The 50054-nt window shown below is 70.7% G+C and carries 46 protein-coding genes and 4 pseudogenes; 22 read left to right on the forward strand and 28 right to left on the reverse strand.

Annotated elements, in window-relative coordinates:
• Window positions 1–95: 95 nt before the first annotated feature.
• The 4 genes from LCH29_RS37525 to LCH29_RS37540 all read right to left on the reverse strand — a co-directional run bounded on the left by LCH29_RS37525 (window position 96) and on the right by LCH29_RS37540 (window position 4358).
• Entirely contained in the window at window positions 96–248 is a 153-nt protein-coding gene (locus tag LCH29_RS37525) for a TetR family transcriptional regulator (protein ID WP_446466157.1), read from the reverse strand.
• Window positions 249–288: 40 nt separating this feature from the next.
• Window positions 289–558 (reverse strand): hypothetical protein, encoded by a 270-nt coding sequence (locus LCH29_RS37530; protein WP_446466158.1) that lies wholly within the window; start codon window positions 556–558, stop codon window positions 289–291.
• Between the two features lie 229 nt (window positions 559–787).
• Window positions 788–2725: a primary-amine oxidase gene (locus tag LCH29_RS37535; RefSeq protein ID WP_446466159.1), complete on the reverse strand. Its 1938-nt coding sequence runs from the start codon at window positions 2723–2725 to the stop codon at window positions 788–790.
• Window positions 2726–2933: 208 nt separating this feature from the next.
• Entirely contained in the window at window positions 2934–4358 is a 1425-nt protein-coding gene (locus tag LCH29_RS37540) for an APC family permease (protein WP_446466160.1), read from the reverse strand.
• A 473-nt stretch (window positions 4359–4831) separates the two neighbouring features.
• Here LCH29_RS37540 and LCH29_RS37545 point away from each other — a divergent pair, with 473 nt between their 5' ends.
• Both LCH29_RS37545 and LCH29_RS37550 read left to right on the forward strand, forming a co-directional pair.
• Window positions 4832–5794, forward strand: a complete 963-nt coding sequence (locus LCH29_RS37545) for an AraC-like ligand-binding domain-containing protein (RefSeq protein WP_446466161.1) — start codon at window positions 4832–4834, stop codon at window positions 5792–5794.
• A 67-nt stretch (window positions 5795–5861) separates the two neighbouring features.
• Complete coding sequence (locus LCH29_RS37550; protein ID WP_446466162.1) at window positions 5862–6809, forward strand: hypothetical protein; 948 nt, start codon at window positions 5862–5864, stop codon at window positions 6807–6809.
• Between the two features lie 30 nt (window positions 6810–6839).
• Here LCH29_RS37550 and LCH29_RS37555 read toward each other — a convergent pair whose 3' ends face one another.
• On the reverse strand, window positions 6840–7583 hold the full coding sequence (locus LCH29_RS37555) for an IclR family transcriptional regulator (protein WP_446466163.1): 744 nt from the start codon (window positions 7581–7583) through the stop codon (window positions 6840–6842).
• 271 nt (window positions 7584–7854) lie between these two features.
• Between LCH29_RS37555 and LCH29_RS37560 the strand changes: the two genes are divergently transcribed.
• The 9 genes from LCH29_RS37560 to LCH29_RS37600 are packed head-to-tail and all read left to right on the forward strand — an operon-like array spanning window position 7855 to window position 16775.
• Complete coding sequence (locus LCH29_RS37560; protein ID WP_446466164.1) at window positions 7855–9450, forward strand: acetolactate synthase large subunit; 1596 nt, start codon at window positions 7855–7857, stop codon at window positions 9448–9450.
• 11 nt (window positions 9451–9461) lie between these two features.
• Entirely contained in the window at window positions 9462–11000 is a 1539-nt protein-coding gene (locus tag LCH29_RS37565) for an aldehyde dehydrogenase family protein (RefSeq protein WP_446466165.1), read from the forward strand.
• Window positions 11001–11022: 22 nt separating this feature from the next.
• The gene (locus LCH29_RS37570) at window positions 11023–11817 is read left to right on the forward strand and encodes an SDR family NAD(P)-dependent oxidoreductase (RefSeq protein WP_446466166.1); all 795 of its coding nucleotides are present in this window, start codon (window positions 11023–11025) and stop codon (window positions 11815–11817) included.
• Between the two features lie 44 nt (window positions 11818–11861).
• Entirely contained in the window at window positions 11862–12884 is a 1023-nt protein-coding gene (locus tag LCH29_RS37575; protein WP_446466167.1) for a WD40/YVTN/BNR-like repeat-containing protein, read from the forward strand.
• Window positions 12884–13447: a VOC family protein gene (locus LCH29_RS37580; RefSeq protein ID WP_446466168.1), complete on the forward strand. Its 564-nt coding sequence runs from the start codon at window positions 12884–12886 to the stop codon at window positions 13445–13447. The genes LCH29_RS37575 and LCH29_RS37580 overlap by 1 nt, the downstream gene beginning before the upstream one ends.
• A 41-nt stretch (window positions 13448–13488) precedes the next feature.
• The gene (locus LCH29_RS37585; protein ID WP_446466169.1) at window positions 13489–14091 is read left to right on the forward strand and encodes an amino acid synthesis family protein; all 603 of its coding nucleotides are present in this window, start codon (window positions 13489–13491) and stop codon (window positions 14089–14091) included.
• 1 nt (window position 14092) lies between these two features.
• Complete coding sequence (locus LCH29_RS37590) at window positions 14093–14959, forward strand: alpha/beta fold hydrolase (protein WP_446466170.1); 867 nt, start codon at window positions 14093–14095, stop codon at window positions 14957–14959.
• Window positions 14956–16650, forward strand: coding sequence for a bifunctional 3-(3-hydroxy-phenyl)propionate/3-hydroxycinnamic acid hydroxylase (locus LCH29_RS37595; RefSeq protein ID WP_446466171.1), 1695 nt, complete (start codon window positions 14956–14958; stop codon window positions 16648–16650). The genes LCH29_RS37590 and LCH29_RS37595 overlap by 4 nt, the downstream gene beginning before the upstream one ends.
• A complete protein-coding gene (locus tag LCH29_RS37600; RefSeq protein ID WP_446466172.1) occupies window positions 16647–16775 on the forward strand; it encodes a hypothetical protein in 129 nt (42 codons plus the stop codon). Before LCH29_RS37595 ends, LCH29_RS37600 begins: the two co-directional genes overlap by 4 nt.
• Window positions 16776–16880: 105 nt before the next feature.
• Here LCH29_RS37600 and leuA read toward each other — a convergent pair whose 3' ends face one another.
• Window positions 16881–18710, reverse strand: coding sequence for a 2-isopropylmalate synthase (gene leuA / locus LCH29_RS37605; protein ID WP_446466173.1), 1830 nt, complete (start codon window positions 18708–18710; stop codon window positions 16881–16883).
• Between the two features lie 193 nt (window positions 18711–18903).
• Here leuA and LCH29_RS37610 point away from each other — a divergent pair, with 193 nt between their 5' ends.
• From LCH29_RS37610 to LCH29_RS37620, 3 genes are all read left to right on the forward strand, one after another.
• Complete coding sequence (locus LCH29_RS37610; RefSeq protein WP_446466174.1) at window positions 18904–19593, forward strand: FadR/GntR family transcriptional regulator; 690 nt, start codon at window positions 18904–18906, stop codon at window positions 19591–19593.
• A 242-nt stretch (window positions 19594–19835) separates the two neighbouring features.
• Window positions 19836–21254, forward strand: a complete 1419-nt coding sequence (locus LCH29_RS37615) for a family 2B encapsulin nanocompartment shell protein (RefSeq protein ID WP_446466175.1) — start codon at window positions 19836–19838, stop codon at window positions 21252–21254.
• A 150-nt stretch (window positions 21255–21404) separates the two neighbouring features.
• The gene (locus tag LCH29_RS37620) at window positions 21405–23660 is read left to right on the forward strand and encodes a family 2 encapsulin nanocompartment cargo protein terpene cyclase (protein WP_446466176.1); all 2256 of its coding nucleotides are present in this window, start codon (window positions 21405–21407) and stop codon (window positions 23658–23660) included.
• A 114-nt stretch (window positions 23661–23774) separates the two neighbouring features.
• Here LCH29_RS37620 and LCH29_RS37625 read toward each other — a convergent pair.
• A pseudogene (locus tag LCH29_RS37625) lies at window positions 23775–24341 on the reverse strand (LysR family substrate-binding domain-containing protein); the annotation flags it as partial.
• A gap of 149 nt (window positions 24342–24490) precedes the next feature.
• On the opposite strand from LCH29_RS37625, the gene LCH29_RS37630 reads away from it, so the two are divergent.
• Window positions 24491–24889, forward strand: a complete 399-nt coding sequence (locus tag LCH29_RS37630; protein WP_446466177.1) for a DUF6223 family protein — start codon at window positions 24491–24493, stop codon at window positions 24887–24889.
• A 31-nt stretch (window positions 24890–24920) separates the two neighbouring features.
• Here LCH29_RS37630 and LCH29_RS37635 read toward each other — a convergent pair whose 3' ends face one another.
• Window positions 24921–25043, reverse strand: a complete 123-nt coding sequence (locus LCH29_RS37635) for a hypothetical protein (RefSeq protein ID WP_446466178.1) — start codon at window positions 25041–25043, stop codon at window positions 24921–24923.
• A gap of 98 nt (window positions 25044–25141) precedes the next feature.
• Window positions 25142–25612, reverse strand: a complete 471-nt coding sequence (locus LCH29_RS37640; protein WP_446466179.1) for a DUF6233 domain-containing protein — start codon at window positions 25610–25612, stop codon at window positions 25142–25144.
• 106 nt (window positions 25613–25718) lie between these two features.
• Here LCH29_RS37640 and ku point away from each other — a divergent pair, with 106 nt between their 5' ends.
• The 3 genes from ku (at window position 25719) to LCH29_RS37655 (ending at window position 27753) form a co-directional block, all read left to right on the forward strand.
• Window positions 25719–26645 (forward strand): non-homologous end joining protein Ku, encoded by a 927-nt coding sequence (gene ku, locus LCH29_RS37645; protein WP_446466180.1) that lies wholly within the window; start codon window positions 25719–25721, stop codon window positions 26643–26645.
• A gap of 64 nt (window positions 26646–26709) precedes the next feature.
• Window positions 26710–26994, forward strand: coding sequence for a hypothetical protein (locus LCH29_RS37650; RefSeq protein ID WP_446466181.1), 285 nt, complete (start codon window positions 26710–26712; stop codon window positions 26992–26994).
• Between the two features lie 339 nt (window positions 26995–27333).
• Window positions 27334–27753 (forward strand): substrate-binding domain-containing protein, encoded by a 420-nt coding sequence (locus LCH29_RS37655; RefSeq protein WP_446466182.1) that lies wholly within the window; start codon window positions 27334–27336, stop codon window positions 27751–27753.
• Between the two features lie 40 nt (window positions 27754–27793).
• Here the strand turns inward: LCH29_RS37655 and LCH29_RS37660 are convergent, their stop codons facing one another.
• From LCH29_RS37660 to LCH29_RS37685, 6 genes and pseudogenes are all read right to left on the reverse strand, one after another.
• On the reverse strand, window positions 27794–28288 hold the full coding sequence (locus tag LCH29_RS37660) for a DUF5709 domain-containing protein (RefSeq protein WP_446466183.1): 495 nt from the start codon (window positions 28286–28288) through the stop codon (window positions 27794–27796).
• A gap of 142 nt (window positions 28289–28430) precedes the next feature.
• Window positions 28431–28964: a hypothetical protein gene (locus LCH29_RS37665; RefSeq protein ID WP_446466184.1), complete on the reverse strand. Its 534-nt coding sequence runs from the start codon at window positions 28962–28964 to the stop codon at window positions 28431–28433.
• A gap of 707 nt (window positions 28965–29671) precedes the next feature.
• Window positions 29672–30778, reverse strand: a complete 1107-nt coding sequence (locus tag LCH29_RS37670; protein WP_446466185.1) for an NAD-dependent epimerase/dehydratase family protein — start codon at window positions 30776–30778, stop codon at window positions 29672–29674.
• Window positions 30779–31199: 421 nt separating this feature from the next.
• Window positions 31200–31400, reverse strand: coding sequence for an SCO3870 family protein (locus LCH29_RS37675; RefSeq protein ID WP_446466186.1), 201 nt, complete (start codon window positions 31398–31400; stop codon window positions 31200–31202).
• 355 nt (window positions 31401–31755) lie between these two features.
• A pseudogene (locus LCH29_RS37680) lies at window positions 31756–31985 on the reverse strand (DUF5133 domain-containing protein).
• A 132-nt stretch (window positions 31986–32117) separates the two neighbouring features.
• A pseudogene (locus tag LCH29_RS37685) lies at window positions 32118–32258 on the reverse strand (sigma factor-like helix-turn-helix DNA-binding protein); the annotation flags it as partial.
• Between the two features lie 72 nt (window positions 32259–32330).
• On the opposite strand from LCH29_RS37685, the gene LCH29_RS37690 reads away from it, so the two are divergent.
• The gene (locus tag LCH29_RS37690; protein ID WP_446466187.1) at window positions 32331–32489 is read left to right on the forward strand and encodes a hypothetical protein; all 159 of its coding nucleotides are present in this window, start codon (window positions 32331–32333) and stop codon (window positions 32487–32489) included.
• Window positions 32490–32688: 199 nt separating this feature from the next.
• Here the strand turns inward: LCH29_RS37690 and LCH29_RS37695 are convergent, their stop codons facing one another.
• The 5 genes from LCH29_RS37695 to LCH29_RS37715 all read right to left on the reverse strand — a co-directional run bounded on the left by LCH29_RS37695 (window position 32689) and on the right by LCH29_RS37715 (window position 39064).
• Window positions 32689–33456: an SDR family NAD(P)-dependent oxidoreductase gene (locus tag LCH29_RS37695; RefSeq protein WP_446466188.1), complete on the reverse strand. Its 768-nt coding sequence runs from the start codon at window positions 33454–33456 to the stop codon at window positions 32689–32691.
• Between the two features lie 20 nt (window positions 33457–33476).
• Window positions 33477–34502, reverse strand: a complete 1026-nt coding sequence (locus LCH29_RS37700) for an NADP-dependent oxidoreductase (protein ID WP_446466189.1) — start codon at window positions 34500–34502, stop codon at window positions 33477–33479.
• 45 nt (window positions 34503–34547) lie between these two features.
• Window positions 34548–36503, reverse strand: coding sequence for an oxidoreductase (locus LCH29_RS37705; protein WP_446466190.1), 1956 nt, complete (start codon window positions 36501–36503; stop codon window positions 34548–34550).
• A gap of 29 nt (window positions 36504–36532) precedes the next feature.
• Entirely contained in the window at window positions 36533–38179 is a 1647-nt protein-coding gene (locus LCH29_RS37710) for a GMC family oxidoreductase (RefSeq protein ID WP_446466191.1), read from the reverse strand.
• A gap of 402 nt (window positions 38180–38581) precedes the next feature.
• Window positions 38582–39064, reverse strand: coding sequence for a hypothetical protein (locus LCH29_RS37715; protein ID WP_446466192.1), 483 nt, complete (start codon window positions 39062–39064; stop codon window positions 38582–38584).
• Between the two features lie 339 nt (window positions 39065–39403).
• Between LCH29_RS37715 and LCH29_RS37720 the strand changes: the two genes are divergently transcribed.
• Window positions 39404–39958 carry a hypothetical protein gene (locus LCH29_RS37720; protein ID WP_446466193.1) on the forward strand — a complete coding sequence of 185 codons (555 nt, stop codon included), beginning with the start codon at window positions 39404–39406 and terminating at the stop codon, window positions 39956–39958.
• A 73-nt stretch (window positions 39959–40031) separates the two neighbouring features.
• Here the strand turns inward: LCH29_RS37720 and LCH29_RS37725 are convergent, their stop codons facing one another.
• Window positions 40032–41237, reverse strand: a complete 1206-nt coding sequence (locus LCH29_RS37725; protein ID WP_446466194.1) for a PucR family transcriptional regulator — start codon at window positions 41235–41237, stop codon at window positions 40032–40034.
• A gap of 891 nt (window positions 41238–42128) precedes the next feature.
• Here LCH29_RS37725 and LCH29_RS37730 point away from each other — a divergent pair.
• Window positions 42129–43028: a dioxygenase family protein gene (locus LCH29_RS37730; RefSeq protein WP_446466195.1), complete on the forward strand. Its 900-nt coding sequence runs from the start codon at window positions 42129–42131 to the stop codon at window positions 43026–43028.
• Window positions 43029–43228: 200 nt separating this feature from the next.
• On the opposite strand, the gene LCH29_RS37735 is transcribed toward LCH29_RS37730, so the two are convergent.
• From LCH29_RS37735 to LCH29_RS37760, 6 genes and pseudogenes are all read right to left on the reverse strand, one after another.
• Window positions 43229–43705: an IclR family transcriptional regulator domain-containing protein gene (locus LCH29_RS37735; protein WP_446466196.1), complete on the reverse strand. Its 477-nt coding sequence runs from the start codon at window positions 43703–43705 to the stop codon at window positions 43229–43231.
• Window positions 43706–44199: 494 nt separating this feature from the next.
• A pseudogene (locus LCH29_RS37740) lies at window positions 44200–44712 on the reverse strand (TetR/AcrR family transcriptional regulator); the annotation flags it as partial.
• Window positions 44713–44861: 149 nt separating this feature from the next.
• On the reverse strand, window positions 44862–45782 hold the full coding sequence (locus LCH29_RS37745) for a hypothetical protein (RefSeq protein ID WP_446466197.1): 921 nt from the start codon (window positions 45780–45782) through the stop codon (window positions 44862–44864).
• Window positions 45775–47133: a radical SAM protein gene (locus tag LCH29_RS37750; RefSeq protein WP_446466198.1), complete on the reverse strand. Its 1359-nt coding sequence runs from the start codon at window positions 47131–47133 to the stop codon at window positions 45775–45777. The genes LCH29_RS37745 and LCH29_RS37750 overlap by 8 nt, the downstream gene beginning before the upstream one ends.
• A gap of 243 nt (window positions 47134–47376) precedes the next feature.
• A complete protein-coding gene (locus tag LCH29_RS37755; RefSeq protein WP_184502935.1) occupies window positions 47377–47748 on the reverse strand; it encodes a hypothetical protein in 372 nt (123 codons plus the stop codon).
• A gap of 191 nt (window positions 47749–47939) precedes the next feature.
• Window positions 47940–48776, reverse strand: coding sequence for a hypothetical protein (locus LCH29_RS37760; protein ID WP_446466199.1), 837 nt, complete (start codon window positions 48774–48776; stop codon window positions 47940–47942).
• 136 nt (window positions 48777–48912) lie between these two features.
• Here LCH29_RS37760 and LCH29_RS37765 point away from each other — a divergent pair, with 136 nt between their 5' ends.
• Window positions 48913–49416, forward strand: coding sequence for a hypothetical protein (locus LCH29_RS37765; protein ID WP_446466200.1), 504 nt, complete (start codon window positions 48913–48915; stop codon window positions 49414–49416).
• Between the two features lie 370 nt (window positions 49417–49786).
• Here the strand turns inward: LCH29_RS37765 and LCH29_RS37770 are convergent.
• Window positions 49787–50054 (reverse strand): malic enzyme-like NAD(P)-binding protein (locus LCH29_RS37770; protein WP_446466201.1); only part of this gene is annotated, 268 nt, incomplete at its 5' end.

Below are 50054 nucleotides of genomic sequence, written 5' to 3' on the forward strand. Positions count from 1 at the left end.
TCCAGCGGGTACTTCCTCGGGGCAGGCATCGTCTGGGCTCCTCTCATGAGACCCATCTGACCCCCTGTCACTCCTCCCCGCATCTCGGGGGAACCTCAGAAGTACGGCGCTAGCCCACCGTTGGCGAAGCCGGCCTCGGCCGCGAGCTCCCGCATGGTCACGGCGGCGAGGCCGCGGCGGCCGATGAGCGCCCAGACGGACTTGACGATCAGACGTCGGCGCGCGTTGTGATCAACGATCTTCGGCATGCAGTCACTCCCCGCTCCGCCGTCTCTCCGTCGTGCGGCGTCACACGAGCATGGCCGCCATGCTGATGATCATGAGTGTCGCGCCGGACTCCCGGCACACCTGGCCCCGGCGTGCCGCGGGGGCGGCTCCCTTCGCGGCGGCAGGAGCGTGCACCAGCTGCCGGAGCATGATCTCACCGGCTCTGGCCGTAATCCAGACGACGACGATGAGCACGGCGGGCCCGGCCGCCGGGGCGCCGGTCATGCCGGCCATGTGGGCGTGAGCCCCGGAGCCGGAGTGGCCGGTCATGACCAGCATGAGCAATGTCATCGCGGCAAGGTCGACCGCCGCGGCCCGGCTGCGCCGGTCCCCGACAGCCCGGACAGCAGTCCACAGGCAGGCCGCCGCCACCATCCAGGTACCGGGCGCTGCTCTGCCGCCGGCCATGAGCACCATGCCATTCAGCGCCAGCAGTTGCGGTCCCCAGCGGTGCACCCGACCGGGCAGGTGGCCGGCAAGGCACAGAACCGCCCCTGCCGAACCGGCTACCGCAAGCCACTCACTCATGGCCACCGTGGTCGCAGCAACCGTGTGCGCCGGAGGTGTTCGGGGGAACGTCGAGGGTGGGATTGCGGTCGAAGAAGCCTGTCGGCTTCAGCGTGAAGCCGGTGTAGTCGACCGGCATGATCGGCCAGTCCTCCGGGCGGGGCGCGTGGGTGAGGCCGAAGGTGTGCCAGACGACCAGGGACCGCCCGTCGATGTCCCGGTCGGCCGCCACGTAGGCGGGCAGTCCGGCACCTCCCGGATGCTGGTTGACGAAGTCGCCGGCCGGGTAACGCTCGGCCGGGTCGTAGGCGGTGACCCACAGGTGCTTGGTGGCAAAGGCGGCCCGAGCGGCGATGGAGGACTCCGGGGCAGCGAGCAGGGTCGGCTTGCCCTCGGGGTGGAGGACATAACTGACCGGTTTCCCCAGGGCGTTGAGCGAAGTGGGGTTGGTGATGTGCCAGACCCGGTCGACCGCCATGTCGGCGGTGCGCTGGGCTTCGCTCTCCCGGGTCAGGGGTGTGCGACGGTAGGTGAAGGCGTTGCCGCGAGGATTTCCGGACCCCATCGGGACCCGTACGGCGTCGACCTCCTCGACCCGGTTCGCCGTACCGTCGAGCGCCATGTCCAGGCGGGCGCAGAACAGGTGCTGGTGGTAGGGGGCGCCGAGGCCCGGGGCGATTTCGGCGGCGTACGGGTAGTCGTCGCCCGGGTGAGCGGAGGTGAAGACCACGCCAGTGGCCTTGGCTTCGAACTCGATGGTGCCGTCGAGGTAGAGGTACCAGTAGAAGCCGTAGTCGTAGTTGCCGATGGTGGTGAAGAAGGAGAGCACCATGCGGCGCTGACGGCGGGTCTCGCTGGAGCCGGCCCACAGGTCGGTGTGCTTCCAGAGGATTCCGTAGTCCTCCTCGTGCAGGCAGACGGCGTTGGGGAGGGTCCGCGGGTGGCCGGCCTCGTCGGCGATGACGGCGTCGAGGTAGGTGATGTCGCCGAGGCAGTCGCAGCCGAGTCGCAGGGCGTTGGCCGACCGGCCGATCAGGTACTCGCCGGTGTCGAAGTAGTTCTGCCAGGACCGCACCGGGGAGGGATCGGCGTAGGGCACGACCATCTCGGCGATCGAGGCACGGTGGATGATCGGGCGCTCGCGGCCCTTGTCCCGGTCGTAGAAGGCCAGTTGCTGCAGTATCAGGCCCTCGCGGGCGTCGAAGCCGATCCGCAGGGACCAGTTCTCCCAGCTGAGGAGATTGCCCCGGAGTGTGAAACTGGGGCCTTCGGGCTGGGTGATCTCGATGGGTTTCTGCGTGGTGCGGGCAGGACCGGCGACGGAGAGGTCGTCGAAGTTCCCGGTCCCGGTGGGCACCGGGACCGGCCCGAGGTCGACAATGCGGTGAACCTTGCGGTTGAGGACGTCGACGTAGCCGACCAGCCCGTCCACGGGATGGGCCCAGGCGTGGTCCGCCGGGTGTTCCTGTACGAACGCGAGGCCGCGCAGGATCCGGACGCCCGCCTCCTCCGGGTACTCGTCGGCATAGACACCGGCGGACAGCGGGGCGACGCGCACCTTCGCCACGTCCAAGCCCCGTCCGCTCAGTGCGGCGAGCCACTCCTCGTCCTGGGCGAGGACCTCCTCGACGACGTCGAACTCCTTTTCCAGAACCGGCAGTTGGCCGTCAGTGGCGGCATCCACCGTCCGGTCGGCAAGGACGCCTTCCGTCAGGGACAGGATGACGTCACGGTCCGGAGCACCCGCGGTGTCGAGGAGCAGTACGCGCACCCGACGGTCCACCGGGGACCCCTCGGCGAAGGCGCGCAGGTCGCTCCTGGTGGGCTCATCGAGCCCCACGTAGACGAAGCGTGTCGCGTCCCGGAGGTACCCAGCCTCGTCGAGTACCGAGCGGACACCCGTGATCTCGTCGGCGGTCAGTTGGTCGAGCGGGTGAACTGTGGCGGTCATCGTGCTCTCCAGGCGTTCGCTCAGAGGTGCGGTTTTTTTCTACGTCAGTAGAGGAAAAAGCCGAGATGTGTTCCCCGTCCATCCCCCGGCGGGAACTTTCCGCGCGGCGGCCCGGGCCGGTGCACGGACAGGAGAAACGGGGTGCACGCGCCGGCGGACCTGTGGGTGCCTCCTGCCCCAGCAGGCACCCACACGCCGGCCTCGGCAGTCAGGCGGACGCGGACACGCCCGTGACGCTGTCACCCGGCACCGGATTCCCGGAGCGTGCCGGGCCCGCGCCACGCCGTGCGTATCCCAGCGCGACCCCACCGGCGAAAACGGCGACGACGGCCAGTTCGAGGGCGAGCGCGGTGGCACCGGAGGCGGAGATCAGGGTGGTGAAGTTGTGCAGCGCCAGCCCGGTGGCACTCAGCAGCAGGGCGATGGAGGCGAGCGGCGCGATCAGCGTGTTCCAGGGCCTGCGATCGAGACCGGTCCGGCGGAAGAACACGATGACGGAGGCCGAGGTGAGCAGGTACAGGAGCATCAGCGAGAGGACACCGACGCCTCCGCCCCAGGTCAGCAGTGTGATCACCGGGTCCGCTCCGGCCATGGCGAACGGGATCACGATCGCGATCGTGACGAGGGTCTGGACCAGGCTCGCGGTGTACGGGGCGCCCTGGCGGTTCGTTCGGGAGAGCCAACCGGGCAGGATGCCGGTGGCGCCGAGGGAGTGGAAGTAGCGGTTGATCCCGTTGTGGAAGGCCAGCACTCCGGCCAGCAGCGAGGTGGCCAGCAACACCTGCATGACGTCGGTGGCCCAGCCCCCCAGGGTGTGCGAGACCGCGTCGAACACCACTGCGGTGGCGTCGCCCTTCCGCAGTGCGTTCAGCGCCACCCCCTGCACCTTGTCCGACCCGTAGTAGCTGACGAACATCCAGGAGACGAAGGCGAAGAAAAGCGAGATCACGGCGACGGAGAGATACGTGGCGCGGGGCACGGTACGGCCGGGGTCCTTCGCCTCCTTGGCGTAGATGGCGGTGGACTCGAAGCCGAGGATGCAGGCGATCGCGAAGGTCAACGCGACGCCCGGCGCCCCGGCGAAGAACGCCGTGGGCGTGAAGGAGCCGGCGAGGTCCAGGCCTTGGGGGCCGCCGCCCGACAGCAGCTGGTAGACCGCGAACACCAGCAGGAGGGACGTCTCGGCCACTACGAGGGCGCCGAGGAGCTTCGCCCCGAACTCGATGTTCAGCGACCCGAGCATCTGGACGAGGAGGACGGTCGCCACCGTCCACAACCACCAGGGCAGGTCGAGCGAGGCATACTTCTGGAACAGTCCCTGGACCACCACGCCGTAGAGTCCGTACATGCCGGCCTGGGTCGCGCTGTAACACAGCACGGCGACCTGGGACGCGCCGACGCCGAGGGGTTGTCCCAGTCCGCGGGACACGTACGCGTAGAAGGCACCGGCGTCGGTCACGTGCCGGCTCATCGCGATGAAACCGACCGAGAACAGGCCGATCATGACGCCGACCACGAGGTAGACGGCGGGCGCTCCGCCGCCGTTGCCCAGACCGAGCGGTACGGGAAGGGTTCCGGCGACACCTGTGAGCGGAGCCTGCGCGGACAGTACGAAGAACAGGATCCCGGTCACCCCCACGGCTCCCTGCCGCAGGTGGGTGCGATGTTCCGGGCTCGAGGACTGTCGGGTCACTAAAACTCCCTGGAAGGCGGGGCAAAGGCAGAGTGACATCTGCGGGCGATCGGGGCCGGATGGCCCGTCCGCGGGTTTCGACCGCTCGTCGGCGGCCAGGAGTGGAGGCCTGCGGAACCCCGCGAGCGAGTGAAGAACACGGGCCGCCGGGGGGGTGCCCGCCAAGCGGGCACCGGTCTCCTCAGCCTGATGTGGAGTACTGTGCGCCAGCCCCGGGCCGCCGGAGTGCGGTGGGGTGCACCCGTTCCCGCCATCGCATGCACGGCGGTGGCCAAGCCGGGAGAGATTTCGTCGTTCTCTGCCCGTGCGTACACCTTCCCAGCAAGAATGGCGTGAGGAAACATTCAGGAAGCTGGCGATGAATGCACGCGAGCCATTGGTGACCGAGAGACCTCTAGCGGGTGAAGCACGCCATGCGAACCATCGTGACCACCGAATCCGTCGCCAGGACGGAACGCTTTGATCACTGGACGTTCGAGATGTCCAAGGTGTTCCGCGGCCTCGACACGGTGCCTCTCTCGCAGACCCCCTTCCACGGCAACGCCGCCACCGACGAGATCGGTCTGCTCCATCTGAGCTCGATCAGCGCGGGCCCGCTGCGCGTCCGTCGTACCGAGCAGCTGGTCGCCCGGCACGACGAGGACTTTTACAAAGTCGCCCTCCAACTCGTCGGCACCTCCATGGTCGAACAGGACGGCGTGCGCAGTACGCTCCGCCCCGGAGACCTCACGATCTGCGACACCTCACGTCCGTACTCGTTCACCTACCCCACCGACTTCCGGACCGTGCTGATGGCGCTGCCGCGTCCGATGCTGCCCGTTCGTGCCGATGCCCTGCGCGGCCTCACCGCTCGGCGGATCACTGCCGACGGCGGCGTCGGAGCGGTCGTCGGGCCATTCCTGCGGTCGCTGGGCGAACAGAGCCACGGCCATGCGGGCCCGGCGACCGGGAGCCTCATGGACGGCGCCGTCTCCCTCGTCACCGCCCTCGTCACGGAGCGGCTGGCACGAACCGTACCCAGCACTCCGCAGGACGCGATGATGCTCCGCATCCGCGCATACATCGAAAACCGGCTCTCCGACCCCACGCTGGCTCCGGATTCGATCGCTGAAGCACATGGCATCTCGCGCCGCTATCTCTTCAAGCTGTTCGCCTCCGAGGACACGACCGTCAGCGGCTGGATCCGTATGCGGCGCCTGGAGCGCTGTGCCCGCGACCTGTCGGTCACGGGCGCGGCCGAGCAGCCGATCAGCATGGTCGCCGCGCGCTGGGGTCTCCTCGACTGCCGTCACTTCAGCCGGCAGTTCAAGGCGGCGTACGGCGAGACACCGCGGGACTTCCGGCGACGGGCGCTGGCCGATGGACCCGGGTCCTGACCCCGGGCCGGCAGTCACCACCGGGCACTGGCCCATCCCCCCTACGACGCTCGTACTCTCCGCTCTCATGTCCCTGTTCTCAAGCCGCCACAAGCCACATCTCGCTCCCGCACTCGACGACGGCGAGCTTTGCCGTGTGGTGAAGGCCCTGCACGACGTACGCCGCCCCGGCATGATCGGCATGACGGATCTCCACGTGTCACGCGTCTCGGACCTGCTGAGGCATACCGGCGCGGACTGGGACCGCCGCGCCCATCGGCTGTCCGTACTCGCACGGACCACGGCCGACTCCGGTGTTCCGTCCACTTGGGTCGCCCGCGAGCCGCACCGTGCCGATGCACTGCTCCTGGACGCCTGGGCGCGGGTGGTACGGGGCCGGTCATCCGGAGGACTCGGCGATGCGGACGCCGTCGTCACGTCTTGCCACCGGGCGGCGGACCTGAGCCCCGAGGATCCGACCCCTTGGGTGATCATGCTCGACGCGTCGCGTCTGGCACGCTGGGCGCCGCGCAGGGTTCGGGCGGTGTGGCATGAGGCGGTCGCGCGAGACCGCTGGAATCGTGAGGCCCACTTGCAGCTGCTCGGCTACCTCTCGCCGGAGGAGGGCGGCTCGCTCATACAGGTCCTCGACTTCGTCGACTCCCTGCGCGGGCAGGCACCGGGCAACGCCCCGACGGCCGGTGTGGAACTCACCGCCGCCGTCGGCCAGTATCGGAGCGTCGTGGCCAGAGGCGGAGTCGAGGCTCTCATGGCCCGGGACTTCTGGAAGCACGGGCCGGTCTCCCAGGCCCTGGGCAGGGCCGGCGAGACCTGGCCGAGGCCGGGTTACCTGCGCCACGCCGCGGCACTGGCGGACCTGAACGTCCTCGCCTACGCCTTGGTCACCGCCGGGCGGAGAGGCCAGGCCGCTCGCGTCTTCACGGCGCTTGAGGGAAGGGTGACCAGCTGGCCGTGGCGGCTCGGCGGCGATCCGGTCAGCAGGTTCGCGTACGAACGGGCACGCGCGGTCCGGTGAGGGCCGCCCCGCGGCGAGAGCCGGTTTCCCTCACCTCGCCCCGAGACAGAAGGCGCGGATCGCCTGGGCCACCGCCAGAACTTCGCGGGTAGCCTCCTCGACGCGATCACGCCGGTGTGAGACGAACGTGACACACGCGTCGAGGACGTCGCCGTCGTGGGCCACGGTCGCCGCGACAGCATGCGCTCCCGGCTCCACCTCGCCATGGCTGACGGCCCAGCCGCGGCGACGGGCCTCACGCACCGCGTCCGGGTCCTCGGGGGTGGCCGGGCGCCCGGCCTGGATCGCGCACGGTGCGGCTCCGCGGTCCAGCGGCTGACGGCTGCCCTTGCGGTACGCGAGGTGGTAGTCGGCCTGGGAGGGGACGGCGGTGGCCACGGCGACCACACTGTCCTGCTCGGCCACGAACACGACGGCCGTACCACCGTGCTGGTCCGCCAGCCGCTGCAGATGGGGTTGGACGAACTCGACGAGTGTGGGCTGCGACATGTTCGCGAGGCTGTGCAGCTCCGGACCGGGACGGTAGTGCCCGGCGTTGTCCCTGGCGACGAACCCCTCCGCCGTAAGCGTGTTGACCAGGCGATGGACCACGGTGCGGTGCAGCCCCGTCTGCGTCGCGATCTCCGTCGCGGTCAGTCCTTGGGGGCGTTGTGCCACCGCGCGAAGGACGGTGAGACCACGGACCAGGGTCTGCGCTGCCGGCTGGCTGGGACGCTTCGCCGCTACCACTCCGGCATCGCCCGCTCCGGTTGCGCTCTGCGCACTTCCACTCATGGAAAGAGTCTAGCCAGGCGTGCCCTCCGACGCGGTCGGCTTCCGCGCTCACAGGCGGGGTCCGCGCCTCAGGAATGCGCGGGCTTGCTCTTGACGGGAACGCCGACACCACTCAAGCTGTGTGCATCAAGCGCACAGTGAGAGTGCACTAATCGCACGCACTGGCCTCTGACGCCCCTGGGCTCCGGGACGGACCCCAGCCGCGTACCACGGCCGGCCCCTGTGCCACTGCCTGGAGGATCCGGGCGATCCACGAGAGGAGTCACGCCTCATGACCGATCCCGTCACCGACGCGCCAGAGGGCGACACCGCCGGCAGGAGCGGTGCGCGGGTGCTGGTCGAGACCGCCGCCGACGGCGGTGTCGAGGTCTGCTTCGCCAATCCCGGCACCACGGAAATGCCGCTGGTGACCGCGCTCGACGCAGTCCCCGCCGTACGTCCCGTGCTCGGACTGTTCGAGGGCGTGTGCACCGGAGCAGCGGACGGCTACGCGCGGATCACCGGAAAGCCGGCGATGACGCTGCTGCACCTGGGCCCGGGCCTCGCCAACGGACTCGCCAATCTGCACAACGCCCGTCGGGCCAACTCACCCGTCCTCAATGTCGTCGGGGACCACGCCAGCTGGCACCTTCCCTACGACGCCCCACTGACCAGCGACATCGTCTCGCTGGCGACCCCGGTCTCCGGCTGGGTCGGCACCGTCGGCTCCGGCGCGCAGATGAGCCGGGCGACCGCCGAGGCCCTCACGGCCTCTCGGACACCGCCCGGGTGCGGCGCCACGCTGATCGTCCCGGCGGACTTCCAGCAGGAGACGATCGACGCGCCGCTCGCCTCCGTACCGCCGCGCCCTGCCCCGGCACGGCCCGACGCGGAGGCGGTGGAGCAGATCGCCGAGCGGTTGCGCGGCGGTATGCCCGCCGTCGTACTGCTCGGCGCCTCCGCCCTGACCGAACGCGGACAGCGGGCAGCCCACCGGATCACCGAGGCGACCGGGGCGACCCTCTACAGCGAGACCTTCCCCGCAGCGGCCGAGCGCGGCGGCGACCTGCCCGCCCTGGACCGGCTGCCCTATTTCCCCGAAGCGGCGTGCAAGGCTCTGGCCGACGCACACACCGTGGTCCTCGCCGGAGCCCTGGAGCCGGTCGCCTATTTCGGCTACGCGGGCCTGCCCAGTGTGCTGGCCGAGCCCGGAACCGTGCGGGTGCTCGCCGAGCCGGGCGGCGACGCCGAGCAGGCGCTGGAGGACCTGGCGGACGTGCTCGGCGCTCCGGCCGCACCGCCGCGCCGTCAGTCGCACATCGCGGATGACACCGGCCTCCCGTCCGGCCCGCTGTCCGCGGCCGTGGTCGGCCGGACCGTCTCCGCCCTGCTGCCCGAGGGAGCGATCGTCTCCGTTGAGGGTGGCACCTGCGGATACCCCTTCTTCACCGCCTCGGCACAGGCCGCCCGCCACACCACGCTGACCAACACCGGCGGAGCGATCGGCCAAGGACTGCCCGCCGCCCTTGGCGCGGCGATCGCGGCCCCCGAGCGCCAGGTGATCGCCCTCCAGTCTGACGGCAGCGCCCAGTACACGATCCAGGCGCTGTGGACCATGGCTCGTGAGCAGGCGTCCGTGGTCACGCTCATCGCGTCCAACCGCAGGTACGGCATCTTGCGCACGGAGCTGAATCGCCATGGCCAGAGCGCCGTGGGAGCCGCCTCCGCCGCCCTGACGAGCCTGGACTGCCCGCCACTGGACTGGGCAGCCCTCGCCACGGGCTATGGCGTACCGGCCCAGCGCGCCGAGACCGGCACCGAACTGGCCCATGCGCTCGACCGTGCGCTGGCCGCGAGTGGTCCACAGCTCATCGAGATGGTCCTGTGAAAGGAACCCCTGTGTCCTCCAGCACCCGGCACACACCGCCCGTCCCCGACGAAACCACGGCCGAGGGCAGAGTGCGGCACTTCCTGTCCGCGCCGCGCACGATGCTCATCGGCGGTGTCTGGGAGTCAGCGGTCTCCGGACACGTCTTCGACACCGTCGATCCGGCCACCGGCTCGGTCCTCACCCAAGTCCCGGACGGGGACGGTCAGGACATCGACCGCGCGGTCACCGCCGCCCGCCGCGCGTTCGCCGATCCGTCCTGGCGCCGCCTGAGCGCACTCGACCGCGGCCAGTTGCTGCACCACGTCGCCGACGTCATCGAGGCCAACGCCGACGAACTGGCGCTGCTGGAGTCCCGCGACAACGGCAAGCCGGTCTCCGTGGCCCGGGCCGTCGACGTCGGCACCAGCGTCAAGCTGTTCCGCTACTTCGCAGGGTGGCCCACCAAGCTGGAAGGCAGCACCATCCCGGTCTCGCCGCGCGGCGGACTGCGGGTGCTGAACTACACCACCCATCAGCCGGTCGGGGTGGTCGGGCTGATCGTGCCGTGGAACTTCCCCATGTCGATGGCCTGCTGGAAACTGGCGCCCGCGCTGGCCACCGGCTGCACTGTCGTCCTCAAGCCTGCCGAGGAGACCCCGCTGTCCACGCTACGGCTGGCCGAGCTGCTGGTCGAAGCCGGAGTCCCCGATGGCGTGGTCAACGTGGTCACGGGCCGAGGTGCGACCGCGGGGGCGGCCCTCGCCGCGCACGACGGCGTGGACAAGATCGCCTTCACCGGCTCCACCGAGACGGGCCGTGCGATCGTCCAGGCGGCCGCGGGGAACCTGAAGAAGGTCTCCCTCGAACTCGGCGGCAAGTCACCCAACATCGTGCTGCCCGACGCCGACCCGGAGGCGGTCGCGGAGGCCGCCGCCCAGGCGATCTTCTTCAACCAGGGGCAGGTGTGCACCGCCGGATCCCGGCTGTACGTGCACGACGCGCTGTACGACGACGTACTCGAAGCGGTCTCCGAACGCGCCGAGCGGATCGTGGTCGGGCCGGGGGACGACCCCGCCACCGAGATGGGCCCGCTGGTCTCCGCCCGCCATCACGCGCGGGTCACCGGCTACATCGCGTCCGGACGGCAGCAGGGCGCACGGCTGACGGCCGGCGGCGGGCCGCCAGAGGTGGCGGGGCTCTACGCGGAGGGCTACTTCCTGCGGCCGACCGTCTTCGCCGACGCCGACCACGGCATGCGGATCGTACGCGAGGAGATCTTCGGCCCGGTACTCGCCACGATGCGCTGGAACAACGTGGACGATCTCGTCGCCAAGGCGAACGACTCGCCTTTCGGATTGTCGGCCGGCATCTGGACCTCCGACCTCGGCCACGCCCACCGGATCGCCGACGACCTCCAGGCCGGCACGGTCTGGATCAACTGCTTCAACCTCACCGATCCCGCGTCTCCTTTCGGCGGCGTCAAGCAGTCCGGCTGGGGCCGCGAAATGGGACGCACGGTGCTCGATCTCTACACAGAGGTCAAGAGCGTCTGGGTCAACTTCGGCTGACACCTCGTCATTTTGGAGCATCATGGATCTGGAACTCACCGGCAGAGCAGCCGTCGTCACCGGTGGCAGCCTCGGCATCGGCAGGGCCGTCGCCCGCGAACTGGCCCGAGAGGGCGCCGATGTAGTGATCACCGCCCGCCGGCCGGCCGCCTTGGAACGGACCGCCAAGGAGCTGGAAGCCGAAACCGGCCGCAGGGTGATCCCCCTCACCTCCGACACCACCGACACCGCGTCCGTACGGCGCATGATGGACGCGGCCGCCGCCGAGCTGGGGCGCGTCGACATCCTCGTCAACGGCGCTGCCGCCCCCTCCGGCCTGGTGCGCAACTCCATCGAGGACGCCGACCCCGAGCTGCTGCTGACCGACATCAACACCAAGGTCGTCGGCTACTTCCGCTGCGCGCAGGCGGTCACGCCGCATATGAAGGCGAACGGCTACGGCCGGATCCTCAACATCGGCGGCCTCACCGGCCGCTCCAGCCACGCGCTGTCCGGCCTGCGCAACCTCGCCGTCGTCCATATGACCAAGGCCCTCTCCGACCAGCTCGGCCCGTCCGGGATCACCGTCAACACCGTGCACCCCGGCGTGGTGGAAACCGAGCACATCCACGAGCTGTACGAGAAGGAGGCCGCCAAACGCGGCACCACACCTGCCGCCGTCGAGGCCGACTTCGCCGCCCGCACCCCGATCCGGCGGATTCTGGAGGCCACCGAGATCGCCCAGGCCGTGTGCTTCCTCGCCTCGCCCCGGGCCGCGGCGATCACCGGGGAGTCGCTGGGCATCGACGGCGGCCTGACCCGCGGCATCTTCCTCTGACCGTCCGCCGCACCGGACCCCACACACCGGACAGGAGTCCCACCATGGAAGGAACCATCCTCGTCGCCACCGCGGGCCAGGGAGTGCTGCGCAGCAGCGACGACGGCCACACCTGGTACCGCCTCGGCCTTGGGCAGGACATCGAGTTCGACGCCGTGGTCCGCTGTCTCGCGGTCCACCCCGAGCAGCCGAATGTGGTCTACGCGGGCGCCGACGCGGGCCTCGTCCGCAGCGACGACGCCGGCGCGACCTGGCACCGCGTCGACTCACCGATGAACGACCAGACGATCTGGTCCCTGGCCATCGACCCGGGCGACCCCGACTTCATCATCACCGGTACCGGAGCACCGTCCCGCGCTGCGGTCTTCCGCACCACCGACGGCGGCACCACGTGGGACCGGCTCCCCCCGGAGATACCGGAGTTCTGCGCCGGGGTCAGCAAGCCCCGCGTCCTCACCGCCACTGTCGACCGGTATGACCCCAAGAACCTCTGGTTCGGCATCGAGGAGGGCGGACTGTGGCGCAGCGGGGACCGCGGCGACAGCTGGACCCGGATCGACGGCTCCCCCGCGCGCCTCCCGCACGGCGTCACCAACTCCGACATCCACTGCGTCCTGGTCCTCCAGGGACCGCCCAAGACGATCGTGGTCGCGGTGGTGAACGCGCTCTTCGTCAGCCAGGACGACGGCCGGACGTGGACCCGTACCGACACCCGGAAGCAGTGGGGTGTCTACTACACCCGTCTGGTCAAGCAGATCCCCGGTACCGATGAGCTCCTGCTCGGCATCGGCGACGCCACTCCGGGCACCCTGACGAAGATCTTCCGCTCCACTGACCTGGCCAGGACCTGGCAGGAGTCGTCTCTCGACACCCCCGCGAACTCCACCGTGTGGGCCTTCGGCGTGCACCCCGCCGACGCACGGCTCGCGTTCGCCGGCACCAAATACGGCCACTTGTTCCGCTCCACCGACTCGGGACGTACCTGGACCAAGGAATGGCGCGAGTTCAGCGAGATCACCGACGTCGCTTGGACCCCCGCCATCGCCCCGGCCCCGGAAGGACACTGATGAGCAACCACCGGAAGACCCCCGACGAGCAGGGCATCGACCCGGATGAACGGACCCTGGCGGAGCATCAGGAGCCGACGCCGCTGCGCGACAGCGCGTCCCGCACCGTCCAGCCCCGGGTGGTTCGTACGCACCTGTCGCTGTTCGTCCGCGACCCCGAGGCCTCGGCCGTCTGGTACCAGGACGTGCTCGGCATGGAGGTCACCGCACGAGGGCCGCAGTGGGTCTTCCTGTCCTTCGGCGTGAAGCATCACGACATCGCCCTGATCCGCGCCGAGGAGGGCGCGACGGCGGGCGGCGTCGGTCTCCAGCACTACGGCCTGGAGGTCGCCGGCGACCTGGACGAGTGGCGACGGCTGTACGGAATGCTCCTCGCCAAGGGCGTGCGCGTCGTCAAGACCACCGACCACAAGGTGGGCTTCGGTCTTTACTTCACCGATCCGGACGGCAACCGCTTCGAGTTCTTCCACGAGACCGTCACCGACGACGAGGAGGGCAAGCGCGTCCTCGGCCTCCACGGCGCCCCGAGCGAGCCGTTCGAGGTCGAACCCCTGCACGGTTGACCACCTCCCCGTCCGCCCGTCACCACCCCCTGGAGTACGCCATGCGCACGCCGAACTTCGCCTCCTACCACGTCCGCAAGTGGTACACCCAGTTCGAGAACACCCTCGCCAACGAGACCGGCGCACTCGCCGACGGCGAACCGATCCACAAGATCGTCATCGCTGCCGCCGTCCACAATCCCTACGCCGGCCGGTTCAGCGAGGACCTGGACCTGATCATCGCCGACTCGCCCAAGCTCGGCGAGGAGTTCGGCCGGCGGATCGCCGAGGCCGCCGCGGGTCGGCCGATCGAGAGCTATGGCAAGGCGTGCCTCGTAGGCTCGAACGGTGAGTACGAACACGGCAACGCCTTCCTCACCGCCGTGTTCGCCGACCCGGTACGCGAAGCGGTCGGTGGCGGCGCGTCCTGGGTGCCCTCGACCGGGAAGCGCGGTGCCCCGGGTACGGCCATCGACATACCGCTGGCGCACAAGGACGCGCTCTACGTCCGTTCCCACTACGACACGGTCACGGTGACCTTCACCGACACCCCCGGTCCCGACGAGGTCGTCGTCATCTTCGCCTTCGCCACCCGGGGCCGACTGCACGCGCGGCTCGGCGGTATCAAGGCCGACGAGATCCAGGGCCGGGACGGGCTGCGCTGACATGACCGACAGCATCATCGGCCACGATCGCTTCCTCACGCTGAACGGTCTGCGCGCCCATTATGTGGAGTGGGGTGACCCGCGCAGCCCGGTCATCGTGATGCTGCACGGCCTGCGCAGCTACGCCCGTACCTTCGAGCCGCTGGCCACCCGGCTCATGGACCGCTACCGGGTCCTCGCCCTGGACGCTCGCGGTCGTGGCGACAGCGACTGGGACCCGAGCGGCGAGTACTACACACCGGCGTACGTCGCCGACCTCGAGCAGTTCGCCGACCAGCTGGGCCTGGACCGCTTCGTGATCCTGGGCCACTCCATGGGCGGCGCCACGGCGTACGTCCATGCCGCCCGCCACCCCGGGCAGATCACCGCGGCGGTCATCGAGGACATCGGTCCGGGGTCGTCGCTCAGCGGAGCGGGAGCGGAGCGCATCAAGCGCGAGGTCGCCGGGACGCCCCCCGCTTTCCCCTCGCTGGACGCCGCCCGCGCGTACTGGCGCACCATCCGCCCCTCCATCACTGCCGAGGCGCTGGAGTCCCGGATCCGTCACACGCTGCGGCCGGGCGCCTGTGGCCGCTGGTTCTGGAAGTTCGACCTCGCCGGTATCGCGGCGGCCCGCCTCGATGCCGACCCGGCCCGTCAGGTCGACCTCTGGCCCAGCGTCGAGGCGCTACGCTGCCCGACCCTGGTCGTCCGCGGCGGCGCCTCCGACTTCCTGCCGGCGGCCACCGCCGCGGAGATGTCCACACGCAACCCGCGCGTGCGGACCGTGGAGATCCCGGGCGCCGGCCACTACGTCCACGACGACGCACCCGGCGCCTTCCATGACCACCTCGAAGAGTTCCTGATCAGTCTGGAGGCCGCCGCATGAGCACGCGCACCGAGCTCCGCACTCACGTGGCAATCGTCGGCGCCGGCCCCTGTGGCGTGACCGTCGCCAACTACCTGGGCCTTTACGGCGTACAGGCCCTGCTCATCGACCGCAGCACGGACATCGTCGACTACCCTCGCGCGGTGGGCATGGACGACGAAAGCCTGCGCAGCTTCCAGGGCATCGGCCTCGCCGACGAGATGCTCGCCGACATGTTGCAGAACATGCCCCTGAAAATGTTCGCGGCGGACGGTCGCTGCTTCGCCGACATCCGCCCGGCCACGAAGGAGTTCGGCTGGCCGCGGCGCAACATCTTCATGCAGCAGCTCGCCGAACAGACCCTGCGCAAGGGACTGGAACGCTATCCGCGGGTCCGGCCACTCTACGGCCACGAACTCGTCCGCCTGGAACAGGACGGCGTCGAGGTGCGCCTGCACCTGACCGGCCCGGACGGAGAACACGTCCTCATCCGCGCCGATTACGCGGTAGCGGCCGACGGCGGACGCAGCACGATCCGGACTCAGCTGGGCATCCCCCTGACCGGGGACACACACCCGCACAAGTGGGTGGTGATCGAATGTGACAACGACCCCCTCGACGCCCCCTATACCGGTTTGCACTGCGATCCGAAGCGGCCCTACGTCTGCCTGGACCTCCCCTACAACTACCGCCGCTGGGAGTTCATGCTCTTCCCCGGCGAGGACGCCGAGGCGATGGTCCGGCCCGAGAAGGTGCGTGAACTGCTGACCGGACACGTACCGGACCCAACCGCCCTCAACATCATCAGGGCCAGGGTCTACACCCACCACTCGCGCGTGGCGGGCCGCTTCGTGGAGGGCCGAATCTGTCTCGTCGGAGACGCTGCTCACCTGATGCCGCCATGGGCAGGGCAAGGCATGAACACCGGCATCCGCGACGCCACCAACGTGGCCTGGAAGCTCGCCGCGGCGGTCACCGGTCGCGCTCACCCCCGCATCCTGTCCACCTACGACACCGAACGACGCACGCACGCCAAGGCGATGGTGGACCTCTCCGACACCCTCGGCCGCATCCTGTCCTCGACCAGACCGTGGATGGCCCGTCCACGCGACACCCTCTTCCGGAGCCTCAATTGGGCCCCGTCGGTGCGCGACTGGCTCCTCCAGATGCGTTTCAAGCCGATGCCGCTCTACAGCCGGGGCATCGTCCTGCACCGCGGCCGGCCCACCGCGAAGAACACAACGGTGGGCCGGATGCTCATCCAGCCCGAGGTCGAGACCGCCGACGGCCGCGCCGTCCTCCTCGACGACGCGCTCGGCACCTGGTTCACCCTCCTCGGCTATGGCACTGACCCGCTGATCCATCTTGATGCCGCATCCCGCGCCTTCTGGGACCGCATCGGCACCCGCTACGTCACCGTCGTGGAATCCCGCTCCGGCCGCTCCCGCAGCGAGCGCCTCCGCTCCGGTACAGACTCGGTCGTGGTGGAGGACATCGACGGCTCCCTGCGCGACTGGTTCGCGGACCAGCCCGGAACGGTGGCTGTAGTCCGCCCGGACCGCTATCTGGCGGCAGTGGCCGAACCTCTCGAACTCAGCGCCGTGAGCGGGGAGTTCGAGAGCCTGCTCACTCCGTCCGTGAATCCGGGGGACAGCGCGGACCAGCCCGCATCTCGCCTCAGCTCCTTGCCCACCGCCCGGGGGGCTTCGTGATCGTCGAAGAGCGCGAGTACCTGCTCAAGCCAGGCACGGCAGCCCAGTACGCCCGCCTGTGGGACGAGTTCCGCCTCGACGGCCACTGGACCCCGCCCTGGGAGGCCACCGACCCCGAGGGGTGACCCGGCCCCCGACCTTTCCTGCCGGACGGGGCCCGGCGGCCACGGCCCACGGGCTCGACCGGAGCCCAGCCGAGCGCACGCCGGGCCGCCGGGCGGCGCGTCTGCTCAGGCGCGGTTGACAGCCGACAGGACCGCTTGGACCGACGCCCTCAGGACGGACGTGTCCCGGCCGACGCCCCAGCGCACCGCATCGCCGACGCGGCACTCGGCGTAGGCCACGGCGGGGCTGCCGGGGCCGGGTGTGGTGGCGTGTTCGGCGAAGTGGAGGATGTCCACTGCGACTCCGGCGGCGGCCAGGGCGTCCGTCAGGGCGGACAGGGGGCCGTTGCCGCTGCCCTCGTAGCGGTGTTCAGGACCGTCGTCGCGCCGCACGGCGCACGCGAAGTGGTGCGTGCCCGGGGCCGTCTCGCCGGTGGTCCATGACGTCAGGGCCAGCCGGCCGTCGTGGTCGGGGGTGCCAGGCGCGACGTAGGTGGCGTGGAACAGCTCCCACAGCTCCTTCGGCGCGACCTCCGCGCCGCTCTCGTCCGTGGCGGCCTGCACCGTGCGCGAGAAGTCGGCGCGCAGGCGGGGCGGCAGGTCCAGGCCGTAGTGGGCGTGGAGCAGATGGGCGATGCCGCCCTTGCCGGACTGGCTGTTGACGCGGATCACCGCCTCGTACGTACGCCCCACGTCGCCGGGGTCGATGGGCAGGTACGGCACCGCCCACGGGGCCTGGTCGACCGGGGTGCACGACTCGGCCGCCTGCCGGGCGTGGTGGGCCATGCCCTTGCTGATGGCGTCCTGGTGGGTGCCGGAGAACGCGGTGTGGACCAGTTCGCCGCCGTACGGGTGGCGGGGGTGGACCGGCAGCCGGTTGCAGTACTCCACCGTGTCGCGGACGGCGTCGATGTCGGAGAAGTCGACCATCGGGTCCACGCCCTGGGAGTAGAGGTTGAGCGCGAGGGTGACCAGGTCGACGTTGCCCGTCCGTTCACCGTTGCCGAACAGGCAGCCCTCGACGCGCTGCGCCCCGGCCAGCACCGCGAGTTCTGCGCACGCCACCCCGGTGCCCCGGTCGTTGTGCGGGTGGACGGAGAGGATGACGGCGTCGCGCCGCGCCAGGTGGCGGTGGGCGTACTCGATCTGGTCGGCGTACACGTTGGGGGTGGCGATCTCCACCGTCGCCGGGAGGTTGTGGATCACCGGCCGGTCGGGAGAGGCCTCCCACAGTTCGGTGAGGCCGTCGCAGACCTCCAGCACGAAGTCCGGCTCTGTGAGGTTGAAGACCTCGGGCGAGAACTGGAAGCGGATGTGCTCGCTCGCCGGGCGGGCGTCGGCGAGGCGCGCCATGTGCGTGGCGGCGTCCCGGATCAGGCCGTGGACCTCGGCGCGGTCGCGGCCGAGGACGACGTCGCGCCAGGTGGGGGCGGTGGCGGTGTACAGGTGCACCACGGAGCGCGGCAGGCCCTCGATGGCCGCGTACGTCACGTCGATCAGGTCGAGCCGGGCCGGGGTGAAGACCACCACCGTCACGTCGTCCGGGACGGCGCCGGACTCGGCGAGGTGGCGTACGAAGTCGAAGTCGGTCCGGCTCGCGGACGGGTAGCCGATCTCGATCTCCTTGAAGCCCATCGTCACGAGGAGGTCGAACATCCTGCGCTTGCGCGCGGTGTCCATCGGCTCGGCCAGCGCCTGGTTGCCGTCGCGCAGGTCCACCGGCACCCACAGGGGCGCGCGGTCGATCCGACGGGTGGGCCAGCGGCGGTCCGCGTCGGGCAGCGGGAGCGCGACCCGGTCGTGGGCGGGCCGGTAGCGGTGGTGCGGCATGGCGCTGGGGCGCTGCGGGTTCCACGCGGGGGCACCGGCGGGCACGGGCGCGTGCGGAGTACGGAGGGTGGGGAAGGCGGAGGGAGGGGCGGTGGCGGAGGAAACGTCGGAGGCGGTGCTCGTCATCGGGCTGGTGCCCTTTCGCTCGTGGGAGGACCGACCGGCAACGCACGGCACCCACGGCGGGGTGCCGGTCGTGTCAGGCCCCGCCGCGGCAACCGAGGAGAAGGAGTCCGCGCAGCGTCATGTCGGGTACAGTAATCACAATCCAACTCCTCAGACAACCTGAGGAATCGAGAAGCCAAGAGGTGAGCACCGGATGCCACTCGGCGCCCTCCGCCGCAGCCCCCTGGTGGAACAGGCCACCGCGACACTGCGCAACGAGATCACCAGAGGCCACTGGCCGGTCGGCAGCAAGCTCCCCGGCGAGACCACCCTCGCCAAGACGCTCGGGGTCGGCCGCTCCACCGTGCGCGAGGCACTCCAGGCCCTGGCCGGGGCGGGCCTGGTGCAGGCACGACAGGGGGCCGGTGTCTTCGTCGTCGCCACCGAGCCCGACGAGGACTGGCCGACGAAGCTCCGCCGCGCCGCCGTCGCCGACGTCTACGAGGTGCGGATGCTGATCGAGGTGCAGGCCGCACGCCTCGCCGCCGACCGCCGCACCGACGCCGACATCGCCGCGCTCGACGTCGCCCTGGCCCACCGGCGCGCCGGGGCGACGAGCGACGACGCGGCCTTCGTCGACGCCGACATCGCGCTCCACGCCGCCGTCGTCACGGCCGCCCACAACCCCGTGCTCACCGACCTGTTCGCCGAGTTCGCCCCCGCGCTGCGGCAGGGCCTCATCGACCTGATCGAGCTGCTCGGCCTGCGGGCCGACGAACCAGACCACGGCGAGGAGGCCCACGCCGAGCTCGTACGGGCCGTCCAGCGCGGCGACGCCGACGCGGCGGGAGGCGCACTACAGGCCGAACTGGAGTGGACACTGGCACATCTCCGCGGGGCCTGACGGGCGTGGCGGGAGGGCCGAGCTCCTCAGTCGGCCGGTCCGCTCCGCTGTCGCAACCGCCCCGATGCAGGCCTCAATTGGGTCGCTTCCGCCGAAACTTCTCGTCCACCGCCCCGAGTTGTCCCCAGAAGCGGAGTGTTAGGGTCCGGTGCGGGTGAAGATCAATTTCTTGCGCCCCGACAGTTACGACCCGGCCGTTGCTGTCGTCCCCTCTCCCGCTCCTATGGATGGATGGCGCCTTCATGTCTCTGCCGTTCGACCCGCCCGCTGCCGACCAGGACGGCCGACAGCCGCAGCTGAGCCTGGCCACGGCTGCCGCGCGGAATCTGGCGAGTACGACCAAGACCCCTCCCCAGATGCAGGGCATCTCCTCGCGCTGGTTGCTGCGCCTGCTGCCGTGGGTGCAGGTCTCCGGGGGTGCGTACCGGGTGAACCGCCGGCTCACGCACACCCTCGGCGACGGCCGGGTCGAGTTCGTCGCCACCGGCGCGGACGTCCGGGTCATTCCCGCCGAGCTGCGTGAGCTGCCGCCGCTGCGGGACTTCACGGACGAGCAGGCCCTGGGCGCGCTGGCGGAGCGGTTCGAGCAGCGGGAGGTGGCCGCCGGCGAGACCATCGTGGAGTCGGGCCGCCCGGCCGACGAGGTCGTTCTCATCGCGCATGGCAAGAGCAACAAGCTGGGCACCGGCAAGTACGGCGACCCGACCGTCCTCGGTGTGCTCGCGGACGGCGACTACGTCGGCGAGGGGCTGCTGACCGGCTCGGCCGGCGAGTGGGAGTTCACGGTGCGCGCGGCGACGACGTGCACCGTCCTGAGCCTGTCCCGGGCAGCCTTCGAGGAGGTCCAGGGCCGCTCGGAAGGACTGCGCACCCACCTGGAGGCGCTCCGCTCCGCCGCTCGCCCGCCGCAGAACAAGCAGGGCGAGGCCGCCATCGACCTGGCCTCCGGCCACGAGGGCGAGTGGACCCTGCCCGGCACCTTCGTCGACTACGAGCTCAGCCCCCGCGAGTACGAGCTGAGCGTTGCCCAGACCGTGCTCCGCGTGCACAGCCGCGTCGCCGACCTCTACAACGACCCCATGAACCAGGTGGAGCAGCAGCTCCGTCTCACGGTCGAGGCACTGCGCGAGCGCCAGGAACACGAGCTCGTCAACAACCGTGACTTCGGCCTCCTCCACAACGCCGACCTGAAGCAGCGCATCCGTACGCACAGTGGCCCGCCCACTCCCGACGACCTCGACGAGCTGATCTCGCGGCGGCGCAAGACCCAGTTCCTGCTTGCCCACCCGAAGGCGATCGCGGCCTTCGGCCGGGAGTGCAACAAGCGCGGGCTCTACCCGCAGGGCGGGGAGCTGGAGGGCCACCAGGTGCCGGCCTGGCGCGGCATCCCGATCCTGCCCTGCAACAAGATCCCGGTCAGCTCCGCCGGCACCAGCTCCATCCTGGCCATGCGCACGGGCGAGGAGGACCAGGGCGTCGTCGGCCTCCACCAGACCGGCATCCCCGACGAGATCGAGCCCGGCCTCAACGCCCGCTTCATGGGCATCGACGAGAAGGCGATCATCTCCTACCTGGTCAGTACCTACTACTCCGCGGCGGTCCTCGTCCCGGACGCGCTCGGCATCCTCGAAGACGTCGAGATCGGCCACTACGGGAACTAGACAGTGCCAGCGGATCAGGGGGCGCGCCCCGAGGGGCGCCGGTAACCGCGCGCCCGGCCGCGGCAGGGCGCGCCCCTCACCCCGCCCCGGCGTTGTCCGCCGGACACGGCTTGACCGCACGTTTCGCATTCAGGAAAGGGCCGGGCACCCGTGACACAGCCTTTTGAACTGCCGGACTTCTACATGCCGCACCCCGCGCGCCGGAACCCTCATCTGGAGGAGGCGCGGCAGCACTCGAAGCGGTGGGCCCGTGAGATGGGCATGCTCGAAGGCTCGGGGGTCTGGGAGGAGCGGGATCTCGACGCGCACGACTACGCCCTGCTGTGCGCCTACACCCACCCCGACGCGTCCGGCCCGGCCCTTTCCCTGGTGACCGACTGGTACGTGTGGGTCTTCTTCTTCGACGACCACTTCCTCGAGGAATTCAAGTACACGAACGACCGGGAGGGCGCCAAGGCGTACCTGGACCGGCTGCCGCTCTTCATGCCGACCGACCCGGCCGCGACCGTCCCCGAGCCGGTGAACCCGGTCGAGGCCGGTCTGGCCGACCTGTGGGCCCGCACGGTGCCGAGCATGTCGGCGAACTGGCGCGCGCGGTTCGCGGAGAGCACCGAGAACCTCCTCAACGAGTCGTTGTGGGAGCTGTCGAACATCAACGCCCACCGCATTCCCAACCCCGTCGAGTACATCGAGATGCGCCGCAAGGTCGGCGGTGCGCCCTGGTCGGCGGGGCTCGTCGAGTACGCGATCGGGGCCGAGGTGCCCGCGCCGGTCGCCGCGGCACGCCCGTTGCAGGTGCTGCGGGACAGCTTCTCCGACGCCGTGCACCTGCGGAACGACCTCTTCTCGTACCAGCGCGAGGTCGAGGAGGAGGGAGAGAACAGCAACGGCGTGCTGGTCCTGGAGACCTTCCTCGGCTGCGGCACCCAGGAGGCCGCCGACGCCGTCAACGATTTGCTCACCTCCCGCCTCCAGCAGTTCGAGAACACCGTCTTCACCGAACTCCCGCCGCTGTTCGCCGAGACCGGCCTGAGCCCGGACCAGTGTGCGGCCGTCCTCGCCTACGTCAAGGGGCTACAGGACTGGCAGTCGGGCGGCCACGAGTGGCACATGCGTTCCAGCCGCTACATGAACGGGAACGGGACGCAGGGGGACCCGGCCCCGTCCGGACTCGGCGGGCTTACGCTCCTGCCGAGCGGGCCGAGCGGGCTGGGCACCTCGGCGGCACGGATCGGACTGACGACCACCCGCCGGGCCGAGGCCGGCCGGCTGCGGAGCTTCACCCATGTCCCGCATCAGCGCGTGGGACCCTCGCAACTGCCCCATTTCTTCATGCCGTTCACCACCCGGCTCAGCCCCCACCTGGACGGCGCCCGGCGGAACGTGGTCGAGTGGGGGCGCCGCATGGGCATGCTCGAAGCCCAGCCCGGCATCCCCGGCTCGCACATCTGGACCGAGCGCAAGCTCGCCGGTTTCGACTTCCCCCTGTGCGCGGCCGGCATCCACCCCGACGCCACCCCGGAGCAGCTCGACATCACCTCCGGCTGGCTGACCTGGGGCACGTACGGGGACGACTACTTCCCCGTCGTCTTCGGCCGCACCCGGGACCTGGCCGGGGCGACGGCCGCCAACCAGCGACTCTCATCCTTCATGCCAGTGGACGGCTCCGCGCCGCCCGCGCCCGCCAACGCGCTGGAGCGCGGCCTGGCCGATCTCTGGGCCCGCACCGCCGGCCCGATGACCCCGCAGGCCCGCCGTACCTTCCGCACGGCCATCGAGGACATGACCTCCAGCTGGCTGTGGGAACTGGCCAACCAGGCCCAGAACCGTATCCCCGACCCCGTCGACTACATCGAGATGCGCCGGATGACCTTCGGCTCCGACCTCACCATGAGCCTGTGCCGGCTGGCCCACGGGCAGCAGGTCCCGCCCGAGGTCTACCGCAGCGGTCCGTTGCGCTCCCTGGAGAACGCCGCCGCCGACTACGCCTGCCTCCTCAACGACGTCTTCTCCTACCAGAAGGAGATCGAGTACGAGGGCGAGGTGCACAACGGTGTCCTGGTCGTCCAGAACTTCTTCGACTGCGACTACCCGACCGCCCTCGGCATCGTCCACGACCTGATGACCTCCCGGATGCGCCAGTTCCAGCACGTCGCCCAGCACGAACTGCCCGTCGTCTACGACGACTTCAAGCTGGGACCGGACGCCCGCCGCATCCTCGACGGCTACGTGCGCGAACTGGAGAACTGGCTGTCGGGCATCCTCACCTGGCACCGGGGCTGCCGCCGCTACAAGGAGGACGACCTGCGCCGCGACCTCCCCGGGCGCCCGCACCGCCGCCTCGACATCCCCACCGGTATGGGGACCTCGGCCGCCCACCTCCCCCGGCTCACAGGACGGCGGTGACGCCTCGGCGTTTCCGTACGCCCCCGGCGCCCCGAACCGTCTCCCCCTGAGCCGCGCGTGCTCCTGCCGGCAACGGGAGGAGGACGTCTCACACCGTGTCGCCTGACTCCCGTCTCAAGCGCGTGTCATTTCCTCATCAGGTCGGGTCGAGGTAATCGCCCGAGTGACGGCCGTGATCGCCGGGGTGGGGCGGCCGGGGAGGCGCGCCACGAGGACCCGGCGGACCTCGGGAGGCGCACCCTCGACGTGCAGCAGGCTCACCCCGGGCGGCAGCACCGGCCAGATCCGGGACGGCACCGTCGTCACACCGAAACCGCCGGCGACAAGCTGGAGCTTCGTCAGCCAGTCGCGCGCGGAGTGGACGATGCGCGGTCGTCCGGGCAGACCCGGCCAGACGCCGAGCAGCGGCTCGGCGCTCGACGACGGGGTGGCGATCCACGGGGCGTCGACCAGCTCGTCGACGTGCACCGTGGTGCGGCCGGCGACCTCACCCGTCGAGGGCGCCGCCACGAGCAGCTCGGTGTCCTCGACGGTCTGGACGTGCAGGCGCGGCGCCTCGCCGTCCGACGGCCGGTGGGGCGGTCGGGACGTCAGCAGGGCGAGGTCGATCGAGCCCGCGCGCAGCGCCCGGATCAGGGCGGGCGTGGTGCCCTCGCTCGTGGTGACCGTGATCTGCGGTCCGCCACCTGCTGCATGCGCAGCAGTCGACTGCCATATCGACGGCAGTCCGAAAAGACTGCACCCGCCGGACGACCAACAGTGCGGTCGCCAGGCACGCTCAAGGCCCAGCGACACCGCGGAATTCCCCGCGCACGATGGAGGAGAGTGGCATGAGCGCAACAGATGTCCTGACGGTGGCCGCCGAGGGCGGAGCCATCGGCGACGGGCGGACGGGGGCCAACCTGGCCTTGGGCGTAGGCCTGATCGGCGTGGCCATCGGATGGCTGGCCCTGGCCCGCGCCACCGGCCGCATCAGCACCGGCAACACACGCACCCGCGCCATGGCAGCCATGGCGGTGGGCCTGGTCTGCACGACCCTCGCAGCGCTGCATCTGGCCACCTCCAGCGGTGGTCCCGGCACCGGCAACGGGATGGTGGGAGCCATCGTGGCCATCCCATTGGGGCTGATGGCCATGATCCTCGGCAGGCGCGCGAGCACCCACTCCCGACGCACTGAGCGGACCGCAGACCGCCACGAACACGAGCGGGAGTTCAGGCCCACCTCATAGGCACCACCGGTGACATCGAAGATCACCCGCATCAACCCCGAGCAGTTTTTCGCGCATCCGCCAGCTTCGCCGACAGGCCGTTGAAGGCGCGGGTGTAGTCGGCGATCCCGCGGGGTTGGCGGACGTTGATCCCCGCGGTCGGGATCTCGATCACCGTGGGCTGGGGCGGTCGCTCCGGGCATCTGCGCAGTCGACGCGGGGCCCCGCCGACGGGAAGACGCAGCGGGGGCCGGCGCCCATGTGGCCCGGCGGTCACCGTCGGAGGGCCTTATCGGGGCGGCACACGTCGCACCGCACAACGACCTCGCGGGCGAGTCGTTCCACGGCATCCTCGGTGGTGATGCGCTCGTACTCTCCCTTCACCTGCCAACAGTCGCGGCGGTGGAGACGACGGCTCGGGGCGTCCTCGCTGTACTGATGCAGCTTCTCCACCACCCACTGCCTGCCCGCCACCGCACCGTCCGCCGGCAGCGCACTGTAGGTCTCGCCGGGGATCGGATCGATGTCTTCGGCCGAGACACTGATGGGGGTGGGTGCGCCCACGGTCTTGGTGGTGCCGTCCGCAGACTCATGCCGCGCGGGCAGGATGGCCTCGCACTCTGCCCACCATTGGCCGTCCTTGGCGCGGATCCACTTGGTGATGATCACGTCGAGTTCCTGCTCGTCCGGCATGTGGGCCCGTACCCAGGGCCCGGTCTTCGACCGCCACTCCTCCGCATCCATGATTCGGATTTTAGTTCGAATGCGGTTGGCGGGCTGACCAGGGCGTTCCGCCAGGAGCTGGCCTAGGCTGGAGCCGACCCCAGGGGGGCCTCCTGGGAGGTTCACCATGCCTCGCCCCGTGTGGTCCGGCGCCGTGTCATTCGGCCTCGTGACCATTCCGATCAAGGTCCTGCCCGCCACCGAAGACCACAGCATCAGCTTCCGGCAGATCCACACCACCGATGGTGGCCGGATCCGGTACCGCAAGGTATGCGAGATCGAGGACCGCGTACTCGATCAAGACGAGATCGGGCGCGCCTACGAGGAGAGCAAAGACCAGCTCGTCCCCATCACGGACGAAGAGCTGGACGACCTGCCGCTGCCCACCGCCAAGGCCATCGACGTGCAGGCATTCGTGCCGGCCGAACTGCTCGATCCGATCCGGTTCGGGCGGCCCTACTACTTGCAGGGCGACGGCGCGGTCGCCGCCAAGCCGTACACGCTGCTACGCGAGGCGCTCCAGCGCAATGACAAGGTGGCCGTCGCGAAATTCTCGTGGCACAACCGCGAACGGCTCGGCGCGCTCCGGGTCGTCGGCGACGCCATCGTGCTCCAAGCACTCCACTGGGAAGACGAGATCCGCTCCAGCGCAGGACTCGCCCCCACCGGCGTCGAGCTGTCCGACGCCGAGGTCGACGAGGCCATGGAGCTGATGGAGATCATCGGCCCCACCGACATCAGCCAGTACCGCGACACATACCGGGAGGCCGTCGAAGCCGTGATCGAGGCCAAGGCGGCGGGCCAGGAACCGCCCGAGATGGAGGTGCCGGCCGAGCCGACGGGGCGTGTCGTCGACCTGATGTCCGCCCTCCAGAACAGCGTCCGGGCCGCCAAGGAAGCCCGCGGCGAGCAAGCCGGCTCCGCCGACGTGCACGAGATGCGGCCCACGAGGAAGACCGCGGGCAGGAAGACCACCAAGAAGTCGGCGGCGAAGAAGACCAGCGGGAAGAAGGCCCCCGCGAAGAAGGCGGCCAAGAAACGGCCGGCGTCCTGAGTCACGCGCCCGAGGGTGGGCACACGAGGGTCGACCCGAGGGGGATCTCCCGAAGGAGCACGCCGTGATCAAGAAGCTGCACGACATGGGCCTCCGGTCCGAGCACGCCTACACCGCCGCCGTGGCCTCCATCGGCCTGTCCATCCTCACCTGGGCCGCCTCGCTGCGCGCCGAGCCCGGCAAGGGTCTCGACCGGGCCGATCGGTGGGGCATCTTCGTCGGCGAGTGGGCACCCACCTTCTTCGGCCTCGGCATCGCCCTGTCCCATTACGAGCAGGAAGAAGGCTCCCTGCTGGGCGAGGCGCACGCCGACGGGGAACGGAAGCGGCAGATGGCAGGCACCGCATAGCACGGCGCCCCACCGTACGGGTGGGGCGCTGCGTCATCGACTTCGCTCCACCCGCTGCTGTTCGCGGGCACGGCCGCCTGCCGAGGAACCCGCCGTATGGTCGGCAACAGCGTCAAGGGTGCCCCCGGCGGGAGGGCCCGCCCGAGGTCAGTCGCACCGGCCGCACAGGTGTCCACGCCGCAGAGCGGACCGAGACCACCCCGGCACGGGCGCCCACCGGCCGCGGTGTGCCCGGTGCGGCGGCGGACCGTACGGCGACTGCCAGGCCGGCCGCTCGGTTCGCCCCGAGCCGCCCACGTCGCGGCGCCGTACGACCGGGTCCAGACCGGGGTCGTTGTCGTGCAGCAGGTTCAGGGGCTCGGGTTGTACGGAACGTACGCTCATCCGTTCGATCGACGAGCCTGCACCCGCGAAGGCGGCTACCGGGGCATGAAGGAACTGCTCGCCCGCCCACGCCTTCCCACCGCCGTCTTCGCCGGAGCGGACATCGTCGCCATGAGCGCGCTGGAAGCGATTGCCGAGGCCGGCCTTTCCGTGCCCGACGACATCTCGGTGGCCGGATACGACAACACCACGTTCGCCGCGCTCGGCCCGATCTCGCTGACCAGCGTCGACCAGGCGGGCCAGGAAATGGGCAGAAACGCAGCCCGCCTCCTTCTGGAACGGATCGCCGACCGTCACAAGCCCTCGACCCAGGTCAGGCTGTCCCCCACTCTGGTGCCCTGCCGGAGCACCGCTCATCCGCCTTCGTGGAGCTAGGACGAGCGCTCAGCGTCGTTGGAATCGAGGCCGCGCGGGCTCAGCGGCCCGGTTCGCCGTCGCCCGGCTCCTCGAGTTGTTCGTCCGGAACGATGTGCACGGCGGCTTCCTCTGCTCCCGCGGCGCCCGCGTCGATGCCCTCGTCCCTGGCAAGGACTTCCTTGGTGGCGTCGGGGCGGGTGCCCTCGTCGGGGGCGACAAGTCGGCCTGCGCGGTCCGTGCCCGCCTCGGGGTCGATGGGCTCTCCCTCGCCCTCTTGCACATCTCCGACGCCGTCCCCCGCCGGGGCTTCGACGTCGGGGGTCTCTTCGGCCAGCCGCTGGTCGAGCGTCTCGCGCTCGTGCTGTTCGGCTGCCGTTGTGCCGTGCTTGGTGACACCGAGCGGCTTCTCCGGCGGGGAGTAGCCCTCGTCGAGCATCTCGTCGTAACCACGCTCATCCAAGGCGTCCTGGAGGTCCAGAGGGGCCGCGTCCTCCTGTTCCTCGTTGGTACCGGTCGGCTGGTAGACGTCGTCTGCCTTGTCTTCGCTCATCATCACTGTCCCTTTTCGCAGGTGAGGGATTCGTCCGCAGTGCCGCTGACGCGGATGCGGACCACTCCCCGCACGGTCACGGTGACGCGCCCACCGCGTGCAGCGGCGCACCGTGGGAAGTCGGCGGCGCCGTCCGGCGGAGGCGTCATGGGCCGACCGCCGTCTCCTGCGCTTCCGGCCGACCGGGGGCGAACAGTGCGGTGGCCGCGGCATGGTGGAGCGACTCCAGCACCGTGCGCTGCCGCCGCGCCCGGTTCAGCAGCTCGGTGAGCCGATCCGGGTCCAGGCGGGTGTCCTGGTCGGCCGCGGCCAGCAGCGAATGCCACAGCATCGCCTTGCCCTCCACCCCGATACGCAGGCCCTCCAGCTCGACGAGCGTGCTGAGCCTCGAACGATGGCGCAGCCGGCCATTGGGCTTCAGCCGCCCGGCCTTCTCCCCCAGCCAGCCCCCACAGAGCTTGTAGCGGCGTACGGGCACCTCGAGGTCGGCCATGATGTCCAGGAGCGCCTCCCGGTCCTCCATGATCTGCGCGGCGATGTCCTCCAGGTCGCCGCCGAAGGCCGACTGCCGGTGCTCGCGGGCCGTCCGGCGAGCGAGCTCCGCTCCGCCCGTCGCTCCCGCCGCATGGTCGTTGAGGTAGATGCCGAGCACGCGGGGGGATGTGCTGGGCTCGTTCATGATCGCCCTCCCGGATCGGGCAAGGTCGTACCGGGCAACGTGCTCCTACGGGGTGCCCAGTCACTGCCGCCTCAACCAGCCTCCCCCTCGTCCGTCGCCGCCGAGTCCGCGGAACACGGATGCCACTAGGCTGGAAAGCGCGTGCCGCGCCGGGGAAACCGAGTCGCACGGCAAGGAAGTGATCGGTATGAGCCATGACCGACGGCGCGAACACAGGCCGGGACCGATGGTGTCCCCGCTGTTCCTCACCAGGGCGCATGGTCTGTTCAACCTCGCTTCCGGGGCTTGGCCGTTGCTGCACATGACCGGCTTCAGGCGCTTCTTTCGGTCCCACACAGCCGGATCCGGAGCAGAACTGGCTGGTGAGGACGGTGGCCGGACTGCTGGTCACCACCGGGTGGGGTCAGCTGCGGGCGCGTCCGGCCGCCGATTCCCTGGCTGAGGCCCGGCGCAGTGGCCTGGGGACGGCCGCCACGTTGCTCGTGGCCGACGTCATCTCCGTACCTGCCGGCCGGGCACGTCGTGCTCACGGCCTCGACGCGGTGGTCGAAGCGGGATGGCTCCTCGCCTGGTGGGCGTGCCCGCCCCCGGGCCGCCCAGGGGCCGGTCGGCGGCCGGCGTAGCGCCCCCGGGCCCGAATGCGCGGACCGTCCACCGCCCTCCTGCCGGCGGGGCACGCAATCCGCCGGGCCCCGGCAGCGGCTGTTTCAGGGCCGCTCGCCCACTCCGGTCGCCGCCTCGTGGGCACGGCCCGCGGGCGAGTCCTCGGCCAGCGGCGGCGTGGGGCCGCCCGCTCCCCGCCGCAGCCCGTGCAGGAACTCCTCGATGGCCTCGGTGGCCGTGTGCCGGGGCTCCCACTCCAGCTCCCGGCGGGCGCGTGTGGTGTCCATCAGCGGGATCCGCAGCACCGCGTCGAAGAGCTCCGCGGAGGCCGGTGCCAGATGCAGTTTCCAGGCGGCCGCGACACAGCCGCGCAGGAAGGGCCGTGGCACTCGTAGCACCCGAGCGCCCAGGATCTCCGCGAGGACGCCGGCGTCCACCGGGGGCTCGGCCGCGATGTTGAACGCGCCGCGTACGTCCCGGACGACCGCGGCCCGGTAGGCCGCGGCGGCGTCCTCGGTGTGCAGCACCTGGAAACGCAATCCCGGCACCTCCGGGACGACGGGCACGAGCGCCGGCCGCACCAGGCTGCCCGGCACCAGCGGTCCGCCGAAGAGCCGCCGCTGCTGGGATGCGGACTGCCGCTGGAACAGGAAGCCGGGGCGCATCCGCACCACACGCAGGTCCGGATGGCGCCGCTCGAAGCCGTCGAGGAAACGCTCCAGATACGCCTTCTCCCGGGTGTACGCGGCCTCCGGCCAGCCATGGGTGGGCCAGGACTCGTCGACCGCGCGATCCTTCGGCCCCGGCGAATACGCACCCACCGACGAGGTGTACACCACGGCGGGAACACCCGCGGCGGCCACGGCCTCGAAGACGCGGACACTGCCCAGCACATTGCTGCGCCACGTGGTGGCCGGCTCATGGGTGGGCTGGAACAGCCAGGCCAGGTGCACCACCACATCCGCATCACGGAAGTGCGGTACGAGGTCCACGTCCGGGTCGCCGAGGTCCACGGCACGCCACGTCGTTTTCTCCGGCGTCCAGTCCGGGACACGGCGCGCGAGCCCCAGGACCGAGGAGACGGCCGCCTCCTCGCCCAGCGCCCGCACCACCGCGGAGCCGACGTTGCCGGTGGCGCCCACCACGACCACCCGCAGTCCGGATGCGCCCGGCTCGCGCCGGTGTGCGTTCGTCTGGCGATCGGCGGGCATCGGCCACTCCTTCGGGGTAGGGGGCACGAGAGGAGCGTTGCGCAGGTGCTGCTGCTCAGGTCCGCCGCTCCGCGGCGGATCAGCGGCCATCCGAGTGCCCGGGCCCTCTGCTCCCCATGCGCCCTTCGGCCTTCAACACCGGAGGAACCATGCGCCGCCGTGGGGTGTCGTTCGCGACACGTGCGCCGGGAAGACGAGTGCTGCCGCAGAGCGAAGTGGGGGGCGTCCACGGCGCTGGGGCCCCGCAGCAAGGAACGGCGTTGTGCTCCTGGTCGACAAGTTCAAGGCCCGGCGAGGCATCGCCACCCGATACCGCAAGGCCTCAGGACCTGGACCGCTCGGTGATTAGGCCATGCGCTACAGAGCCACAAAGAGCCGTACGGGCGCCAGGGCGTCAGCCTGGCGCCCGTACGCGAAGCACTCAGTTCGAGTGCGGCCGACCGTCTCGGACCCATGTCACCACAACCAGAGCTGAGGTGACGAACATCAGGACGCTGAAGGTGGCTACGGATTCGACGTACTGCTCGTTGCCGTCTGCGCGCAGCTGAAGCGCGAGTGAACCAAGCGCAGTCCCAAGCGCCGCGGTAGCGGCGGCCATGGCGACGAACGGGCCCTTCGTCATTGGTGCTTCCTCCCCCATGAGACGATTGATCAAGACCGAGCCTACATGCATTGCGATGTCACTGCCGGAAGGTCGTGGACGGTCGGGCAAGCACCAAACGCCGCTCACCATCTGTCAGTTGCACTCGCGGCCACGACCTGCACGAGGCCGCGCAACGCCTCGACACGCTGCCATTTGCCCCGTACTCCCGTCCGTCGGCGACTGGGAGGAACGGCGGACCTGGTCAGACGACACCACTCATACCATCCACGAGTCACAGACCCTGCGCATCGAGCGCACCCACGAAGCCCACCCCCGCGACCGATCCACCCCGGCCCGGGTACTCCAGACCCTGCTGGGCCCACCGCGGAGATCATCAGATATCAGGGAGGAGGGAGTCGTCTTCGGTACGGGCGCCGGGGAGCTGGTGGCGAGCGGCGATCAGAGCAGCGTCGACGTCGCCGGTGCCGGTGGCGACACACAGCGTGTAGACAACGTCATCGAGTCGCTGCCGTGCTTCCCGGGCCCCTTCTCGGCGTGCGGGGTGTTGAGGGTCTCGTACTGCTGGACGAGATCGGCGAGAACCGCGGGGCGGGCCATGAGCATGGCAGGCTCCTTCTGTCCTTCCGTGACGGTGGCGGTACGTGCCGCGTCGGCAAGCGCCGCGGGACGTGGGGTGTCAGGCGGATCCGGGAGCCGCTGGGGCTGCGGATCGGCCTCGACCTCTTCGCGGATGGTGCGGCAGCTGCGGCAGATGAGCCGGGAGACATGCGTCTGGGAGATGCCCAACTCCTCAGCGATATGGGCTTGGGTCAGGTCGCGGAAGAACCGCGGTTGCGGTAGCGGCTGGCCAGACGGTGGGTCATCGGGAGCCGCCAGTTCCTCGGCGAGTAGCTCGCGCTCGGGCCCATCGGAGGCCGCAGCCGGCCGCTCGAAGTCGGCCGCGGCGTCGTGACCGCGGCGGGCCCGGTGCTCGTGTTGGTGTCCTTCGTCCTGATCGCGGTCAGCCTCGTCCTGATCCCGCTCGCGGCCGTCGTCCTCTTGGCCGGCCTCACACCGCTGGTCCGCAACCGCACACTGGGCCCGGGCATGGCGTCGGGTTCATCCTGACCTGCGCATCTATGGGTGACCGGCGACGAAGCGTACGGCGAGGGCCCCACTTCCACGGCACCTTGGAGGCACCCGGTAGCGGCTATGTCCTGGCCGTCGCCGACCGCCTCTGCCCGCCGCGGGCCGGCAGCGGCGCCGCGCCGCAACCGGACCGTGCGCTACGAGGTCCCGAACGGGCCCGTCCGCCACCGCGTCCTCCTCACCGCGCGGTGTATCCACCGTCCGCGTAGACCTCCGAGCCGGTCATAAAGGTGGAATCATCGCTGACCAGGAATGCGACGACGGCTGCGATCTCCTCCCCGCGGCCCAGCCTTCCGATCGGGGTGCCGGCCAGCATGGCTTCGTGGCGGGCCGTTCCCTCGTACCTCTCGAGCAGTTGGCGGGTCCCGATGAAGCCGGGGTGCAGGGAGTTGACGCGGACTCCGGAGTCGGCCCAGTGCAGCGCCGCGTTCTTGGTGAGCGTGCGCACGGCCCCCTTGGCCGCATGGTAGGCCGCGCTGTTCCCCATGCCGCCCACCGTGCCGAGTATCGAGGACACGTTGACGATCGATCCGCCTCCCGAGGAGGCGATGAGCGGGCCGAGGTGCTTCATACCGAGCCAGACCCCGGTGGAGCCGATCGACATGACCACCTCCCAGCGCTCGATCGTCTCGTCCTCGACGGTGGCGATGCTGCCGATGGCAGCGTTGTTGACCAGCCCGTCCAGTCGGCCGTACTCGTTCCGGATGAAGCTCGCCACGTCGATCCACTGGGACTCCTCGGCCACGTCGAGCCGCGCCGTCACATGCCGTCCCGGCGTGCCGTCCAGCTCGGCGGCGAGGGCGCCGCACGCCTGCTCGTCGAGGTCGGTGAGCACCAGGTGGGCGCCCTCCTCGGCGAGTCTGGCGGCCGCGGCCGTGCCCAGTCCCCCGGTGGCGCCGGTCACGCACACGACCTTGTCCCTGATGCGTTCGTCTACGGCTGGCACAGCGCACCTCATTCATCGCGTCAGCCGAGGCTGACGAGCGTCTTTCCGGCCGTTCGGCCGGCGATCATCTCCGTCAGCGCGTGCGGAGCCGACTCCAAGCCCGTGAACACGGTCTCGCGATAATGCAGATCGCCGCTGCGAAGCCACCCGGTCATCCGGCGCCGCATCTGCCCCATGAGGTGCAGGTTGCTGCTCCCGCGGAACCCGCGGAGGGTCAGGTCCTTGGACACCGCGAGGAACAGGTTCCGCGGCCCGGCCGGGCCGGACTCGTACTCCGAGATCGAGCCGCACATCGCTACGCGCCCGCCCCTCCTCAGGTGTGACAGGGCGGCCTCGAGGTGGGCCCCTCCGACGGAGTCGAAATAGATGTCGATTCCGTCGGGCGCGATGGCGCCCAGCGTTGCCTCGATGTTCCCCGCCCGGTAGTTGAAGGCGTCGGCGCCCAAGCGGTCGCGCAGCCAGTCGACCTTCTCGTCGGTGCCCGCGCTGGCCACCACCCGGTTACCCATGAGCCGTGCGATCTGCACGGCCAAGCTGCCCACCGCCCCCGCGGCAGCCGAGACCCAGACGGTTTCCCCGCCTCGTAGCGCGTCAACGACGTGCAGACCGGCGTAGGCCGTCAGGCCCATACCGCCCAGTGGGCCGAGATACCACTGCGGCTCGCATGCATCGACGTCCAGGCGTGTCAGGGTGCCGAGTCCGCTGAGCTGCTCGGCGTCCGCGTCCACGACGGCGTACTCGCGCCAGCCCTGGGCGTGCCACACCACGTCGCCCGGGGTGAAGCCCTCGGCCCGGGACTCCACCACCTCCCCCACTGTCATGATGCCGTCCATGGCGCGGCCGAGAGGGAAGGCGGCGAAATAGCCGGAGGGCGCGTCGGGCCGTAGCCGCAGCCGAAGGCCGGGGTCCACCGATGTCCACGTGTTGCGTACGAGCACCTGCCCCGGCCCGGGCCGGGGCACGGGGACCTCGACCAGCTCGAAGTCGTCCGGGCTGACGCTGCCGTCCGGGTAGGCCCTGACCCGGATCTCCCGTCCGGTCCGCATCACCATATTGAACTAATATCAGTTCGGTTTAGCCGGGCGCAATGGTCAAGCGTCCCTGTGCGGCATCGGGTGTCGTACGGCGGTGGCGATTCTGACGGCAGCCTCCCGCCCCTCGGCGATCGCGTGCGCCACACGTCGCGGAACCACGGCGTCGCCAACCGTCAGTACGAGGGGGGCGGCGCAGTCCAGGGCTCCGCGCGGGCGGCGCTCCCCCACCACGACGACACGGTCCGCGGGCACGGTGGTGATCCCTCCGGAGGTGCGGTGAGCGACGGTGACGCCCTCGGGGCCGATGCCGGTCGCCGTGCACAGCGGCAGGATCTCGAGCTCGCAGCTGCCCGACAGACGTTCCAGCAACTGGACACGGCTCTCGGGCGGGATCGCCCCGGCGAAGGCCGTTCCCGGCGTGACGAAGGTGATGCGGGGTACCCCCGCGGCCACGGCCAGTTCTACGACGTCGCACCCAGGCCACCAGCCGAACCCGTCGTCGGCCACGAGCACCCGCGCGGCACCTGCCAGCGACGGAACCCCCCGCGCCAACGCGACCGACGAGGCCATGGCACCGGCCGCCGGCAGCGGCGATGTCTCCTCCCCGCCCGTGGCCAGCACCACGGCGTCGAATCCTTCGAGCTCGGCGCCCGGCTCCACGGTCCGCCCCAGACGTACGTCGACACTCGCGGCGGACAGCCCCCGTTCGTAGAAGCCGAGCAGCGCGCCCCAACCGGTGCGGTGGGGCGCCAGAGCCGCCGTGGCGAGCTGTCCGCCCAGCCGGTCGGCGGCCTCGTAGAGGACGACATCCGCCACCCCGGCGTGGGCAAGACTCAGCGCGCACTCCAGGCCCGCGGGTCCCGCCCCCACGACGGCGACGCGCTGTCCGGTGGCGCGTGCCGGATCCCACGCGCGCACCAGCGGTGCGGCGGGCCGACGCGGTTCGCCGGGCGGTGCCAGGTCCGGGTTGACCACGCACAGCAGCACCGGGTCGAACGTCCGGCAGTCCTCGTTGCAGGCCACGCAGGGCCGGACCTCCGCCGCACGGCCGGTGAGCACCTTGCGCGGCAGGTCCGGGTCGGCGATGAGCGCGCGCGCCATCCCCACCAGGTCGGCTCCGGCCGCCAGGGCGTCGCCGATCGCGGCCGCGGTACGGAAGGCGTGGGACGCCACGAGCGGCCGGGTGACGAGCGGCCGCAGACGCGCCAGATCATCCAGCACGGGCGGGCTTTCGGTGGCCATGTCACGGACGTATGTGGTCCGCACCCCGACGGTGACGTTGACGTAGTCGACCAGCGGATCCACGGCCGGGAGCAGCGCGGCCAGCTCGTCCGGCGTCAGCGCCACGTCCTCCGAGGCGTCGACGCTGAAACGGATGCCCAGCAATGCGTCGGCCGACAGCCCGCGAATCGCGGCGATCACCCGCTCCAGTACCTCGAGCCCGTCACGGCGCGGGTTCGTGCGCGGCGAGAGGAACTGCTCCAGCAGATAGGCGTGGGCGGCGTGCAATTCGATGCCGTCGAACCCCGCCTCCAGGGCGTGGGCGGAGGACACGCGGAACGCCTCCACCACCTCGTCGATCTCGCTGCCGCGCAGAGCGCGCGGCGCCGTCGGCTCACGGGGAGAGCGCACGGCCGCGGGAGCGACCGGCGCGTAGTACGACTGCGCGCCGAGCGTCTCCCGGCCGAGGTGAACGAGCTGGCAGACGGCGACCGCGCCTTCGGCGTGTATGGCCTCCACCCGCTCCCGCAGTGGACCCACCGCCTCCGGGCGATGGAGCTGGAGGATGTTCCCCTGCCTCGGCGCGGACTCCGGCGCCACCGTCGTACCGCCGCAGACCAGCAGCGCCGCGCCACCGGCCGCGAGACGGCCCCAGTACTCGGCGTCGCCGCCCATCGGCAGCCCGTCCCGTACGAAACCGCTGGCGTGGGCCGTGGCGACCAGCCGGTTCCGCAGCGTCGACGAACCGATGACCAGCGGCGCGGCGGCCGAGGGAAGAGGTGATGCGGCCATGGGCCCTCCGGCATCGGTCATGATCGTGACTACGCCGGGGTGACGGCGCTCCCGCCCGCGAGGGGGCCGGCGGAGCGTCCGCGGATGAGGTCCGACAGCCGTTCCGCGGCGGCGATGGTCGGCAGGTTCGTGTTGGCCCGCGGCACCTCCGGGAACACGGAGGCGTCGGCGACCCAGAGTCCGTCGAGGCCGAGGACACGGCCGGACGCATCGACCACCGCACGGGGGTCGTCGGGCGCGCCCATGCGGCAGGTTCCGCAGATGTGGCCGGTGTCGCCGATGGTCTCCATGAGCCAGCGGTCGATCGTCGCGTCGTCGGACAGCGTGTCGAGGCTCCGGCCGGCGATGTCGATGGCGATGTGCTCGAAGGCGGCGTCGAACGGCCCGCTGCGCAGCAACTCCACGCAGTGCTTGACGCCGTCGCGCATCCGGACGAGGTCCGAGGGGTCGCTCAGCAGGTCCTGGTCGATCAACGGATGCACGTCCGGGTCGGCGGAGGCCAGGCGCAGCACGCCGCGTGAGAACTGCTGGTTCGCCCACAGACAGAGCAGGCCGGGGCCGCCCGCGGCGTGGCCGCCACCCGCGCCGCCCCAGGTTCCGCCGGTGCTTTCGGCGACGAGATGGGAGTCGCCGGGGTTCGGCAGGGCGAGCGTCTGGTTGATCGAGGTGATCATCATGTCGTTCTCGCCCGCTCCCGCCAGTCCGGAGGAGTAGCGCAGACAGCAGTTGGCGTGCCGGGCGTCGATGTCGGGCTGCTTTCCGGGCCGGGCGTACAGCCAGAACAGCGCCAGGGGATGTTCCTGCATCCCCTCACCGACCGGGAGCGCCGCCACCGGGCCGTCCGGCCCGATGCCGGACCGCAGCAGGATCGCCGGGGAGTGCACCGCTCCGGCGCACAGGACGACGTGCCGGGCACGGACTTCCGTCCAGTCGTCCCCGCGGCGCAGCCGCACCCCCACGGCCCGGCCTCCTTCGATGAGCACCGTGTCCACCGTCGCGTCGCCGAACACCCGCAGATTGGGGCGCTGTCGGGCCGGCTCGAGGTACCCGTCGTTGGTCGTGACCCGCGCACCGTCGCGGGAGCTGATGGCGTACGGCGAGACGCCGGTGCCGGTCGGCCCGTTGTGGTCGTCGCACCAGGCGTGGCCACGCCCCAGCGCGGCCTCGGCGAGCGCGTGGTCGGCGGGGCCCCAGTCCTCGCGGCCGAGCCGCTGCACCGGTATGGGCCCGTGATCGCCGTGGTGAGGGCGGTCGCCGAAGTCCGCGTCGCTCTCCATGCGTCGCAGGTACGGCACCATGTCCGCGTACGACCAGCCGGGACAGCCGTACGCCGCCCACCGGTCGTAGTCGTCCGGCATGGCCCGGAAGGCGATCATGCCGTTGACCGACGACGAACCGCCGAGGCCCCGTCCGCGCACATGCGGCCGCGGCGCCTGGGCGCGGCTGCGCCGCGACGTCAGACCTGGCCACTGGAACTCCGCGCAGGCCCTCTCGTCCAACGCCCGCCAGCCGTTCATACTGCGCAACTGCGGTGGGGCGTCGGCGGACCGCCAGTCGCGCCCGGCCTCCAGCAGCACGACCTCGCTGGCCGGGTCCTCGCTCAGACGCGCCGCCAGCACGCTCCCGGCGCTGCCGCCGCCGACGACCACCCAGTCGGCTTCCAGTGTCGGCGTCATGGTGCCCCCACCTCCGTCCACACGCTGGACATCCGTCCCACGGCGACCCTCGCGCCGGAGCGCGCGTGAAGACAGAGATTGAATCAACTTCAATTCTGCGGGGAGCGTACTGCCCCGGACGGAAGCGCGGCAAGGCTCGTGACATGACGCGTGGGTAGCCGTCGCCACCGTGAGCGAAGCCACCGGCCCTCAGGCGAGGGGTCCGCGCATCACGGTCTCGGGCAGCGCCGGATTCGCAGCCGCGTGCCCGCACAGTTCCTGGTCGTCGAGGGGGGCGAGCAAGCGCCCGGCCGGCAGTCGGGGATGGCGGGCCGCCCCCGCGCGACCCGCGGGTACGCACCGCGATCTCCCTGCGGCCCGAGCTGACCGAGGGCCGCTGCACCGGCATTGCGGTGACAGGTCTCAGGCACGGGGCGGGGGAAGTCCGGCCACGGCCCATTTCGCCCGTGTGGACAGTCCGGCGAGTGCCTTCGCCGGCTCCTTGCCGATCGTATCCAGCAGGCGCCTGCCGTGCGTCATCGTCGTACGCGCGAGTTCCGCGTCACCCGCCTCGACCGCGGCGAGCGTCAGCTCCAGGTGCTGCTCGGTGATCACGCGGCCGAGTCCGCGGCGGTGCCACTGCCGCACCGTTGCGTCCGGCGTCGTGCCGTCGGCGCCGACGGCCGCCCGTTCCCGTTCCAGCGCCCGCTCCGCTGCCGCGAGGTCGCCCTTGCCGCGCTCCAGACGGGCCAGGACGTACGCCTCGGAGGCCCGGTCCCATGCTGTGTCCTGAAGCGAGAGGAGAAGGGACTGGGCGCGGGCCGCCTGCGGATAGTCGCCGATGTGCTCCAGCGCGCGGCTCAGTTCCCGCAGCCGGTCCGCGTCCGGGCCCGTGTCGTCCAGCATGCGGGTGAGCGCGACCCGGGCGTTCTCAACGCGCCCCTGCCGGTGGGCCAGTTCGATCCAGGTGAACTCGCTCTCCGCGGCCGGATCCCGTCCGGCCGAACCTTAACGAGGCTGTTGGCCACCAGCGCCGGCTGGTCGCCCGGCGACACGGTCCCTTGAATGCGGAGGTGCGTCAGGTCGATCCCCGGCCGCTTGGAGCCCGGGGGCCTTTGCGCGGATTCACAGTCCGGCGCCCGTCGCGGACAGGTGTTTTCTCCCTGGTTCACGAAGACGCGCCGGACGGGCGGGCGGAAGGCTGTGCGGCGTCACTTCGCACCCCCTTCCGAGGAGGAACATCGAATGGCCCGACACGGAATCAGACGCTGCACCGCGCTGCTGGCCTGCACCGCGGCCCTCACCGGCGCCGCTCTCGGCACCGGTGGGACCGCTCAGGCGGCGACCTCGACGAAGGCGCCGACGACCTCGGCGGCGACCACCTGCACCGACCCCAAGACGGGTGTGCCGCTCACCGCCACGATCGAAGGGGACAGGAACGCCAACGCGATCTGGGGCACGCCGGGCAGCGTCGTCAACGCCTTCTCGGGGGACGACTGGGTCTTCTCCGACCTGATCAACACCTCCGCCGTGGTCTGTCTCGGTGACGGCTCGGACAACTTCAACCCCAGCGACCCGACCAATGTGTCGGTGGGAACGTACTTCGGCGTAAGCGGCCAGAACGGCAACGACAACATCACGGGAGGCACGGGTAACGATTACCTCTTCGGCGACAGCCCCGACAACGCCTCCCACTCCGGCAATGACACCCTGATCGGCGGCCCCGGCTACGACGTCGCCAACGGCGGTCCCGGGATCGACCGGTGTGACGCCGAAGTCGAGATCAACTGCGAGCTCTGAGGACGGACGCCGGGGGCCTCGTAGGCCGCTGGGAGGAGCTCGAGCACCCGCCGCCCCGCCCGGCACACCGGGCTCATGTTGTCCAGGCCCCGGAGGAAGCCCTGGCGACCACCGCGCTCAGGATGCGGACGCCACGGGCGGATCCGGGGTCGACATCGGTGAGTTGCCGCACCCGCTGGAGACGGTAGTCCAGGGTCCGCGGATGGATGTTCAGCGCCGCGGCGGTGTTCCTGCGGTGCATGTCGTGGGCGTAATACCTCTCCAGAGTGGCGAACAGCTCGGGTCCCCGGGCGAGGCTCCGGGCTATGCCGGACAGCCAGGTGTCGATCTCGCGGTCTTCGGCGACGGCCAGTTCGACGAAGACATCGTCCAGGGTGTGCAGGCGACGGGGCACGGGCTGGAGCGGAGCCGCCAGGCTGACGCGCCGGGCGCGCGCGTACGCGTCGGCCAGCGCGCGGACGCGGCCCGTACTGGTGCCGATCGCGCACGGCCGCGCCACCGCCTGGCCGGCGTCGCGGACGAAGGCGAGCGCCCGGTCCCGCGCGGCCCGGTCGAGACCCGGCCGGGCCGTACCAGGAGCGCGGTCCTGGTCGGCGGGTACCAGGACCACCAGCTCGTCCGCCCGGGGCCAGGCCATCGGCACCCGGTGGCGGGCCAGGAGGGCTTCGACGATCCCCTCGCGCCCTGCGGCGCCCGGGGCGGGACGGCCGGGGACGTGGACGACCACCACCTCGTACGATGCGGCCAGGCTCATGCCGACGGCGCGGGCGAGGCCCGAGGCCAGGGCGTCGTCGGCGAGGAGGGCCATGGTGAGCGCGCGGACCCGGGCCACGAAGGGCAAGCGGCGCTTCTGCTCCGCCGCATGGCCGCGGGTGTAGGCGTCGATGCCGCGGGTGCCCTGCGCGGTGAACCAGACCATGAGTCGCATCAGTTCATCGGTGTTCTCCGGGCCGGACGCCTCCTGGATCTCCCGGAGCATGAGGTTGGTGTGCAGACCGAGGACCCGCCGCCGGGACACGGCGGACATCCCCGTTCTGGCCCGCGACGCGCCCATCGACGCGATGTTGTCGAGATCCTCCTGGGTGAGGGGAATGCCCTCGGGGGCTAATTCCAGGGTGCGGCGTCTGAGCCAGACCGCGTACTCCAGCGCTTCGGCTCTCAGCCGGCCGTCGTCCTCCACGAACCGGTACTCGGGGATCTCCCGTCCGTAGACCTCGACTTCATGGCGTGCGTCGTCCAGGGTGCGCCGGGCCAGTTCGGCGAAGAGATGACTTCCCATCGGTCGGTGCCTCCGTCAGTCTTCCGGGAACTCCCGCACGACCGCACGGGGACAGCTGTACGCAGGGGCGGTGCTCCACGCGGCGTTCCCGATGTCGGATGGGTCGAGGCCGAGCATGCCACCACTCGACGGCGGGCGGTCGGCACGGACCGCGTTCCGTGCGCGGAAATTCACCTCGCCGCCGTCCGCGCGACCGCCTCGGTCAGCCGGACGGCGGAGTAGTCGGCGAACGGTCGGCGGCCCGCCGTGATGTGGCGCTGCCGCCACGCGGGTAGCTCGGTGCCCGCGCCTTCGACCGTTTCGGCTGGGTGGCCGTGTGCGCGCTCATCGCGCTCGCCCTGGCGGTGTCGCTCGCCGCGTTTCTCGTCGGTGGCCGCAACCTTCGTCGGGCGACAGCGCGGATCAGGTCTCGAGGGCGTCTTGGATGCCCAGCAGGTCCTCGAGCGCGTCACTCACCCCGGCGACAAGGTCGCGACGCGGGTCGATGAGCCACTGGAGCTGGAGTCCGTCCCAGAGGGCGACGAGGGACTCCGCGATGTTCCTGGGAGCCCTGCTGTTTCGGTATCTGTCACGGAACCACTCATGAGCGGGATGGTCCGGAGCTCTGGTCCGCGCCAACGCGGCCGTCCATGTCACCGCGGGAGCCGCACTGGCGGTCGGCATCGCGCCCGCGGCTGCTCGGCGGCGCTCGCCGGGTCGCTGGTGCCACGCCCCTCGCCGCCTTCCCCTTCTGGACCCAGCCCGATGGCGCACCCCCTCCACGGCGTCACCGCACTGACCGCCGGTGACGTCGTCGAGCACCTGCTCGCCGCCATCGTCCACGACGAGCGACGAATTCGGCGCACCTCCGGGTAGGAGACCCACCACGCCCACGTCAGGAGGAGCCTCACCATGACCGCCACCCCTCCCCCAGTGCCGGACCGGCAACGTCACGTCGAGGACGAGTTGGTCCGTAAGGTGCTCGCCTCGTTCCACAACACGCCGGATGCCCGGCTCAAGGAACTCATGCAGGGCCTGGTGCACCACCTGCACGCCTTCATCCGCGAGGTCCGCCTCACCGAAGCCGAATGGCAGCAGGCCATCGACTTCCTCACCGCCACCGGCCACATCACCACCGACCGCCGCCAGGAGTTCGTGCTGCTGTCCGACGTCCTCGGCGCCTCCATGCAGACCATCAACGTCAACCACGAGGCCACCACGGGCGCCACCGAGGCCACCGTGGTCGGCCCGTTCTTCGTCGAAGGCTCCCCCGAGATCGCCCTGGGCGGCGACATGGCCGCAGGAGCCCCGGGAGAACCCTGCTGGGTCGAGGGCACCGTCACCGACACCGACGGCAACCCTGTCCCCGGCGCCCGCCTCGAGGTATGGGAAGCCGACGAAGACGGCCTCTACGACGTGCAGCGCGACGACGGCCACCCGGCCGCCCGGGCCCACCTGTACACCGACGAGCAGGGCGCCTACGCATTCTGGGGGCTCACCCCCACGCCGTACCCCATCCCCCATGACGGCCCCGTCGGAACCCTGCTCGACAAGACCGCGCGCTCGCCCCTGCGCGCTTCCCATCTCCATTTCATGGCCACCTCGCCCGGCCTGCGCACCCTCGTCACCCACATCTTCGTCGAGGGCGACAGCCTGCTGGGCTCCGACGCCGTGTTCGGCGTCAAGGACTCCCTCGTCAAGCGCTTCGAACGACAGCCGGGCGGCACCCCGGCTCCCGACGGGCGCGACCTGTCGGGACGGAGCTGGTCCCGCGTGTGGTTCGACATCGTGCTCTCCCCTCAGCGGACATGACCTCGCGCAGCGCGTGCGTTTCGCCCCCGGCGACGCTTCGGCGGCGGTGTGCGCCGAGGTGGAGCGGCTGGGCAGCTCCCGGCCGATGCTGATCGCGGCGCGCTCCGGGGCGGGCCCGGCCGAGATTGGTCCGGGTTCGACGATGCCGTACGCGCGATCCTGGAGGTGGGCCCGGCCAACACCCCGCACCCTGTGGCCCGTCATGATCTGCGGCTGCTGCTGCGAGCCGCATGGCAGGGTTGCCGACCCGTCGAGACAGCAGTGATGAGCCGACGGCTGATCAAGCAACCGTCTGGACGCGCACGGGCAGGGATGCCCATGAGCGCAGGTGTTGTTGGGGTGGCGGAGCGGTGCGCCGGTGAGTTCGATCCGCTGGACCCCTGCCGACGGACCTCGGCCAGCACGACCGCAGCCGCGCCGCGGTGGCCGGAGTGTTCGGCGTGTAGCGGTGCAGCGGCTCGTCGAGCGCCCGGTCGCCGCAGGTCGGCCGGGCCATGGGCGAGGAGGACCAGACCGCTTGAGGAGGCGTGCGGCGGAAGGCGGCCCGCGCTGCGGGTGTAGTTGATGACCGCGCCCGGTGCCGTCAGCCGCTCCAGGAACAGCACCTCGTCGCCGTCCAGTACGCCGAGCTGTACGTGATGTCCGACGACATCGTGGACGCCCTCCATGAACGGCATGCCCGCGTTGGCGTGAGCTCGCCGAGCTGGGCCCGCGCGCCCGAGCGGCCACACCGGCAGAAGAGGCCACGCCACAGCCCGTGCCGGAAGCCACCACGGACTTCAGCCCATGGAGGCGCGCGACGCGTACGAACTCGTCGACACAAACCACCCGTTGGGCCGCTCCAAGCGATCACCTCGCCGTTCTTCCGCGCAACCCGGAGGAGTTGGTCCGCAGGGCCGCCGACCGCTTCGGCCTCGACCTGGACCGTACGGTCCGGCTGCGCACCCGGCGGCGCAGCCGTCACGCCCTGCCCGTCGACCGGCCGCCCAACCCTGCGCCGTCTGCTCACCGACTTCGTGGAGTTGCAGGACCCCGCCACCCAGGGCCAGGTCGCGGTGCTCGCCGAGCACACCTCCTGTCCGCCCGAGCGCCGTCCCCTGGCCGGACTCGCCGGGGCACGGCCGGATGCCTTCCGCGAACAGGTGACGGCGGCCGGGCGGAGCGTCCTCGTCCGGCCGTCGGCCAGGGCCACGACGGACGAGACCAGCGCCCGCAGGCACGCGGCCTCGGCCGCCTCGTCGGTCAGCGCGAAGCGCCGCACGGTGAGCCCGTCGAGTCCGGCCAGGAAGAATCGCGCGACCGCCTCCGCCGGTTGCGCGAGTTCCTGGCCGATTCGCCGGGCGGTACGGGCCACGAGGTCGGTCGTCACCTGGATCAGGTCGCGATAGTGGTCGCCGAGCACCTCGCGCAGTCGGGGCGTGCGCAGGGCGCACATGCTCAGCTCGTTCAGCAGCTGGTAGTTCGCCGGTTCCTCGCGCACCGTGCGCCACAGAGCGGCGGCCAGCGCGGCGATGGTCTCCGCGAAGTCACCGTTTTCGGGTGCGGCCTGCTCGACCTCGGCGACCAGGTCGTCCGTGAGCTGCTTGAGCACGGCGTGGTACAGGTCTTCTTTCGTGCCGAACGTGTAGTGCACCGTCGCATGGGCCACGCCCAGCTCGGCGGCGATGGCACGGGTGCTGCCCGCCATGAGCACATGGTATCGACGTGGTCAATCGATCAAGTTCGATCGAACTGGCCGTCGGGCGCCATCGTCGCCGACCCTGCCAACGCCCGCCCCTGGTCGGCAGGTTGTGGCGGGCGCGTCGCAGGGCTGTCCAGGACCGGGGTCCGTCTTCAGGCGGATGGTGTCCAGGCGGGCGCGCGTTCGCGGTGCAGTGCGTGGCCGACGGTCAGGGCCCGCGCCGCGCGGTCCGCCGTCGCACCGCTGAGCCCCGTGCCCAGCCGCAGCGCGCGCAGGGTGAGGACCTGCGCGGCCATCATGGCGATGACCGGGTCGCCGGAGGTGAGGTAGCGCTCGCAGCCCGGACCGGGCAGGTCGTCCCGAACCAGTCGGCGCCCGCCGCGCACCTGCTCGATGAGCTCTTCGATGCGCGTGTTCAACGGGGCGGCCGCGCCGTCGGCCGCCCACCGCAGGTACGGCAGCTCACGCGGGCCCATCGCCACGACCACGGTCTCCGCCATCCGCCGGACGGCCGGATCGGGGTGGAGCAGCCGGTGGGCCTGGCAGACCGGAATGCAGGTGCAGACCTTGTTGCAGGTGCAGATCGTGCCGCCGCCACCGCCGTAGGTGGGATCCGGTGCCTCATAGGTGGGCGGGTCGTACGTGGGTGGCTCGTAGGTCGTCGGTGGTTCGTAGGTGGGGGTCGGTGGTTCGTACGTCGTCGGCGGTTCGTACGTGGGCGTCGGGGAGTCGGACGTCGACGGGCTCGATGAAGGGCGGGAGGTGCTGGGGGACGGCGAGGAGGGAGACTCCGAGCCGCCGTCGTCGCATCCGCCGAGCAGCAAGGCCGCCGCGACGGACGACGCGATCCCGGCCCCGAGGAGGCCGCGGCGCCCCGATGCCGCCGACCACGGTGGTCCGGTGATGGGCAGGATCTCGACCGGCCCCGTGGTGTCCGGGCCGTCGACCCGCTGGATCTCGTAACGCGGAGCGTCCGGCGTCTGCTCGGGTGCGTCGGCCTGGTTGTCCTGGTTGTCCTGGTTGCCCTTCCCTGAGCGCCTCGGGCGCGGCCAGGGCAGCATGACGTCATTCATGCGTGCCTCCGTGGACGCCGCAGGGCTCACCGGCGTGGTCGTCGCGCCATATGAGGCCGCCCGACCCTGCGATCCGGGTGAGGAGCTGGTCCTTCACCAGTTCCCTGGTGATGTGGCAGCGCTGGGACCCGGTGAACTCGCCTCGGCCGTTCGTCGCCAGCGACTTGTGATAGCAGTCGCCCGCGCAGTTCCACTTGGCGAAGCACCCGTCGCAGAACGACCGGTGTTCGACGCCCAGATCGCGCAGCCGGTCGAGCCGGTCCATGTCGAAGGTGTAGCCGTCCGGCCCGGGCGAACCGTAGAAGAACACGTCGGCGAACTCGTTGTCCTCGGAGAACGCCTCGAAGCAGGCCGATACGTTTCCCGCGGGGCTCAGGCAGAAGTTGTCCTGGGTGATCCCGCAGAAGTGGTTGGTCAGCGTTCCGACCCGGGCCGCGCTGTAGATCAGCTCATGTCCGAAGCGGGCGGCCCTGCCCTGCGCTTCCCGGTAGGCGGCGATGAACTCCCCGGTCTCCGCGTCCGGCTCCCCCGCGTGCCGTCCCAGCTGGTAGGCGGGTTCCACCTGGACACGCTTCGGTGTGAAGTTCGACAGCACGAACTCGATCGAGTCGGGCAGCAGCGGTATCTGCTCCGCGGTGACGGTCAGCCGCACCGCGTAGGGGTAGTCCGCGTCGGTGAAGCGCCGCATGGTGTGCATGACGCGCGCGCTCGATCCCGTGCCCCGTACGGTCGGCCGGTGCTTGTCGTGGGCCTCGGGCAGACCGTCGAAGGACAGGCTCATGCCGCCGTTGAGGTTGGCGATCATCCAGTCGATCTGGCGGTCGGTGAACACGCCGTTCCCCGCGGAGGCCGCGATGACCGGGAGGTCACCGGCCCGCTCACGGGCGTACGCCAGCGACTCGGTCATCAGGCCCCAGTGGACGCTCGGCTCGCCGCCTCCGTGGTAGTGCACCCCGGCGAACGGGGCGCCCTCGCGCCGGGCGTTGTCGATGACGAAGTCGATGCCGCGCTTGGCCACGTCCATCGTCATATACGTGGCGGGAGTGTCGCCCGCGGAGGCATAGCAGTAGGTGCAGCGCAGATTGCACGCCGTGGTCAGGAAGAGCGTGACCTCGGTGGGCGTGGGGGTGCCCCGGCGGCGGGTGACCGGCGCTGGGGGTCTGCCCAGGAGCCCTGCCTCGCGGGCGAACGCCGCGACGTGTCGGTCTCCGCCCTCACCACCGGTCAGGACATCGGAGAGGGCCGCCACCATGCCGCTCGTGGCGGCGAAGGCCACCCCGTGCAGCGGGGCGTACACCAGATGGGCCCCGTCTTCCAATGGGATCGCGAAGACATCCCTGGTTCCGTTCAACGATCGCTCCCAGCAGCTCGCCTCGACCGCGCTGCGTCGGCACGGGCAGCAGTGGGATGTCGTACAGCGCACCCATCGCCCCCGTGGCAGCACCGGCGCCCGACATCCTGCGCCCCATTGTCGGGACCCGTCCCGGGATGATGTGCAAGCTAGCTCGTTCGGGTGAATCGCTGTTGATTTCGTCGCGTCATGGACGGAATGTCGGTATACGCGGCGCGCCCGGCCCCCTGAAAGCGCTCCGGCTCAGGCAGCAAGCCTCGGTGCCACGGCCACCGCGGGCGCGGGCGCCACCGGGATGCGTACGGGCGCGACGGGGGAAGGGGCGGGCCACACGCGGTACGTGGTCTTGGCCTGGTCCACCAGGGGCTCGCCGAGAGTGGCTCGTCCCTCGGAGTACAGCCTGTCGCACTCGGGGGTGGGGAGGGCGACGTAGCAGCCTCCCCTGTTGGTGGCGGAGTCGTACGGCTGCCAGTAGCCGTATCGGCGGCGGCCGCTCGCGTGCACGGTGAGGAACACCGGAGTGCGGGAGTCGGACACGACGCGGAGCACACCGGCGCTGGAAACGTCGAACGGGGCCTCGGAGCGGGAGCGGGACTGGTAGCGGGCGGGGGACATCACGATCGCCTTTCCGAGGGGCCGGTACTCAAGATCAATTACCCAATTAAAGCAGCGTTTTGATCTTGAGTACACAACTTTCTTGCGGGCAAAGGAAATTGGACCGCGCGGCCCCGCACCGTCCCGGTGGCAGGCACACGGGGGTGCGGGGCGGTCCGCGGATCGTCACCGCCTCAATTGACCGGGTGGTGTCAGCCGCCCGTGGCCCGGACGGTGCTCATGACCTGCTTGATCTGGGCGGCGGTCAGCGCGTTCGGAACACCCTGGTCCGCGTAGATCACCCAGCCGTGCATGGTCCCGTCGGGGAGCTTCTGCGCGATGCTGTGCACGATCGCCTTCGGCGGGACGCACGAGCTCGGGCGGTTGGTGACGGTGACCTTGGCGGTCGCGGTGTAGCCGTCGATGCCGCCCTGCTTCAGCGGCTTGGCCGGAGTGACCTCGATCTTGGGCTTGTGGTCCTCGCCGCCGTACGCGGCGAAGCCCCAGTTGCCCGCCCAGTTACGGGCGTTCTCCTGGAGGGAGCCGTCCTTGCCGCCGCCGGTGGTGCCGACGGTGGCGAGCTGTCCCTTGCCCGCCTCGCCGATGGCCTTCGGGTTGGGGCTCGAACCGCAGCCGCCCTCGCGGTAGTTGGCGGCACCGGTCATGACGACGATCGGCTGGCCGTTCTTGTCCGTGTAGGACAGGGCCGTGCCCTCGTCGATGCGCTTCCACTTCTTGGCCTTGGCGGGCACGTCGTAGGTGAAGTGGTGCTTCTCCGAGGTCTGCGTCTGCCAACCGGGGATCGACGGCTGGTCGCCCGAGGGGCTCGCCGGGCCGGAGGACTGGGACGATCCCGCCGAGGGTGCCTTCGAACCCGCAGCGTCGGTGCCCTTGTCGGTGCCCTGTTTGGTGTCTTCGTTGCACCCGCTCACTGCGAGGGTCATGCCTATGCCGACGGCTGCGATCAGGGTCTTCTTCGTACGTCGGGACGGCATCCGGGTGGCCGGCCGGTGCTGAGCAATGCGCTTGAGGATCTTTGGCTGAGACATGATCGGCACTTTAAGCCACCTGTGCTGGCGCGATCCCACCGGTGGCTGCCCCATCGCGAGACGTATACCTACTCGTGACACATCACATGAGACTGATACACGCAGCGCTCCTCGATGTCTCGATAGGGTTCGGCCCATGGACTGGTTGGGGCCGGTGAACACGCTGATGGGTGCGGGGATCGGCGTGGGCGCGACGCTGCTCGCCGACCGGCTTCGCTGGCGCCGTGAGCGCGAAGCGCTCCGGCAGGACACGCGTCGGCAGGCGTACGCGTCGTTCATGGCCGCCCTCTCGGAGGTGTATACGCGCCTCCATGTGATCGCGCGCGAGGGAGGCTCGGCGAAGGACGCGGGAAGGGCGGCCCACGAGGCGTTCGCGTCCAGCAATCTGTATCCGCTGCGCTATGAGCTCGCGCTGATCGCTCCGTGGGAGGTGATGGAGCCGACCAACCAGGTCTTCTGGAAGGTTCGTGACCTCCGTGACCTGGTGGCCACCGGCGTCACCGCGGAGGATCCGGCCTTCGGGCAACGCCTGCGCGACTACCTCGCGGCGGCCGAGACCGCGCAGACGGCCATGCGCCGGGATCTCGGCACCTCCTGGCCGCAGCGCGACAACAATCCCCCTGCGCCACGTGCCGGTTGAAGCACACACGGCGGGGCATCCTGGACGGGTCCGGCCCGCCCAGGATGCGGTGTCCCAGAGTGTGGTGTTCTACGAGGAGCCCTTCGAGGTGCCGACTTCCGCCGGTGCGGCCGGTGCCGCGGACTCGTCGTCGGCCGTGGCCCCGTCGTCGGCCCTGGCGACCTCCCGCGTGTCCTTGCCATCCTCCCGATCAGCGCGCCGAGGCCGACGGCGAGCGCCGACTGCACTCCGAGGGGCAGCCGTCACCAGCGCTTTGTGCGCGCCGCCGGGGCCTTCCCGTCGGCATCGGACTCGGAACAGTCGGTGGAGGGCGCCGTGCTGTGTCCTTTTTGCATGTGTGGAGCTCCCATGGGTTGTGCTCGGGGGAAGTTCAGCCGAGGTCCGTCGCCCGGGCGGCTCCGCGGACGGCTCCGGCGACCGCGCCCGCGACCGTGTCGTTGAAGACGCTCGGAATGATGTAGTTCGGGTTGAGCTCGTCCTCGGTGACCACGTGCGCCAGCGCACTCGCGGCGGCGAGCATCATGTCGGTGTCGACGGTGCGGGACTGGGCATCCAGGAGGCCACGGAAGACACCCGGGAAGACCAGTACGTTGTTGATCTGGTTCGGGAAGTCCGACCGTCCGGTGGCCACCACCGCG

Source organism: Streptomyces sp. BRA346 (assembly GCF_052851135.1).

Coding starts and splice junctions, on each gene's coding strand:
- LCH29_RS37525 (WP_446466157.1), bottom strand. CDS start 248: ATGCCGAAGATCGTTGATCACAACGCGCGCCGACGTCTGATCGTCAAG.
- LCH29_RS37530 (WP_446466158.1), bottom strand. CDS start 558: ATGACATTGCTCATGCTGGTCATGACCGGCCACTCCGGCTCCGGGGCT.
- LCH29_RS37535 (WP_446466159.1), bottom strand. CDS start 2,725: ATGACCGCCACAGTTCACCCGCTCGACCAACTGACCGCCGACGAGATC.
- LCH29_RS37545 (WP_446466161.1), top strand. CDS start 4,832: ATGCGAACCATCGTGACCACCGAATCCGTCGCCAGGACGGAACGCTTT.
- LCH29_RS37550 (WP_446466162.1), top strand. CDS start 5,862: ATGTCCCTGTTCTCAAGCCGCCACAAGCCACATCTCGCTCCCGCACTC.
- LCH29_RS37555 (WP_446466163.1), bottom strand. CDS start 7,583: ATGAGTGGAAGTGCGCAGAGCGCAACCGGAGCGGGCGATGCCGGAGTG.
- LCH29_RS37560 (WP_446466164.1), top strand. CDS start 7,855: ATGACCGATCCCGTCACCGACGCGCCAGAGGGCGACACCGCCGGCAGG.
- LCH29_RS37570 (WP_446466166.1), top strand. CDS start 11,023: ATGGATCTGGAACTCACCGGCAGAGCAGCCGTCGTCACCGGTGGCAGC.
- LCH29_RS37575 (WP_446466167.1), top strand. CDS start 11,862: ATGGAAGGAACCATCCTCGTCGCCACCGCGGGCCAGGGAGTGCTGCGC.
- LCH29_RS37580 (WP_446466168.1), top strand. CDS start 12,884: ATGAGCAACCACCGGAAGACCCCCGACGAGCAGGGCATCGACCCGGAT.
- LCH29_RS37585 (WP_446466169.1), top strand. CDS start 13,489: ATGCGCACGCCGAACTTCGCCTCCTACCACGTCCGCAAGTGGTACACC.
- LCH29_RS37590 (WP_446466170.1), top strand. CDS start 14,093: ATGACCGACAGCATCATCGGCCACGATCGCTTCCTCACGCTGAACGGT.
- LCH29_RS37595 (WP_446466171.1), top strand. CDS start 14,956: ATGAGCACGCGCACCGAGCTCCGCACTCACGTGGCAATCGTCGGCGCC.
- leuA (WP_446466173.1), bottom strand. CDS start 18,710: ATGACGAGCACCGCCTCCGACGTTTCCTCCGCCACCGCCCCTCCCTCC.
- LCH29_RS37610 (WP_446466174.1), top strand. CDS start 18,904: ATGCCACTCGGCGCCCTCCGCCGCAGCCCCCTGGTGGAACAGGCCACC.
- LCH29_RS37615 (WP_446466175.1), top strand. CDS start 19,836: ATGTCTCTGCCGTTCGACCCGCCCGCTGCCGACCAGGACGGCCGACAG.
- LCH29_RS37630 (WP_446466177.1), top strand. CDS start 24,491: ATGAGCGCAACAGATGTCCTGACGGTGGCCGCCGAGGGCGGAGCCATC.
- LCH29_RS37640 (WP_446466179.1), bottom strand. CDS start 25,612: ATGGATGCGGAGGAGTGGCGGTCGAAGACCGGGCCCTGGGTACGGGCC.
- ku (WP_446466180.1), top strand. CDS start 25,719: ATGCCTCGCCCCGTGTGGTCCGGCGCCGTGTCATTCGGCCTCGTGACC.
- LCH29_RS37660 (WP_446466183.1), bottom strand. CDS start 28,288: ATGATGAGCGAAGACAAGGCAGACGACGTCTACCAGCCGACCGGTACC.
- LCH29_RS37665 (WP_446466184.1), bottom strand. CDS start 28,964: ATGAACGAGCCCAGCACATCCCCCCGCGTGCTCGGCATCTACCTCAAC.
- LCH29_RS37670 (WP_446466185.1), bottom strand. CDS start 30,778: ATGCCCGCCGATCGCCAGACGAACGCACACCGGCGCGAGCCGGGCGCA.
- LCH29_RS37675 (WP_446466186.1), bottom strand. CDS start 31,400: ATGACGAAGGGCCCGTTCGTCGCCATGGCCGCCGCTACCGCGGCGCTT.
- LCH29_RS37700 (WP_446466189.1), bottom strand. CDS start 34,502: ATGCGGACCGGACGGGAGATCCGGGTCAGGGCCTACCCGGACGGCAGC.
- LCH29_RS37705 (WP_446466190.1), bottom strand. CDS start 36,503: ATGGCCGCATCACCTCTTCCCTCGGCCGCCGCGCCGCTGGTCATCGGT.
- LCH29_RS37710 (WP_446466191.1), bottom strand. CDS start 38,179: ATGACGCCGACACTGGAAGCCGACTGGGTGGTCGTCGGCGGCGGCAGC.
- LCH29_RS37715 (WP_446466192.1), bottom strand. CDS start 39,064: ATGCTGGACGACACGGGCCCGGACGCGGACCGGCTGCGGGAACTGAGC.
- LCH29_RS37720 (WP_446466193.1), top strand. CDS start 39,404: ATGGCCCGACACGGAATCAGACGCTGCACCGCGCTGCTGGCCTGCACC.
- LCH29_RS37725 (WP_446466194.1), bottom strand. CDS start 41,237: ATGGGAAGTCATCTCTTCGCCGAACTGGCCCGGCGCACCCTGGACGAC.
- LCH29_RS37730 (WP_446466195.1), top strand. CDS start 42,129: ATGACCGCCACCCCTCCCCCAGTGCCGGACCGGCAACGTCACGTCGAG.
- LCH29_RS37735 (WP_446466196.1), bottom strand. CDS start 43,705: ATGCCGTTCATGGAGGGCGTCCACGATGTCGTCGGACATCACGTACAG.
- LCH29_RS37745 (WP_446466197.1), bottom strand. CDS start 45,782: ATGAATGACGTCATGCTGCCCTGGCCGCGCCCGAGGCGCTCAGGGAAG.
- LCH29_RS37755 (WP_184502935.1), bottom strand. CDS start 47,748: ATGTCCCCCGCCCGCTACCAGTCCCGCTCCCGCTCCGAGGCCCCGTTC.
- LCH29_RS37760 (WP_446466199.1), bottom strand. CDS start 48,776: ATGTCTCAGCCAAAGATCCTCAAGCGCATTGCTCAGCACCGGCCGGCC.
- LCH29_RS37765 (WP_446466200.1), top strand. CDS start 48,913: ATGGACTGGTTGGGGCCGGTGAACACGCTGATGGGTGCGGGGATCGGC.